The sequence below is a fragment of the Micromonospora sp. NPDC047620 genome (assembly GCF_043205005.1).
In the GTDB taxonomy this organism is placed as follows: Bacteria; Actinomycetota; Actinomycetes; order Mycobacteriales; family Micromonosporaceae; genus Micromonospora.
The window spans coordinates 164646-221269 of sequence record NZ_JBIDDG010000013.1; the positions used below are offsets into that span (position 1 = coordinate 164646).

At 74.3% G+C, this 56624-nt stretch carries 52 protein-coding genes and 1 pseudogene (2 of these 53 cut by a window edge); 31 read left to right on the top strand and 22 right to left on the bottom strand.

Annotation, left to right across the window (positions count from 1 at the left end; genetic code table 11):
* On the bottom strand, positions 1 to 324 hold the 5' end (the start) of the coding sequence (locus ACGF5C_RS18270) for an MDR family MFS transporter (protein ID WP_393303029.1). 1056 nt of this gene lie to the left of the window's left edge; the window shows 324 of its 1380 coding nt (coding positions 1-324); the start codon lies at positions 322 to 324; its stop codon lies beyond the left edge, outside the window.
* Between the two features lie 152 nt (positions 325 to 476).
* Here ACGF5C_RS18270 and ACGF5C_RS18275 point away from each other — a divergent pair, with 152 nt between their 5' ends.
* Positions 477 to 1244 carry a phosphoglyceromutase gene (locus ACGF5C_RS18275; RefSeq protein WP_393303030.1) on the top strand — a complete coding sequence of 256 codons (768 nt, stop codon included), beginning with the start codon at positions 477 to 479 and terminating at the stop codon, positions 1242 to 1244.
* Positions 1245 to 1312: 68 nt separating this feature from the next.
* Here the strand turns inward: ACGF5C_RS18275 and phoU are convergent, their stop codons facing one another.
* On the bottom strand, positions 1313 to 1966 hold the full coding sequence (phoU, locus tag ACGF5C_RS18280) for a phosphate signaling complex protein PhoU (RefSeq protein WP_393303032.1): 654 nt from the start codon (positions 1964 to 1966) through the stop codon (positions 1313 to 1315).
* Positions 1967 to 2163: 197 nt separating this feature from the next.
* On the opposite strand from phoU, the gene ACGF5C_RS18285 reads away from it, so the two are divergent.
* Both ACGF5C_RS18285 and ACGF5C_RS18290 read left to right on the top strand, forming a co-directional pair.
* The gene (locus tag ACGF5C_RS18285; protein ID WP_393303034.1) at positions 2164 to 3450 is read left to right on the top strand and encodes a sensor histidine kinase; all 1287 of its coding nucleotides are present in this window, start codon (positions 2164 to 2166) and stop codon (positions 3448 to 3450) included.
* 23 nt (positions 3451 to 3473) lie between these two features.
* The gene (locus ACGF5C_RS18290) at positions 3474 to 4157 is read left to right on the top strand and encodes a response regulator transcription factor (protein ID WP_350707007.1); all 684 of its coding nucleotides are present in this window, start codon (positions 3474 to 3476) and stop codon (positions 4155 to 4157) included.
* Positions 4158 to 4218: 61 nt separating this feature from the next.
* Here the strand turns inward: ACGF5C_RS18290 and ACGF5C_RS18295 are convergent, their stop codons facing one another.
* Positions 4219 to 5028 carry a hypothetical protein gene (locus ACGF5C_RS18295; RefSeq protein ID WP_393303036.1) on the bottom strand — a complete coding sequence of 270 codons (810 nt, stop codon included), beginning with the start codon at positions 5026 to 5028 and terminating at the stop codon, positions 4219 to 4221.
* A gap of 74 nt (positions 5029 to 5102) precedes the next feature.
* Here ACGF5C_RS18295 and ACGF5C_RS18300 point away from each other — a divergent pair, with 74 nt between their 5' ends.
* Positions 5103 to 6047, top strand: coding sequence for a Ppx/GppA phosphatase family protein (locus ACGF5C_RS18300; RefSeq protein WP_393303038.1), 945 nt, complete (start codon positions 5103 to 5105; stop codon positions 6045 to 6047).
* 61 nt (positions 6048 to 6108) lie between these two features.
* Complete coding sequence (locus tag ACGF5C_RS18305) at positions 6109 to 6915, top strand: sugar phosphate isomerase/epimerase (protein WP_357457488.1); 807 nt, start codon at positions 6109 to 6111, stop codon at positions 6913 to 6915.
* 126 nt (positions 6916 to 7041) lie between these two features.
* Here the strand turns inward: ACGF5C_RS18305 and ACGF5C_RS18310 are convergent, their stop codons facing one another.
* Genes ACGF5C_RS18310 through ACGF5C_RS18320 form a run of 3 tightly spaced genes read right to left on the bottom strand, consistent with a single transcriptional unit; the run spans position 7042 to position 9074 of the window.
* Positions 7042 to 7614, bottom strand: a complete 573-nt coding sequence (locus ACGF5C_RS18310) for a CGNR zinc finger domain-containing protein (protein ID WP_350707015.1) — start codon at positions 7612 to 7614, stop codon at positions 7042 to 7044.
* Positions 7615 to 7633: 19 nt separating this feature from the next.
* Positions 7634 to 8800 carry a glutathionylspermidine synthase family protein gene (locus ACGF5C_RS18315; RefSeq protein WP_393303040.1) on the bottom strand — a complete coding sequence of 389 codons (1167 nt, stop codon included), beginning with the start codon at positions 8798 to 8800 and terminating at the stop codon, positions 7634 to 7636.
* 1 nt (position 8801) lies between these two features.
* On the bottom strand, positions 8802 to 9074 hold the full coding sequence (locus ACGF5C_RS18320) for a hypothetical protein (protein WP_350707019.1): 273 nt from the start codon (positions 9072 to 9074) through the stop codon (positions 8802 to 8804).
* Between the two features lie 130 nt (positions 9075 to 9204).
* Between ACGF5C_RS18320 and ACGF5C_RS18325 the strand changes: the two genes are divergently transcribed.
* From ACGF5C_RS18325 to ACGF5C_RS18355, 7 genes are all read left to right on the top strand, one after another.
* Complete coding sequence (locus tag ACGF5C_RS18325; protein WP_393303043.1) at positions 9205 to 10125, top strand: proline dehydrogenase family protein; 921 nt, start codon at positions 9205 to 9207, stop codon at positions 10123 to 10125.
* A 187-nt stretch (positions 10126 to 10312) separates the two neighbouring features.
* Positions 10313 to 10648, top strand: a complete 336-nt coding sequence (locus ACGF5C_RS18330; RefSeq protein WP_393303045.1) for a YrdB family protein — start codon at positions 10313 to 10315, stop codon at positions 10646 to 10648.
* A 119-nt stretch (positions 10649 to 10767) separates the two neighbouring features.
* Entirely contained in the window at positions 10768 to 12312 is a 1545-nt protein-coding gene (locus ACGF5C_RS18335; RefSeq protein WP_393303047.1) for a hypothetical protein, read from the top strand.
* 706 nt (positions 12313 to 13018) lie between these two features.
* Positions 13019 to 13228, top strand: coding sequence for a helix-turn-helix domain-containing protein (locus ACGF5C_RS18340; RefSeq protein ID WP_007465625.1), 210 nt, complete (start codon positions 13019 to 13021; stop codon positions 13226 to 13228).
* Positions 13229 to 13447: 219 nt separating this feature from the next.
* Positions 13448 to 13549: a 30S ribosomal protein bS22 gene (locus ACGF5C_RS18345; RefSeq protein ID WP_007465623.1), complete on the top strand. Its 102-nt coding sequence runs from the start codon at positions 13448 to 13450 to the stop codon at positions 13547 to 13549.
* Between the two features lie 121 nt (positions 13550 to 13670).
* On the top strand, positions 13671 to 14744 hold the full coding sequence (locus ACGF5C_RS18350; protein ID WP_393303049.1) for an NAD-dependent epimerase/dehydratase family protein: 1074 nt from the start codon (positions 13671 to 13673) through the stop codon (positions 14742 to 14744).
* Between the two features lie 257 nt (positions 14745 to 15001).
* Positions 15002 to 15898, top strand: a complete 897-nt coding sequence (locus ACGF5C_RS18355; RefSeq protein ID WP_393303142.1) for a lysophospholipid acyltransferase family protein — start codon at positions 15002 to 15004, stop codon at positions 15896 to 15898.
* An 18-nt stretch (positions 15899 to 15916) separates the two neighbouring features.
* Here ACGF5C_RS18355 and ACGF5C_RS18360 read toward each other — a convergent pair whose 3' ends face one another.
* The 3 genes from ACGF5C_RS18360 to ACGF5C_RS18370 form a co-directional block, all read right to left on the bottom strand.
* Positions 15917 to 16834, bottom strand: coding sequence for an HAD family hydrolase (locus tag ACGF5C_RS18360; protein WP_393303051.1), 918 nt, complete (start codon positions 16832 to 16834; stop codon positions 15917 to 15919).
* Between the two features lie 78 nt (positions 16835 to 16912).
* Entirely contained in the window at positions 16913 to 17788 is an 876-nt protein-coding gene (locus tag ACGF5C_RS18365; protein WP_393303053.1) for a DUF5667 domain-containing protein, read from the bottom strand.
* A 288-nt stretch (positions 17789 to 18076) separates the two neighbouring features.
* Positions 18077 to 19036 (bottom strand): ECF subfamily RNA polymerase sigma factor, BldN family, encoded by a 960-nt coding sequence (locus ACGF5C_RS18370; RefSeq protein ID WP_393303055.1) that lies wholly within the window; start codon positions 19034 to 19036, stop codon positions 18077 to 18079.
* A 600-nt stretch (positions 19037 to 19636) separates the two neighbouring features.
* Between ACGF5C_RS18370 and ACGF5C_RS18375 the strand changes: the two genes are divergently transcribed.
* Genes ACGF5C_RS18375 through ACGF5C_RS18385 form a run of 3 tightly spaced genes read left to right on the top strand, consistent with a single transcriptional unit; the run spans position 19637 to position 22346 of the window.
* Complete coding sequence (locus tag ACGF5C_RS18375) at positions 19637 to 21400, top strand: AMP-binding protein (protein ID WP_393303057.1); 1764 nt, start codon at positions 19637 to 19639, stop codon at positions 21398 to 21400.
* The gene (locus tag ACGF5C_RS18380) at positions 21393 to 21644 is read left to right on the top strand and encodes a glutaredoxin family protein (RefSeq protein ID WP_393303059.1); all 252 of its coding nucleotides are present in this window, start codon (positions 21393 to 21395) and stop codon (positions 21642 to 21644) included. The genes ACGF5C_RS18375 and ACGF5C_RS18380 overlap by 8 nt, the downstream gene beginning before the upstream one ends.
* A 51-nt stretch (positions 21645 to 21695) precedes the next feature.
* Positions 21696 to 22346, top strand: a complete 651-nt coding sequence (locus ACGF5C_RS18385; RefSeq protein ID WP_393303061.1) for an HAD family hydrolase — start codon at positions 21696 to 21698, stop codon at positions 22344 to 22346.
* Positions 22347 to 22355: 9 nt separating this feature from the next.
* Here the strand turns inward: ACGF5C_RS18385 and ACGF5C_RS18390 are convergent, their stop codons facing one another.
* A complete protein-coding gene (locus ACGF5C_RS18390) occupies positions 22356 to 23009 on the bottom strand; it encodes a response regulator transcription factor (RefSeq protein ID WP_350707040.1) in 654 nt (217 codons plus the stop codon).
* 25 nt (positions 23010 to 23034) lie between these two features.
* On the bottom strand, positions 23035 to 24336 hold the full coding sequence (locus ACGF5C_RS18395) for a sensor histidine kinase (RefSeq protein ID WP_393303063.1): 1302 nt from the start codon (positions 24334 to 24336) through the stop codon (positions 23035 to 23037).
* Positions 24337 to 24794: 458 nt separating this feature from the next.
* Between ACGF5C_RS18395 and ACGF5C_RS18400 the strand changes: the two genes are divergently transcribed.
* The 6 genes from ACGF5C_RS18400 (at position 24795) to ACGF5C_RS18425 (ending at position 31675) form a co-directional block, all read left to right on the top strand.
* A complete protein-coding gene (locus ACGF5C_RS18400) occupies positions 24795 to 25565 on the top strand; it encodes a redox-sensing transcriptional repressor Rex (RefSeq protein WP_393303065.1) in 771 nt (256 codons plus the stop codon).
* Entirely contained in the window at positions 25562 to 26956 is a 1395-nt protein-coding gene (locus ACGF5C_RS18405) for a glutamyl-tRNA reductase (protein ID WP_393303067.1), read from the top strand. The genes ACGF5C_RS18400 and ACGF5C_RS18405 overlap by 4 nt, the downstream gene beginning before the upstream one ends.
* Positions 26953 to 27948 carry a hydroxymethylbilane synthase gene (hemC, locus tag ACGF5C_RS18410; protein ID WP_393303069.1) on the top strand — a complete coding sequence of 332 codons (996 nt, stop codon included), beginning with the start codon at positions 26953 to 26955 and terminating at the stop codon, positions 27946 to 27948. Before ACGF5C_RS18405 ends, hemC begins: the two co-directional genes overlap by 4 nt.
* A complete protein-coding gene (locus tag ACGF5C_RS18415) occupies positions 27945 to 29525 on the top strand; it encodes a uroporphyrinogen-III synthase (protein WP_357457454.1) in 1581 nt (526 codons plus the stop codon). Before hemC ends, ACGF5C_RS18415 begins: the two co-directional genes overlap by 4 nt.
* Positions 29526 to 29547: 22 nt before the next feature.
* Complete coding sequence (gene hemB, locus ACGF5C_RS18420) at positions 29548 to 30531, top strand: porphobilinogen synthase (RefSeq protein WP_393303071.1); 984 nt, start codon at positions 29548 to 29550, stop codon at positions 30529 to 30531.
* Between the two features lie 649 nt (positions 30532 to 31180).
* Positions 31181 to 31675 carry a multiprotein-bridging factor 1 family protein gene (locus tag ACGF5C_RS18425; protein ID WP_393265033.1) on the top strand — a complete coding sequence of 165 codons (495 nt, stop codon included), beginning with the start codon at positions 31181 to 31183 and terminating at the stop codon, positions 31673 to 31675.
* 115 nt (positions 31676 to 31790) lie between these two features.
* On the opposite strand, the gene ACGF5C_RS18430 is transcribed toward ACGF5C_RS18425, so the two are convergent.
* From ACGF5C_RS18430 to ACGF5C_RS18440, 3 genes are all read right to left on the bottom strand, one after another.
* Positions 31791 to 35069, bottom strand: coding sequence for a lamin tail domain-containing protein (locus ACGF5C_RS18430; RefSeq protein WP_393303073.1), 3279 nt, complete (start codon positions 35067 to 35069; stop codon positions 31791 to 31793).
* A gap of 97 nt (positions 35070 to 35166) precedes the next feature.
* Complete coding sequence (locus ACGF5C_RS18435; protein WP_393303144.1) at positions 35167 to 36183, bottom strand: GNAT family N-acetyltransferase; 1017 nt, start codon at positions 36181 to 36183, stop codon at positions 35167 to 35169.
* Between the two features lie 72 nt (positions 36184 to 36255).
* Positions 36256 to 37704 carry a lytic murein transglycosylase gene (locus ACGF5C_RS18440; protein WP_393303146.1) on the bottom strand — a complete coding sequence of 483 codons (1449 nt, stop codon included), beginning with the start codon at positions 37702 to 37704 and terminating at the stop codon, positions 36256 to 36258.
* Positions 37705 to 37760: 56 nt separating this feature from the next.
* On the opposite strand from ACGF5C_RS18440, the gene ACGF5C_RS18445 reads away from it, so the two are divergent.
* The gene (locus ACGF5C_RS18445; RefSeq protein WP_357692727.1) at positions 37761 to 37982 is read left to right on the top strand and encodes a zinc ribbon domain-containing protein; all 222 of its coding nucleotides are present in this window, start codon (positions 37761 to 37763) and stop codon (positions 37980 to 37982) included.
* Between the two features lie 154 nt (positions 37983 to 38136).
* Positions 38137 to 40965, top strand: a complete 2829-nt coding sequence (locus tag ACGF5C_RS18450) for an ATP-binding protein (RefSeq protein ID WP_393303075.1) — start codon at positions 38137 to 38139, stop codon at positions 40963 to 40965.
* A 72-nt stretch (positions 40966 to 41037) separates the two neighbouring features.
* Here ACGF5C_RS18450 and ACGF5C_RS18455 read toward each other — a convergent pair whose 3' ends face one another.
* From ACGF5C_RS18455 to ACGF5C_RS18470, 4 genes are all read right to left on the bottom strand, one after another.
* On the bottom strand, positions 41038 to 41574 hold the full coding sequence (locus ACGF5C_RS18455) for a phospholipase (RefSeq protein WP_393303077.1): 537 nt from the start codon (positions 41572 to 41574) through the stop codon (positions 41038 to 41040).
* A gap of 176 nt (positions 41575 to 41750) precedes the next feature.
* Complete coding sequence (locus tag ACGF5C_RS18460) at positions 41751 to 43409, bottom strand: glycoside hydrolase family 10 protein (protein WP_393303079.1); 1659 nt, start codon at positions 43407 to 43409, stop codon at positions 41751 to 41753.
* A gap of 330 nt (positions 43410 to 43739) precedes the next feature.
* Positions 43740 to 44108 carry a family 43 glycosylhydrolase gene (locus tag ACGF5C_RS18465; RefSeq protein ID WP_393303081.1) on the bottom strand — a complete coding sequence of 123 codons (369 nt, stop codon included), beginning with the start codon at positions 44106 to 44108 and terminating at the stop codon, positions 43740 to 43742.
* Between the two features lie 22 nt (positions 44109 to 44130).
* Positions 44131 to 44292, bottom strand: coding sequence for a hypothetical protein (locus ACGF5C_RS18470; protein WP_393303150.1), 162 nt, complete (start codon positions 44290 to 44292; stop codon positions 44131 to 44133).
* Positions 44293 to 44428: 136 nt separating this feature from the next.
* Here ACGF5C_RS18470 and ACGF5C_RS18475 point away from each other — a divergent pair, with 136 nt between their 5' ends.
* The gene (locus tag ACGF5C_RS18475; protein ID WP_393303083.1) at positions 44429 to 45436 is read left to right on the top strand and encodes a LacI family DNA-binding transcriptional regulator; all 1008 of its coding nucleotides are present in this window, start codon (positions 44429 to 44431) and stop codon (positions 45434 to 45436) included.
* Positions 45437 to 45459: 23 nt separating this feature from the next.
* On the opposite strand, the gene ACGF5C_RS18480 is transcribed toward ACGF5C_RS18475, so the two are convergent.
* From ACGF5C_RS18480 to ACGF5C_RS18490, 3 genes and pseudogenes are all read right to left on the bottom strand, one after another.
* A complete protein-coding gene (locus ACGF5C_RS18480; protein ID WP_393303085.1) occupies positions 45460 to 46185 on the bottom strand; it encodes a methyltransferase domain-containing protein in 726 nt (241 codons plus the stop codon).
* 153 nt (positions 46186 to 46338) lie between these two features.
* Positions 46339 to 46584 (bottom strand): annotated as a pseudogene (locus tag ACGF5C_RS18485) (hypothetical protein); the annotation flags it as partial.
* Positions 46585 to 46622: 38 nt separating this feature from the next.
* Positions 46623 to 48260 (bottom strand): ABC-F family ATP-binding cassette domain-containing protein, encoded by a 1638-nt coding sequence (locus ACGF5C_RS18490; RefSeq protein ID WP_393303086.1) that lies wholly within the window; start codon positions 48258 to 48260, stop codon positions 46623 to 46625.
* Positions 48261 to 48528: 268 nt separating this feature from the next.
* Here ACGF5C_RS18490 and ACGF5C_RS18495 point away from each other — a divergent pair, with 268 nt between their 5' ends.
* From ACGF5C_RS18495 to ACGF5C_RS18505, 3 genes are all read left to right on the top strand, one after another.
* Entirely contained in the window at positions 48529 to 49299 is a 771-nt protein-coding gene (locus tag ACGF5C_RS18495; protein WP_393303088.1) for an ROK family protein, read from the top strand.
* Positions 49300 to 49394: 95 nt separating this feature from the next.
* Positions 49395 to 49763, top strand: a complete 369-nt coding sequence (locus ACGF5C_RS18500) for a tetratricopeptide repeat protein (RefSeq protein WP_393264857.1) — start codon at positions 49395 to 49397, stop codon at positions 49761 to 49763.
* Between the two features lie 153 nt (positions 49764 to 49916).
* A complete protein-coding gene (locus ACGF5C_RS18505) occupies positions 49917 to 50171 on the top strand; it encodes a Smr/MutS family protein (RefSeq protein ID WP_013736060.1) in 255 nt (84 codons plus the stop codon).
* A gap of 19 nt (positions 50172 to 50190) precedes the next feature.
* Here ACGF5C_RS18505 and ACGF5C_RS18510 read toward each other — a convergent pair whose 3' ends face one another.
* A complete protein-coding gene (locus ACGF5C_RS18510; RefSeq protein ID WP_393303090.1) occupies positions 50191 to 52566 on the bottom strand; it encodes a M28 family peptidase in 2376 nt (791 codons plus the stop codon).
* A gap of 298 nt (positions 52567 to 52864) precedes the next feature.
* On the opposite strand from ACGF5C_RS18510, the gene ACGF5C_RS18515 reads away from it, so the two are divergent.
* The 4 genes in view from ACGF5C_RS18515 to ACGF5C_RS18530 are tightly spaced (each overlapping or abutting the next) and all read left to right on the top strand, a layout consistent with a single transcriptional unit that may run on beyond the window.
* The gene (locus tag ACGF5C_RS18515; protein ID WP_393303092.1) at positions 52865 to 54043 is read left to right on the top strand and encodes a PP2C family protein-serine/threonine phosphatase; all 1179 of its coding nucleotides are present in this window, start codon (positions 52865 to 52867) and stop codon (positions 54041 to 54043) included.
* A complete protein-coding gene (locus ACGF5C_RS18520; RefSeq protein ID WP_393303094.1) occupies positions 54040 to 55794 on the top strand; it encodes an ATP-binding protein in 1755 nt (584 codons plus the stop codon). Before ACGF5C_RS18515 ends, ACGF5C_RS18520 begins: the two co-directional genes overlap by 4 nt.
* Positions 55791 to 56243 (top strand): response regulator, encoded by a 453-nt coding sequence (locus ACGF5C_RS18525; protein WP_091102297.1) that lies wholly within the window; start codon positions 55791 to 55793, stop codon positions 56241 to 56243. Before ACGF5C_RS18520 ends, ACGF5C_RS18525 begins: the two co-directional genes overlap by 4 nt.
* On the top strand, positions 56236 to 56624 hold the beginning of the coding sequence (locus tag ACGF5C_RS18530) for an inositol monophosphatase family protein (protein ID WP_393303096.1). 424 nt of this gene lie beyond the right edge of the window; only the first 389 of its 813 coding nucleotides appear in the window; the start codon lies at positions 56236 to 56238; the stop codon falls past the right edge of the window. The genes ACGF5C_RS18525 and ACGF5C_RS18530 overlap by 8 nt, the downstream gene beginning before the upstream one ends.

Consider the following 56624-nt stretch of genomic DNA (forward strand, 5'->3'; position numbering starts at 1 on the left):
CACCGCCCAGAGTTCCCGGGCGAAGCCGAGGGCGAGCATCATGGTGGCCGCGCCGAGGTGCGCGGTGAGCAGGGTCGGCCGGCGGCCCCAGCGGTCGGTCAGGGTGCCGCCGACGGTGGTGCCGACCGCGCCGCCGACACCCCACAGGCCGATCACGAGGCCCGCCTGCGACGCGGAGAAGCCGCGCTCCTGGGTCAGGTAGATGGCGAGGAAGACCAGGACGAACGAGCCGAGCCGGTTGATCAGCGTGCCGGCCCAGAGGTACCAGAACGTGACCGGCAGGCCACCTGTCGTGTCCCGGAACCAACCCCGCATCGTCCGCACGTCGGCGCCCCCCGCTCGCGTAATGACCGTCCTGATTGTTGCGCCTTACAACCTAATGTGGGGCCAGTTTTCCGGTCATCGCCTTTTCCACGTGGTGGTCGTCACGACCACTGCCCGCGTGTCCCCGCGCCGGGTGCGGCAGGATGATCCGCATGACTGCGAGCGAGGGGCCCACCGTCGGGACGCTGGTCCTGCTGCGGCACGGCGAGAGCGACTGGAACGCCAAGAACCTCTTCACCGGCTGGGTCGACGTCGACCTGACCGAGAAGGGCGAGAACGAGGCGCGCCGCGGCGGTGAGCTGCTGCGCGAGCACAGCCTGCTGCCGGACGTGGTGCACACCAGCGTCATGCGCCGCGCCATCCGCACCGCCGAGCTGGCGCTCAACGCGGCCGACCGGCACTGGATCGCCGTGCGGCGGTCGTGGCGGCTCAACGAGCGGCACTACGGCGCGCTGCAGGGCAAGAACAAGAAGCAGACCCTGGAGGAGTACGGCGAGGAGCAGTTCATGCTCTGGCGTCGCTCGTACGACACGCCACCGCCGCCGATCGCGGACGACGACGAGTTCTCGCAGGTGGGCGACCCGCGCTACGCGCTGCTGCCCAGCGAGCTGATGCCGCGCACCGAGTGCCTCAAGGACGTCGTCGAGCGGATGCTGCCCTACTGGTACGACTCGATCGTGCCGGACATTCTGGCCGGCCGTACGGTGCTGGTGGCCGCGCACGGCAACTCGCTGCGCGCCCTGGTCAAGCACCTGGACCAGATCTCCGACGAGGCGATCGCCAAGCTCAACATCCCGACCGGGATCCCGCTGCGCTACGACCTCGACCCGCAGCTGCGCCCGCAGACGCTGGGCGGCACCTACCTCGACCCGGCCGCCGCCAGGGCGGCCGCCGCCGCCGTGGCCAACCAGGGTCGCTGACGCACGTGCCGTGTAAGGAAGGGCCCCTTGTTAACGCAATGCGTTAACAAGGGGCCCTTCCTTACACCTCAGCTCGCGGTGGGCGGGGTCTGCCCGGTGATCAGGTAGACCACGTGCTCGCCGGCGTTGACGGCGTGGTCGGCGAAGCGCTCGTAGAAGCGGCCGAGCAGGGTGGCGTCGATGGCGGTCTCCACGCCGTACGGCCAGTCCTCGCCGAGCAGCACCCCGAACAGGCTCCGGTGCAGGTCGTCCATGGTGTCGTCGTCGCGGTCCAGTTCGGCGGCGAGGTCGGCGTCGGGCTTGGCGAGCACCGAGCCGATCTTGACGGCCATCCGGTCGGCGGTGGCGGCCATGTCGGTGAAGATCGGCCGCAGCTCGGCCGGCACGGCCGGCGACGGGTGCCGGCGCAGGGCCGTCTTGGCGACGTGGTCGGCCAGGTCGCCCATCCGCTCCAGGTCGGCCGCGACGTGCAGCGCGGTGATCATCGCGCGCAGGTCGGAGGCGACCGGCGCCTGCCGGGCGAGCAGGTCGCAGACCCGCTCCTCGACGTGCCGGTAGAGGTCGTCGATCTCGGCGTCCCGCTCGATCACCGTCTCGGCCGCCCGGCGGTCCGCGGTGAGCAGGGCGCGGGTGGCCTGCCGCATCGCGGCCCGGACCCCCTCCGCCATGTCCACCAGCAGTTGGCTGACGATCTGTAGGTCAGCCCGGAACTCGTCGCGCATTGTCACGTCCTGTGGTCGGTGGTCGCCGCCCGGGGCGGCGAGGGAGCAGGTGCGCCGCCCACGGTAGGTCGGACGGGCGGACCGCAGATGAACCACGGTGAACGACGCCGGACGCGGGAGTGAACTTTCCCGGAAGCGAGCGTGATTCGCCCCATTTGTAGTGGTTGCCAGGTTAACAATCGCCCTACGATCGCCGGGTGGAGTGGGCGGTGACGGTCGCGTTGGCCGTGGGGCTGGTGGCCGGACTGGTCGCCGGGGTGCTGCTGCCCCGGTTCGTGCCGGGGCTGGGCGGGCGCTCCACCTCGACGGGGAGCCGGCCGGGCTTCCCCCTCACGCGTGGGAGGCTCCCGATAGCCGAGGATCCGCAGTCCGGGCTCGGCCGCCGGACCATCGACTCGCTCCGCGCCGGCGTGGTGGTGCTCGACCCAGACGACCTGCCCGTCCTGGTCAACCCCGCCGCCCGCGCGATGGGGCTGCTCCGTACCGGCCCGACCCCCGGTTCGATCGCCGCCCACCCCCTGATCCGTACGCTCGCCGGGCAGGTCCGGCGCACCGGCGTGCGGCGCGAGATCGAGCTGGACCTGCCGCGGGGCCGCGACAACACCGGGGTCAACCCGCTCGGGGTGCACCTGCGGGCGATGGGACTCGGCGCGGGCTACATCGCGGTGGAGGCGGCGGACGTCACCGAGTCGCACCGGCTGGCCCGGGTGCGCCGGGACTTCGTGGCCAACGTCAGCCACGAGCTGAAGACCCCCATCGGCGCCCTGCAACTCCTCGCCGAGGCGCTGCTCGACGCCACCGAGCCGGCCGGCGCGGGCGCGCCCGACCTCTCCGAGGACCTGGTCGCCGCCCGGCGCTTCGCCGAGCGGATCCAACACGAGTCGACCCGGCTGGGCCGCCTGGTGCAGGAGCTGCTGGAGCTGACCCGGCTCCAGGGCGCCGAGGCGCAGCCGCCCCCGGAGCCGGTCGCCGTCGACTGGGTGGTCGCCGAGGTGGTCGACCGGACCCGCACCTCCGCCGCCGCCCGCCGCATCGACGTGGTCGTCGAGGGGGAACGGGGGCTCACGGTCCACGGCAGCGACACCCAGCTCGCCACGGCGGTGTCGAACCTGGTCGAGAACGCCATCAACTACTCGGGCGAGGACACGACCGTCCGGATCACCGCCCGCGCCGACGACGACCACGTGGAGATCGCCGTCGCCGACCAGGGCATCGGCATCGGCCCGGCCGACGTCGACCGGATCTTCGAGCGCTTCTACCGGGCCGACCAGGCGCGGTCCCGGTCGACCGGCGGCACCGGGCTGGGGCTGGCAATCGTCAAACACATCGCCGGCAACCATGGCGGGCGGGTCGAGGTGTCGAGCACTCTTGGTGGTGGGTCGACGTTCACCCTGCGGCTGCCCGCCCGTCCCCCCGACGAGATCCTGGCGACACTGCCGTCTGCTGGGATCGAGGCCGGCCCGGCCGAGCTCCGGCAGGTCTGACAGCAATGGAAAGGAAATCCCCGTTGAGCCGCGTTCTGGTGGTCGAGGACGAGGAGTCGTTCTCCGACGCCCTGTCGTACATGCTCCGCAAGGAGGGCTTCGAGGTGTCCGTCGCCGCGACGGGCCCCTCCGCCCTCACCGAGTTCGACCGGACCGGCGCCGATATCGTGCTGCTCGACCTGATGCTGCCCGAGATGTCCGGCACCGAGGTGTGCCGGCAGCTCCGACAGCGCTCGCACGTGCCGATCATCATGGTCACCGCGCGGGACAGTGAGATCGACAAGGTGGTCGGCCTGGAGATCGGCGCCGACGACTACGTGACGAAGCCGTACTCGCCGCGGGAGCTGGTCGCCCGGATCCGGGCGGTGCTGCGCCGGCAGAGCTCCGAGGTCGCCGAGTCGGGCGCGCCGACGCTGGCCGCCGGCCCGGTCCGGATGGACATCGAGCGGCACGTGGTGACCGTCGACGGCGCCCCGGTGCAGCTTCCGCTCAAGGAGTTCGAGCTGCTGGAGCTGCTGCTGCGCAACGCCGGCCGGGTGCTGACCCGGGGGCAGCTCATCGACCGGGTCTGGGGGGCCGACTACGTCGGCGACACCAAGACCCTCGACGTGCACGTCAAGCGGCTGCGTTCCAAGATCGAGCCGGAGCCGTCCGCGCCGCGCTTCATCGTCACCGTGCGGGGCCTGGGTTACAAGTTCGAGCCCTGATCGGCGTACGCGCGAAGGGGCCCGCGTCGGTGCGGGCCCCTTCGGCGTGGTGCGGTGGCGGTCAGGCGCCGTCGGCCGGGTGCGGGGCGACCATGCCCTGCCGGTTGCGCGCCCCGCACAGCTCGGCCAGCTTCGCGTACGCGGGCGCGCCGATCAGCGCGGTCAGCTCCGGGCCGTAGGAGACGTACATCGGCTCGGCGCCGACGTGCGCGTCGGTGGAGGAGGTGCACCACCAGTCCAGGTCGTGCCCGCCGGCGCCCCACCCCCGCCGGTCGAACTCGGACAGCGTGGAGACCAGCACCTTGGTGTTGTCCGGCCGCTTGACCCACTCCTGGTCGCGGCGGATCGGCAACTGCCAGCAGACGTCCGGCTTGTATTCCAGCGGGTGCACCCCGTCGCGCAGCGCCTGGGCGTGCAGCGCGCAGCCGGCGCCGCCCGGGAAGTCGGCGTCGTTGAGGAAGACGCACGGGCCGTCCTCCGCCTGGGTGGCGGTGCGGCGGGCCGGGTTCTTGCCGTCGATCGTGTCGTTCTCGGTCCAGTTCTTGAACCCGCGACGATGGTGCTGCCACGTCGCCGGGCTCAGCCGCTTCACCGCCGCCCGGACCCGCTGCTCGTCGTCGGAGTCGGTGAAGAACGCGCCGTGCGAGCAGCAGCCGTCGGCGGCCCGGCCGGCGATGATGCCGTGGCAGCCCCGGCCGAAGACGCATGTCCAGCGGGAGAGCAGCCAGGTCAGGTCGGCCCGGACCAGATGGTTCTCGTCCGCCGGGTCGGCGAACTCGATCCACTCCCGCGGGAAGTCCAGCGGCACCTCGCGGCTGCGGGGGTCGTCCGGGTCGTCGACCAGCACACGGAGTTCGATCTGCCCTGTCACCCGGCCCAGCGTACGCGCGGAGCCCCGCCCGGTCCGCCGAGCCGCGCAAACCGGTTGCCCCTAGGGTCGTCAACATGCGACTGGGTGTCCTCGACGTCGGTTCCAACACGGTGCACCTGCTGGTGGTCGACGCCCACCACGGCGCGCACCCCTGGCCGGCGCACTCCGAGAAGGTGGTGCTGCGGCTGGCCGAGCAGATCGGCCCGGACGGCGCGCTCACGGAGGCGGGCGCGGACGGCCTGGTCAAGGCGGTCAGCATGGCCAGGGCGGCCGCCGCCGGGCTGGACGCCGACGACCTGATCGCGTTCGCCACCTCCGCCGTGCGGGACGCCACCAACGCCCCCGAGGTGCTCGCCCGGGTCCGCGAGGAGGCCGGCGTACGCCTGGAGGTCCTCTCGGGTGCGGACGAGGCGCGGCTGACCTTCCTCGCGGTGCGGCGCTGGTTCGGCTGGTCCGCGGGGCGGCTGCTGGTGCTGGACATCGGCGGCGGCTCGCTGGAGATCGCGGCCGGCATCGACGAGGACCCGGACGAGGCGGTGTCGCTGCCGCTCGGCGCCGGCCGGCTGACCCGGGACCGGCTCCGGGTGGAACCGGACAGCACGGCGCCGCCGCCGGCCGAGGCGGTCGACGAGCTGCGGGCGTACGCCGACGGCCTGCTGGAGCCCGTCGTCGCGCGGATGACCGCGGTGGGCTGGGAGCGGCCGGTGGCCACCTCGAAGACGTTCCGGACCCTGGCCCGGCTGGCCGGTGCGGCCCCTTCCGGCGCGGGCCTGTGGGCCCCGCGCCGGCTCACCCGCCGCGGGCTGCGGCAGGTGCTCGGGTTCATCCGGCACATCCCGCCGGCCCAGCTCGTCGAGCTGGAGGGGGTCAGCGCGGGCCGGGCCCACCAGTTGCTCGCCGGGGCGGTGGTCGCCGAGGCGGCGATGCGCCGGCTGGACGTGGAGGCGCTGGACATCTGCCCGTGGGCGCTGCGCGAGGGCGTGATCCTGCGCCGGCTCGACCAGCTCGGTTCCGGGTGATACGGGCGCTTTGCGGGTTCTCGTCATGAGGTGTCAATCGACCCCGGCTACCCTCGATGGTGTGACCTCCCGCGTCCCCGTGCTCCTGTCCAGTTCCTCGGTCTTCCCTGAGCGGACCGCGGCGGCGTTCCAGCTGGCCGCGGCGCTCGGCTACGACGGCGTCGAGGTGATGGTCTGGACGGACGCCGTCAGCCAGGACGTCGGCGCGCTGCGTGGGCTCGCCGAGCACTACGGCGTCCCGGTGCTCTCCGTCCACGCGCCCTGCCTGCTGGTCACCCAGCGGGTGTGGAGCCCGGACCCGTGGGAGCGGCTGCGCCGGTCCGCGGAGATGGCGGCGACGCTCGGCGCGCCCACCGTGGTGGTCCACCCGCCGTTCACCTGGCAGCGCGACTACGCGCGCAACTTCGCCGACGGGCTGGCCAGGATCGCCGGCGAGTTCCCGGAGCTGCGACTCCCGGTGGAGAACATGTACCCGGTCCGGATGGCCGGCCGGCAGTTCGTCCCGTACGTCCCGGGCTGGGACCCGACCGAGACCGGCTACCCCTCCTACACGCTCGACCTGTCGCACTGCGCCGCCTCGCACACGGACGCGATGGCGATGGCCGACCGGATGGGCGCCGGCCTGGCGCACGTCCACCTCGGCGATGGCACCGGCGAGGGGCGCGACGAGCACCTTGTGCCCGGGCGCGGCAACCAGCCCTGCGCCGAGCTGCTCTCCTCGCTCGCCGGGCGGGGGTTCACCGGCTCGGTCGCCGTGGAGGTCACCACCCGGGGCGCGAAGAGCCGCGCGGTGCGGGAGGCCGACCTGCGCGAGGCGCTGGAGTTCGCCCGCCAGCACCTCGGCACCCCGTCCCCCGTCGACGCCTGACACGCCGACCCTCGACGCGTCACCCGAACCACGCGAGCCGGGCGGGGCCGCGGCGGGAGACCGGGCGCGGCGGGCCGCGCCCGGTCGACGGCCCGGCCCGCGCCGGTAGCCGACCCGGGCTGGGCGTCAGGCGACCGTGGTGAGGGATTCCTTGCTGGCGGCGCCGGCCTGCTCGCCCACCGCGGCACGCTTGCGGGCCCGGTGCGCGGCCACGTGCGAGCGGGTGGCGCAGCGCTCCGAGCAGAACCGCCGGCAGCAGTTGGACGAGGTGTCCAGGTAGACGTTGCCGCAGCGTTCGTCGGCGCAGACCCCGAACCGGGCGCTGCCGTACTCGCAGAGCCAGACCGAGAGGCCCCAGACCGCGCCGGCCAGGTATTCGGCGCTCACCGAGGCGCCCCGGCTGGTCACGTGCATGTGCCAGTCGCTGGAGTCGTGCCCGGAGATGCGGGGCTGCACCGGGAACGCCTCCAGCAGGGCGTTGAGTTCCGCCACCGCCTGGGCGTCCCGCCCGGAGGTGCCGTACTCGAAGACGTCGCGCAGGCGCTTCTGCGCCCGCCGGAAGGTCGCGAGGTCCCGCTCCGCCACCTCGTCACGCATCCACGCGTTGTCGTCGGGGAAGAGGGCCCGCAGGTCGTCGAGGTCGTCCAGGCGGGCGTTGACGAGGTCAACGCCGGTCCGGGCGTACGCGTCGAAGTTCACGCCCCCAACGGTAGACGACTCAGGAGCCGCGTGGTGCGTCGATGTAGTGCGGCAGGAACCGCGCGTAGCCGTCGGTGATGAGGCTCGCGCTCTCCCGCACCCCCGCACCGGCCGACTCGCCGTCGACCACCCAGCTGCCCAGCACCATCCGGTTGCCCTCGAACTCCGGCAGCGCGCGGAACTCCTGGTAGCAGAAGCCCTCGTCGCCGTAGATCCCCGGATTGGTGATCTCCCCGGCGCCGGTGACGATCCGCACCGAGCCGCCCTCCCGGCCGAGCAGCGGCTTGGCGACGTACTCGGACATGCCGCGCGGCGAGTCGAGGTACGCCGGCAGCAGCAGCTCGTGACCGGGGTACAGCTCCCAGAGCACGGCGAGCAGCGCCTTGTTCGACAGCAGCAGCTTCCACGCCGGCTCGATCCAGGTGGTCGGGGTGCCCGGCCGCAGCGCCAGCGGCCCGTACGGCTCGGCGAGCATCCACTCCCAGGGATAGAGCTTGAAGCAGGTGGTGACCGGCTGGTCCGCCGCGTCGACGAAGCGCCGCCCGTCCCAGCCGATCTCCTGGACGGGCTGGAACACGACGTCCAGCCCGGCCTGCCGGGCGGTCTCGGCGAGGTAGCCGGCGGTCATCTGGTCCTCGCCGGACTCCTCCTCGTTCGACCAGACCACGTGCACCCGCCGGTCGTGCAGGCCGGCGCCGATCTTCGCCCAGGCGCCGACGAGGCGCTCGTGCAGGCTGTTCCACTGGTCCAGCTCCGGCCGGGTGTGCTCCAGCCAGTACCACTGGACGATGCTCGCCTCGACCAGGGCGGTGGGGGTGTCGGCGTTGTACTCCAGCAGCTTGGGGGGCCAGCTCCCGTCGTACCAGAGGTCGAAGCGCCCGTAGAGGGTCGGCGGCGACTCGCGCAGCGACCGGGCCACGGCCTCGGCCGCCCAGTCCGGGATGCCGAACTCGGCGTAACGGCGACGCGCGACGACGTGCTCGGCGGCGGCCACCGACATCCGGTGCAGCTCCTCCGTCGCCTCCTCCAGCCGCAGCACCTCGTCCAGCTCGAAGGCGTACGCGGCGGTCTCGTCCCAGTACGACATGATCCCGCCGTCGGGCAGTTCCGTGTCGACGTACACCAGACCCTGTGACCGGATGGTCGCGTCCCAGCCGGGGCGGGGGGTGACGGACTCCCGGCGCACGTCAGCCGCCGCAGGCGGCGAGGTGGGTGCCGAAGCCGCCCCGGTCGGGGACGGCCGCGGTGACCGGTTCCGGCGCGGTGCCGCCGGCGGTGACCTCGGGCACCCGCAGCGCGACGGCCACGGTGCCGCCGCCGCCGACAGGCCCGAGGGCGCAGTCGTCGTCATCGTCGTCGTCGGAGGTCGTGTTGCAGGCGGAGAGGGCGAGCGCCAGGGCGGTGAGCGCGCCGAGCTGCACGGAGGCCGACCGGAGCCGGCGGCGGGGGCGATGTTCCACGTCATGGTTGTAACCGATGGACACCAGCGCCGTCCGCCCCGGGCGGAGCATGTGATGCGGTTGGGACCTGGGCGCGGGCACTGCCGCCGCCGCCCGGCGCGCAGGCGTCGTCGGGCGTTACGCTCGGTCCATGCTCCGTTCCGTCATCCTCGCCGCCTCCCGGTCATCCCAGGTCGAGCGGCTCGTCGCGACGGCCCCGGTCACCCGGGACCTCGTCCGCCGGTTCGTGGCCGGCGCCAAGACCGACGACGCGTTGCGCGCGACCCGCGAACTCGTCGACGACGGTCTCGCGGTCACCCTCGACCACCTAGGCGAGGACACCGTCACCCCCGAGCAGGCCAACGCCACCCGGGACGAATACCTGCGGCTGCTGACGCGGCTCTCGGGCGCGGGGCTGACCCCGGCGGCCGAGGTGAGCGTCAAGCTCTCCGCGCTCGGCCAGGCGTTCGACGAGCAGCTGGCGTATGACAACGCACGGGCGATCTGCCTGGCAGCCGACGAGGTGGGCACCACGGTCACCCTGGACATGGAGGACCACACCACCACCGACTCGACCCTGGACATCCTGGCCAAGCTCCGCAAGGACTTCCCGTCGACCGGCGCGGTGCTCCAGGCGTACCTGCGGCGGACCGAGTCGGACTGCCGCGAGCTGGCCACGGCCGGGTCCCGGGTGCGGTTGTGCAAGGGCGCGTACAAGGAGCCGGAGTCGGTGGCCTACCAGTCCGCCCGCGAGGTGGACAAGTCGTACGTCCGCTGCCTGAACATCCTGATGTCCGGCGACGGCTACCCGATGCTGGCCACCCACGACCCGCGCCTGATCGCCATCGGCGAGGACCGGGCCCGCTGGTTCGACCGAGGCCCCGAGCGGTTCGAGTTCCAGATGCTGTACGGCATCCGGCCGGAGGAGCAGACCCGGCTGGTCGGCGAGGGCTACACCGTGCGCACCTACGTGCCCTACGGCGACCAGTGGTACGGCTACCTGATGCGCCGCCTCGCCGAGCGCCCGTCCAACCTGGCCTTCTTCGGCCGGGCCGTGCTCAGCCGGAAGTGACTCGGTCGTTCGACCAGCCCGGGATGCTCAGCACCAGGCGGTAACCGTCCGGATCGACCACCGTCACCCCCCCCAGCGGTCCCAGTGCGGGCCGGCGGAGACCTTCGTCCCGCCGGCCCGCTCCAGTTCCCGGACCAGCTCGTCGCCGAGCGGCGCGTTCCGGTCCCGACTCCCGGGAGGAGCGCCGATGCGCGCCCTGCTCTTGCTGCTGCTCTTCCTGCTCGAACTGGCCGTGCTGGCGATCGGCGGCTGGTGGGGCTGGTCGTGGGACGCCGGGACGCCCGCCCGGCTGGCCGCCGCCGTCGCCGTGCCGCTGCTGCTGGCCGCCCTCTGGGGCGTCTTCGGGTCGCCGAAGGCCCGGGTGCCGCTGCCGGCGGCGGGCAAGCACGCGTTCCAGGCCGCCTGGTTCGTGGCCGGCGGCGGAATGCTCGCCCTGCTCGGCCGGCCGCTGGCCGGCGTCGCGCTGGTCGTCGTCTGGGCGCTCACCGTCGCCCTGCTCCGGCGGTCGGGCCGCCCTGCCTGAGCCGCCCCGGCGGGCCCGCCGGGGCGTGCCGCCACGGGTGCCGAGGCGACCCGCCCGGGTGCGGCGTCGGGCCGGGGCGGTGGTCGCCGGGGCGACCGGATGGTCGTACCCTTCGCCGGGTGACTGACGGGCAGCCCGAGGCGGACGGTCGGCCGGCGACGGACGACACGCGGGCCACCGCGACGACACCACCCGCCGCATCCTCCACGCCCACCGAGCCGCCCACGCCGGCCACCTTGCCCGCGCCCGCTGGGCCGGCCACCTTGCCCGCGCCCGCTGGGCCGGCCACCTTGCCCGCGCCCGCTGGGCCGGCCACCTTGCCCGTGCCCGCCGGGCCGGGCCTGCCGGCCGTACCCACGGCGTCGGCCGAGCCCGGTCCCGTCGCGGTGCCGGCGGTGCCGCCGAAGCGGGCGTCGCGGCGGCTGTGGCCCCTCTGGGCGGCGCTCGCGGCGGTCGTGGTGATGGTCACCTGCGGCCTGCCCACGGCGTTGCTGGCCGGCCTCGCGCGCGACGACGCCAGGCCGGTGCCGGGGGCCTCCGGCACCCGGGCCGACGACCCCGCCACGAGGGCCGCCCGCCAGCTTGGCGAGCGGATGACGGCGGAGCTGGCGCGGCAGTCGGCCGCGCTGCTCGCCGGGGACCGGGCCGGGTTCCTGGCCGTCGCGGAACCCGTCGCGCACCCGGACCTGCGCCGCCGGTACGCCGCGCTGCGGGCGCTGCGGGTGACCGCCTGGCAGGCCGAGGCGACCGGCCTGCCGACCCCGGTCGAGGGCCGGCCCGGCGAGTGGCTGTTGCCGGTCGAGTTTCGGTACTGCTTCGTCGTGCCGGACTGCCGCACCAGCCGGGTGCTGACCGGCACCCGCTGGCGGGCGGTGGACCGGCCCCGGCTGCTCGCCGTGGAGCCGTCCCGATCGGCGCAGACCGGCACCCGGCCCTGGGAGGTCAGCGAGCTGGCCGTCGCCGTCGGTCCGCGTACCCTGGTGGCCACCACCCCCGCCCTGCGCCGGCAGCTGCCCGGCCTGCTCGCCCAGGCCGAGGCGGCCGCCACGGTCGCCGACACGTACGCCGTCGGCGGCCGGCCGCCCGACCGGTACCGGGTCTTCTACGCGGGCCGCGCGGAGTGGCAGCGCTGGTACGGCGGGGGCCGGCCGAAGTGGACCGGCGGGTACGCGGTCACCGTCGGCGGCGGCCACCACGAGGTGGTGCTCAACGCCGACGGGCTGGTGTCCAGCGGCTTGGACGACCTCCTCCGGCACGAGCTGACCCACGCCGCCTCGCTGCCCGAGCGGGGCTACCCGGGCAAGGGCATCTGGTGGCTGGTCGAGGGGCTGGCCGAGCACGCCGGCGCCGACGGCCAGCCGGTCGACCGGTACGAGGGACTGGCCGAGGTGCGGCGGCTGACCGCCGGCTGGGACGGCCGGCTCGACGGCCTCACCCCGGCCGACGACGCGTCGGCCGAGCGGGTCAGCGGCAGCTACGGCATCTCCTACCTGGCCGTCCGGCACCTGGTCGACCGGTTCGGCCCGGAGCGGCTGCTGGCCTTCTTCGCGGCGGTGGTGCACGAGCGTCGCCCGGTGGCCGACGCGGCCGAGGCGACCTTCGGCGAGCCGTGGAGCGCCCTGCACGACGAGTGCGTCGCGTACGTCCGGGCCGTGGCCGCCTGAGCGGCGCAGGGCCGAACGTCGCCTGAGCGGCGCAGTGCCGAACATCGCCTGGGTGGTGCGTCGTCGGGCGCCGACGTGGGCTCGTGGCGGGTCGCGTGCGCCGCACCGGACCGCCGCGGATCGCGATTGCGCGACGGCGTGGTCGGCGACGACGCAGCCCACGGGCGGTCGGGGGCGTTCATGATCGACCGCTGTCGGACGGCGCCGGTCGACCTGACACACTGGTGCCGCTCCCAGCGCGGAGCCCCGGTCCGCGTCCGGAAGCGGCCCGGGGCACCCGCCCGGTGGTTCCGGTGGCGCCGCCGGAACCACCGGGCGCCTTCCGCGCGGCGGGGGTGGCTCGTGAGCGCGGCGAGGCGTGGCCGGTGGCGCCGGACGCGCTGCGGGCCACCGGCTGCACAGGGCGCTGCGGGGTGGGCGCCCGGAAGACAAACCGCCCCGTGACGGTCACCGCCCCTGACCGTGCTCGGCTCCCGGTGGTCGCGCCGTGGGCGGAATGAGGGCCGACCGGACGCAGGGCGCAACAGGTTCGACAACGACGTAGCCGGTCGGGTGGACCGGCCCCCCGGACCATGATCAGTTGTACGAAGGGATCGCGCCGGTCACAGCCGCCCCGCTACCGTACTGGTAACACGCGCGTCGCCGGTCCGGGCGGGGAGGATCCCGTCCGGTGGCACGCGCCGGGCATGGGATGGGTCGGTGAGCCATGGCCGGGTCGCAGTCCGACGGTCGGCTGTCGGAGGTCAAGTTCCTGACCGTCGCCGAGGTGGCGACGGTCATGCGGGTGTCGAAGATGACGGTCTACCGCCTGGTGCACAGCGGTGAGCTCACCGCGGTCCGGGTCGGCCGGTCGTTCCGGGTTCCCGAACACGCGGTGCACGAATACCTGCGGGGTGCCTTTCAGGAAACCGCCTGAGCCGCCCGCGGGCCACCCGTCGAGTGCGACGTAACGGGCATCGACGGGGGCGCGTTGGTCCTGCTGACGCTCTCCCGCTACCCTGGACCCCGACCGTGACCGCAGATGCGCCCCGCCGCATGTCCCGCTGGCCCGGTCCGCTGTCCGCACGCGGTCGTCGACGGCACCCGATGGTGGTGTCATCCGGTCGCCCCGCATGTTGCATCGAAAGGCTGTCGTATGGGCTCGGTGGTCAAGAAGCGCCGCAAGCGCATGGCTAAGAAGAAGCACCGCAAGCTGCTGCGCAAGACCCGCGTCCAGCGTCGCCGTCTCGGCAAGTGACCGGGTGCCGGGCCGCTGCCCGGCACCCGTCGTCACTTGCCAACTGTCGACCCTCGGAGGCTCAGGTGATCAGGCCGCGGATGTCCCGGCTCGATCGCGCCTGCCGGGGGAGGTGCGCGACATGACCCCCGGTGGCACCCCAGGTGCCCCGGGGGTTGTCGTCGTGACCGGGGTCAGCCGCTACCTCGGCGCGCACGTCGCCGCCCGGCTCGCCGCCGACCCGCGCATCGAGCGGGTCATCGGCGTGGATCCGTCGGAGCCGGCCGCCGAGTTCACCGACCTGCTCGACCGTGTCGAGCGCGTCCGCGTCGACGCCGGCTCGCTCGGCGGTCTCCTCGCCGACCTCGACGTCGACGCCGTGGTCCACCTCGCCCTCGTCACCGCCCCGGACCAGCAGCACGGCGGTCGCGCGGCGATGAAGGAGCAGAACGTCATCGGCACGATGCAGCTCCTCGCCGCCTGCCAGCGGGCGCCCCGGCTGCGCAAGCTCGTGGTCCGCTCCTCGACGGCCGCGTACGGGGCGTCGTTCCGGGATCCGGCCGTCTTCACCGAGGAGACCGAGCCGCGCGAGGTGCCGCGCGGCGGCTTCGGCCGCGACATCCTCGACATCGAGGGGTACGTTCGTGGCTTCCGCCGTCGCCGGCCCGACGTCACCGCCACGGTGCTGCGCTTCGCGCCCTTCATCGGCTCGACCGCCGACACCACCCTCACCCGCTACTTCTCCCAGCCGGTCGTGCCCACCGTGTTCGGCCGCGACCCCCGGCTGCAGTTCCTGCACTTCGACGACGCGCTGGAGGTGCTGCACCGGTCGATCGTCGAGGACCATCCGGGGACGTACAACGTGGCCGGTCCCGGGGTGCTCTCCCTCTCCCAGGCGATCCGCCGGGCCGGTCGGGTCGCCGTGCCCGTGCTGGAGCCCGGCCTCTCCGGGGCCGTCGCGTTCGCCCGCAACCTCGGCTTCGGCCGCTACGGCCTGGACCAGGTCGATCTCTTCGTGCACGGCCGGGTCGTCGACACCACCCGCCTGGAGCGGGAGTACGGCTTCACGCCCCGGTCCACCGCCGCCGCGTTCGACGACTTCATCCGCGCCCACCACGGCGGCGTCGTGGTGACCCGGGACCAGTTGGCGGTCGCGGAGCACCTCGTGCTGGAGGGGATCCGGCAGGTCCGGGCCGCCGTGCGGGAGAGCTCGTGAGCGAGCCGGAGGAGCGGCGCGACGGCCGCTACGACGTACCGCTGGCCGTCGCCGAGCCGGGCGCGGAGCCGGCGCGGGCGAACGGGCGCCGCCGGGCTGCCACGGCCGACGAGCCGGACACCGCCGCCACCGACGAGCCGGTAGCGGCCACCGCCGGCAGCAGGGACGAGCCTGGCGGGCCTGCCGCGTCGGGCGGCACGGACGAGCCCGACGAGCCGGCCGCGACGGAGGCCGACCGGCCTGGCGGGGCCGGGGACGTGCCGGCGACGACCGGGCCGGCGGCGACCGGGCCGGCGGTGCCGGACCGGCCGGGCGACCACTGGGACCGCCGGGTCGCCAAGGGGCTTGCGTTCCTGCGCCGCCGGCTCTCCGGCGACTACGAGGTCGACGAGTTCGGCTTCGATCCGGAGATCACCGAGGCGGTCTTCCACCCGCTGCTGCGGGTGCTCTACCGGGACTGGTTCCGCACCGAGGTCACCGGCCTGGAGCACGTGCCCGCCGAGGGCGCCGGCCTGGTCGTCGGCAACCACTCCGGCACCGTGGCGCTGGACGCGCTGATCCTCTCGGCCGCCCTGCACGACAAGCACCCGGCCCACCGCTACCTGCGGCTGCTCGGCGCGGACCTGGTCTTCCGGATGCCGGTCGTCTCCGAGCTCGCCCGCAAGACGGGCGGGACGGTCGCCTGCAACCCGGACGCGGAGCGGCTGCTCGGCACCGGCGAGCTGGTCGGCGTCTTCCCGGAGGGCTTCAAGGGCATCGGCAAGCTCTACGCCGAGCGCTACAAGCTGCAACGCTTCGGCCGGGGCGGGTTCGTCTCGGCGGCGCTGCGCACCGGCACCCCGATCGTGCCGGTCGCCATCGTCGGCGGCGAGGAGATCTATCCGATGCTTGCCGACATCAAGCCCCTGGCGCGGCTGCTCAAGCTGCCCTACTTCCCGGTCACCCCGACCTTCCCGTGGCTGGGGCCGCTGGGCATGGTGCCGCTGCCGAGCAAGTGGCTGATCGAGTTCTGCCCGCCGATCCCCACCGCGCACCTGACGGACTCCGCCGACGACCCGCTCGTGGTGTTCAACCTGGCCGACCAGGTGCGGGAGACGATCCAGCAGACCCTGCACAAGCTGCTCGAACGCAGGCCGGACCCGTTCGGCCCGTGACGCGGGCGGCCGGCGACGTCAGCCGTTGCGGCGGCGGCGGTGCAGGGCCATGCCGGCGGTGACCGCCCCGGCCAGCAACCCGGCGGCGGCGGTGGACGGCACCACGATCTTCACGGCGCGCCGGCCGGTGCGGAAGTCGCGTACCTGCCAGCCGCGCTGCCGGGCCTCCCTCAGCAGGGCGGCGTCGGGGTTCACGGCCACCCCCCGACCCACCGTGGAGAGCATCGGCAGGTCGTTGCAGGAGTCGCTGTAGGCGGTGCAGCGGGCCAGGTCCAGCCCCTCCACCGCAGCGAGCTGGGTGACCGCCTCGGCCTTCGCCGGGCCGTGCATCAGGTCGCCGACCAGCCGGCCCGTGTACGCCCCGTCGACCACCTCGGCGACCGTGCCGATCGCGCCGGTCAGGCCCAGCCGGGCGGCGATCACCCGGCCGATCTCCACGGGCGCGGCGCTGACCAGCCAGACCCGTTCGCCGGCGTCCAGGTGCCGCTGGGCCAGCTGGCGGGTGCCGCCCCAGATCCGGGGGGCCATCAGCTCGTCGAAGATCTCCTCGGCGAGGCGCTCCACGTCGTCCACCCGCCAGCCCTCGACGAAAGCGAGGGCGGCCTCCTTGGCCTGCGACATGTCCCCGGCGTGCTCGGTGGCGAGCAGCCGGAAGCGAAGCTGCTGCCACGCGAACCGGGCCAGGTCGGTCGTGGTGAAGTACTTGCGCGCGGCGAGGCCCCGGGCGAACCAGTAGATCGACGCGCCCTGCATCATCGTGTTGTCGACGTCGAAGAAGGCCGCCGCGGTCGGATCCGGCTGCGGCGGGGCCAGGGGTGCCAGGTCGGTCTCCGCCCAGCCGGCGGTGTGACCGTGGACGTCGGTGCTGACCGTCACCTTGCGGCTGCGGGCCACGCGACCTCCCTCTGCTGACCGGGCGCGGCGTGTGCCTGCCACTGGTCGAGGGTAGCCGGGCGGCGGTCGCCGACGGCGGCCCGGCGGGTGAACTGTGGCGTGGACGGCGCGCGGGGCAGGTCAGCGGTCGCCGGGGCAGGTGGCGGGGGCCGGGCCGAGGGAGTCGCTGCCGACGGGGGCGGGCAGGCCGCAGGAGATCGCCGCGCGGAGCGCGTCGGAGCGCTTGCGGACCGCGTCCAGCAGGGCCAGCGAGCGGCGGGTCCGGTCCCGGTCGGCCCGGGTGCCGGCGTCGAGGAGGCCCCCGACCGCCCGCCGCTGCCCGGTGAGGAAGGAGTTGACCGCGTCCAGCGCCGACAGGTCGGAGCGCTGCACGGCGGCGGTGGTCAGCAGGCGTACGCCCTGGCGGGTGTCCGCGTCCATGTCGTCCAGCACGGCGCTGTAGCCGTCCCGGTCCCCGCGCAGCGCGGCGGCCTCGGCCAGCCGGGTGCGCGCGAAGTCCAGGAAGAGCTGACCTCGGCTGATGTCCGAGCTGGCCAGCGCGAGCTGGGCCCGTTCCGTCGAGCGCTTCATGCCGTACAGCGCGTCACCGGGGACCGCGTTCTCGCTCGCGGCGGAAATGCCGGAGAGTGCGACCGCGCCGGCCGCGACGCCGACCAGGATGGCGCCGCGGGCGCGGGCCCGGCGGGCGGTGACGGCGGGCAGCAGGCGGCTGCGACCGGTGTCGGCGGCGCCCGGCTCCGGCGCGGCGGCGGTCGCCGGGGCGCCGATGCCCTCGCGTTCGGCCGTGGCCAGCAGCATGGCGCGCAGCCCGGTGCGGAACTCCGGGTCCACCTCGACGGCCGGCGGGGCGGCGCCGAGCCGCTGCCCGACGGCGACGAGCGCGGCGAGTTGGTCGTCGGCGCGGGAACGGACGTGGTGTCGCCGGCCGCCGTTGGCCTCGTCGAGAAGCTGCGCGAAGCGCTCCGCGCGCCGACGGGAGAAGAGGTCGCTGTCCACCGCAGGCACCTCCTCTCGCTGGTCGCGGCCGGTCGGCCGCTGTCGTCGCCAGCGACCGGTGACGGCGTGACACCACGGACGAACGTCGTGGCCGGCCACGCTGCCGGACCTCGGAACCCGGGGGGATGCCGGGGCTACCACCGGTCGCACCCGGAGAAACGGTCCGCACCAGGCATGGGTTACGGGCCCGCCGGGTGCGAAATCACGGAAAGTGATTGCCGTCACGGCGCGGGGAGGGCGGTGAGCTGGGCGAACGGTGATCGACGCCCGTCGGTCCCGTCGCCGGGACTACGGTTGGAAGCCGTCCGGCAGCAGCCTCGCCAGCGCCCGTACCGCGCGGTACTGCAACGCCTTGATCGCGCCCTCGTTCTTGCCCATCGCGCGGGCCGTCTCGGCCACGGAGAACCCCTGCAGGAAGCGCAGCACGATGCACTCCTGCTGCTCGGGGTTGAGCTGTTTGACGGCGCTGAGCAGGGCCACGTTGGTGATGTGCTCGACGACCGCCGCCTCCGGGCTGCCCTCCGGGCCCCGGTCCTCGCGATCGGCGTCCAGCACGTCGCCGGTGGTGACCTCCAGGCGGTAGCGGCCGGACTTGAAGTGGTCGGCCACCAGGTTGCGGGCGATGGTGACCAGCCACGCGCCGAGGTCCCGGCCCTGCCAGGTGAAGCTGCCGATCCGTTTGAGGGCGCGCAGGAAGGTGTCGGAGGTGAGGTCCTCCGCGAGCTGGCGGTTGCCGACCCGGAAGTAGACGAACCGGAACACCGTGTCGACGTACCGGTCGTAGATCAGCCCGAACGCCTCGGACTCGCCCGCCTGGGCGCGCTCGACCAGGGCCCAGACCTCGGTCGCCGGGTCGGACGGGTCCGGTCGGCTGGGGAAGCCCGTCGAGGCGGCGGGGGCGGCGGCGGTCGCCGGCACCGCCGGGATCACGGCTGTCTCCGCGGCCGACTGCTCGGACGCCGTCGACGGTTCCGTCGTGCGGCGGCCCTGCGCCGGCATGGTGGGCCGGGCCGGCGCGACCACCCGGCCGCCGGCCGGCTTGGCGTTGCCCCCCGGTGTCGCGGGACGCGGTGGCGGCTCGTTGTGGTGCGGCCGGTGGCGGATCCGGCTCGACGTGCCCTCGCCGCGGACCGCGAGGCTCCCCGTGTCGTCCAGCGGGCCTCGGATGGCGGGTCGCTCGTTGAGCGGGGCGCGGGTCGCCGGGTTGGTCAGGCCGAGCGGCCGTTCCGCGTAACCGAAGGTCGTCACCGCGCCGCCTCCGTCCCGCCGGCCGCGGGCCGCGCTGGTCGGCGCGTCGCCGTCGCGCCGCCACCCGGGCGGTCGGGCAGGGCTGGCTCGGGGCGTGCCGACGGGCGGCAGATCCCCTTGAGGTGCTGGTCCAATGCGCTCACAGGCACGGGGGCCTCCTCGGGCTGAGGGGTGTCGACTCACGGCAAATGGGGTGAGCCGACCCGAGTGATGATAGGGCCAACGTCACCCGCGCGTGGCAAGTCCGTTACACAGGGCGGAAGTATTTCCCGCCGCGTCGCACAAATGGCGGACCGGTTGTCCGTCGCGTGCGGTTGACATTCGGATTGACGCGTGATCCCGAAGGGATTTCCAGCTCAGCGGGCATGCCGGCCGGCGCGGGGCGGACGGGCGACGCGAGGGTCGACTCAGGAGCGTCCCTCGTGTCGCGGCCCGCCGGCGTGTCCCGTACACGGGACTGGACCCGTCCCGTCCGCGCGCCCCGGGCGTCCTGCCGGCGGGACTCCCCGCGGCGTCGGCGCGCCCGACGGCCCCTCGGGCGCGGCCCCGGGCCGTCGCGGGCATGGCCCGAGACCCGACGCTGTGCCAGACTCAGCCACCGTGCAGGACGCATCCGACAGCATCGCGTCGAACCTCGCCGACCGGGTCCGCCGGGCGGCCGCCGCCCACGGCGACCGACCCGCGCTGCACTGGCGCGAGCGGACCCTGACCTGGTCCGAACTGGACGCCTCGGTGACCGCCGCCGCCCGGGCCCTGGCGGACCTGACCGGGAATCCGCCCGCCGGAACGGCACCGACCGAGTCCCGGGCCGACGGGGCGGCGCCGACCGGGACCCCGGCCGCCGGGGCGACGGCGGGCCCGTCCGCCGCCGTCGACCGGCACCCGCCCCGGGTCGCCATCGCGCTCGGCAACTCGCCGGACTTCGTGGTCGGCTACCTGGGCGCGCTGCGCGCCGGGCTGGTGGCGGTGCCGGTCAACCCCGGCCTCACCGCCCCCGAGCTGCGGCACGTGCTGGCCGACTCCGGCGCCTCGGTCCTGATCGGCACCGAGCGGGTGCGCGACCTCGTCGCCGGCGTCGCCGGGGAGCTGCCCGCGCTCACCGCCGTGCACGGCGCCCCGCCGATGACGGACGGCGGGGGCGGGGGCCCGTTCCCCGGCCGGGGCGGCGACGACCTGGCGGTGCTGCTCTACACCTCCGGCACCGAGGGGCGGCCGAAGGGCGCGATGCTCACGCACCGGGCGCTGGCGGCCAACCACGAGCAGGTGGACCGCATCGACCCGCCGGTCGTCGGCCCGGACGACACCGTGCTGCTCGCGCTGCCGCTGTTCCACGCGTACGGGCTGAACTCGGGGCTGGGCGCGGTCGTCCACCATGGCGCGACCGGGGTGCTGGTCGACGACCTCGGCCCCGACGCCGGGCTGGCCGAGATCGCCCGCCGCCGGGTCGGCGTGCTGGTCGGCGTACCGTCGATGGTGGCCGCCTGGTCCACGGCGGACGCCGGTGCGGTCGCCGCGGCCATGGCGTCGGCGCGGCTCGTGGTCTGCGGCGCGGCGCCGCTGGAGCCGGCCGTCGCGGCCCGCTTCGCCGAAGTCGCCGGCCGCCCGGTGCACGCCGGGTACGGCCTGACCGAGACCGCCCCGGTGCTCACCTCCACCCTCGTCGGCGGCGAGCCGAAGGCCGGCTCGATCGGCCGCCCACTGCCCGGCGTCGAGTTGCGCCTGGTCGGGACGGACGGGGCCGACCTGTGGCGCGACGGCGTGGCCGAGCCGGACGAGGACGCCGACGAGCTGGACCTCTCCGACGCCGCGCCGGGCACGGACCCGGGCCAGATCGTGGTGCGCGGGGCGAACCTCTTCTCCGGGTACTGGCCGGACGGCCGGGGCGGGCCGGACGCCGACGGCTGGTGGGCCACCGGCGACGTCGGGTACGCCGACTCCGACGGCGACCTCTTCCTGGTCGACCGGGTCGGCGAGCTGATCCTGGTCAACGGGTTCAACGTGTACCCGCGCGAGGTCGAGCTGGTGCTCTCCGCCCATCCCGGCGTGGCCGAGTCGGCGGTACTGGGTGTGCCGCACCCGCGGACCGGCGAGACTGTCCGGGCGTACGTGGTGCCGGCGCCGGGGCGCCCGGTCACGGGCGAGGAGCTGCTCGCCCACTGCGCCCGCAACCTGGCCCGCTTCAAGTGCCCGACCGCCGTCGAGTTCGTCGACGAGCTGCCGCACTCGGTGATCGGCAAGGTACGCAAGACCCTGCTCCGGCCGGCGTCGTCCCCGGCGGCACCGGTGCCGCCGCCAGCGGCGTCGCCGGAGAACCGCCCGCCGGCCCCGGCCGGCACCAGCACCACGGAGGAGACCGATGCGTGAGCCCCGACTCACCCTGATCACCCGGCCCGGCTGCCACCTCTGCGAGGACGCGAAGGCGGCGCTGGACCGGGTGGTGGCGGTCACCGGGGACCGGTGGACCGAGAAGGACGTCACCGACGACATCGAGCTGGAACGCGATTACGGCGACCGGCTGCCGGTGGTGCTGCTCGACGGCAAGGAGCACGGCTACTGGCGGGTGGAGGAGGAGCGGCTGCTGCGGGACCTGACCACCCCGCAGTTGTAGCGCCGCCGGGCCGGCCACGGCGGGCCGGCGTCGCCGGTTTATGGTGCTGCGATGACCCCTGCGCACCGCCACCTGGTCTGGGACTGGAACGGTACCCTGCTCAACGACCTCGACCTGGTGGTCGCCTCCACCAACGTCGCCTTCGCCAGCGTCGGCGGGCCCGCCGTGACCGCCGACGAGCACCGGGTCAGGTTCCGCCGGCCGATCGCCGACTACTACGCCGAGGTGCTCGGCCAGGCGGTCGACGACGACGAGTTCGGCCGGCTGGACCGGATCTTCCACGACGCGTACCGGACCGGGCTGACCACCTGTGAGCTGGCGCACGACGCCACGGTCGCGATGGCGGCGTGGCGGGGCAACCAGTCCCTGCTCTCGATGTGGTTCCACGAGGAGCTGGTGCCGACGGTGCGGACGTACGGGCTCAGCGGGCACTTCGTCCGGGTGGACGGGCTGCGGGCCACCGTCGGCGGCGACCGCAAGGCCGAGTCCCTCCGCAGCCACCTGGCCGAGCTGGGCGTGGCCGGCCGGGACGTGGTGCTGATCGGGGACTCCGTCGACGACGCCGACGCCGCCCTGTCGGTGGGCGGTCGCGCCGTGCTCTACACCGGCGGGTTCACCGACCCGGCCCGCCTGCGCGCCTCCGGTCACCCGGTCGCCGACACCCTCACCGAGGCCGTGGCCCTGGCGGCCGCCCTGCCCTGACCGGCGCGGTCAGTTGCGCAGGTAGGCGAGGACGGCCAGGACCCGGCGGTGCTGCTCCGTGTCGGGCGGGAGCTGGAGCTTCGTGAAGATGTTCCGGACGTGCTTCTCGACGGCGCCGTCGGTGACCACCAGGGTGCGCGCGATCGCCGTGTTCGAGCGGCCCTCGGCCATCAGGGCGAGCACCTCGCGTTCGCGCGGGGTGAGCTCACGCAGCGGGTCGTCGCGGCGGCGCCGGGCGAAGAGCTGGCCGACCACCTCGGGGTCGAGCACCGTCCCGCCGGCGGCCACCCGGTCCAGGGCGTCGAGGAACTCGTCGATCGCGGCCACCCGGTCCTTGAGCAGGTAGCCGATCCCGCCCCCGCCGCCGCCGGTCGTGGCGAGCAGGTCGTCGGCGTACGACACCTCGACGTACTGGGAGAGGACCAGGATCGGGGTGCGGGGCACCAGCCGCCGGGCCTCCACCGCCGCGCGCAGTCCCTCGTCGGTGTGCGAGGGCGGCATCCGGACGTCGACGATCGACACGTCCGGCCGGTGCGTGACGACCGCCGCCACCAGCGCCTCGCCGTCGGCGACGGCGGCCACCACCTCGTGCCCCCGCTCGCTGACCAGCCGGACCAGCCCTTCCCGGAGCAGCACGGCGTCATCCGCGATCACGATCCGCATGGTTGAGTTGTCTACCACGTCGGGGTCACAGCGGGAGCTCCGCCCGGATTTCGGTGGGCCCGCCGACGGGGCTGACCACGTCCAGCCGGCCACCGGCGGCGCGCACCCGGTCGGCGATGCCGACCAGCCCGTGCCCCTTGGCCAGGTGGGCGCCGCCCTGGCCGTCGTCGCCGACGCCCACCTCCAGCCGGCCGTCGCGCCGGGCGACGGTGACGTGGCACTCGGTCGCCCGGCTGTGCTTGGCGACGTTGGTCAGCGCCTCGGCCACGACGAAGTACGCCGTGCTCTCCACCGCCGGGTCGAGCCGGCCGGCGGGACTGCCCAGCTCCGGGTCCACCCGCAGCTCGATCGGGATCAGGCCGCGCCCGGCCAGCGCCGCCAGGGCGCTGGGCAGGCCCCGGTCGACCAGGATCGGCGGCGCGATGCCCCGGGACAGGGCGCGCAGCTCGGCGAGCGTCTCCCGGGTCTGGGTGACCGCCTCGTCCAGGGTCCGCGCCGCGGCGTCGGGGTCCGAGGCGAGCTGTTGGCGGGCCCGGCTGAGGTCCATGGCGAGCCGGACCAGGCGCTGCTGCGGGCCGTCGTGGATGTCCCGCTCCAGCCGGCGCAGCGCGCTCGCCTCGGCGGACACGGCGGCCCGCTTCTGCTCCTCCAGCACGGTGATCCGGTTGCGCATCTCCGCCACGCCGGTGAGCATGGCCCGGCCGAAGCTCGCCTGGAGCAGCGCGCAGCCGCGGGCCACGATCGGCAGGGTGATCAGGAAGAACAGCCCGATCGCGGTGTGCAGCCCGATCCGGGCGACGGTCGAGTCGCCCAGGCCGAGGAGTTGGGGGAGGCCGACGTCCTCCGGGTCGCCGTGCGGCAGCGCCCAGTCGTACGCCCAGTAGAGCGATCCGGCGACGGCGCCGGCCCACCAGACCAGCGTGACCGCGAAGGTGGCGACGGCCACGACCAGCTTGAGGATGCCGTGCGCCAGGTCGAGCCAGGACTGCGCGTCCCCCATGGGCACGAAGATCCGCCGCCAGGCGCTGGCCCCGGGCTCGGGGAGCCGGTACTGCGGGCGGATCCGGGACTGGTGCAGCACGGCAGGGAGGCGGAGCCGCTCGATGTCGGCCAGCCCCCGGGCGGCGTACAGGGTGCCGCTGAGGACGGGCAGTCCGATCACCGTCACCACCAGCCCGAGGCCGGCCGCGAGGCCGACCAGCAGGACCACGAAGCTGGCCAGGGCCAGGGGGAGGCCGAGCAGCACGTAGCCGGAGTCCAGGAGGAGCTGACGGGAGATGGTCGGCGCCGGCGCGGGCGGGTCGGCGGCGACGGGTACGGCGGTCATACGACGAGGCTAGGCAGCGCAGGGGCGCCCGACCCATCCCGTCGGCCGGCCTCTCCGGCGTAGGGCTGTCCCTACCGCGCCGGGCGGCGCCCGCCGGCCGCGACGGGCGCCCCGGGCCCGACCGGCGGTGGGCCCCGGGGCCGGCGGTCGGGCCCGCCGGCACCGGCGTGACGTGATCGGCGGCGAGCCGCGCTCGCGCGATTGGTCAGAGAAGTCGTAATTGAGCAATAATCGCCGAGCGGCGCCGGCGGAGGCCGCTGTATCGATCTTGCAGGATGGAGGGCCAGGTGGAGCCGCGTCGCGAGCTGTCAAGATCGCGATTTGTGCACGCCTTCACAAGCGCCTACTCTGTAGTTCCGACGCGCCCTGCTAGCACAGCCGGCAATCTCGGTCGCCAGCGGGAGTCCCGAAACGGCCGGCCGCTGGAGCTGGCCGAGGATCGCACCGCACGGAGTCTCATGAGTCAGCACCGTCACCCTGGCGCGCCCGGCCGCGCCGGTGCCGTACCGGCGCTCCCGGACCTGCCCGAGGCGACCGTCGCGCGGCTCCCCGAATACCTCCGTGCCCTGCACAATCTGGCCGAAAGCGGTCACGAGACCGTGTCCAGCGAGGGGCTGGCGAGCGCCGCGGGAGTGAACTCGGCGAAGCTCCGCAAGGACCTCTCGCACCTCGGCTCGTACGGCACCCGGGGCGTCGGCTACGACGTGGCGCTGCTGGTCGACCAGATCGAGTTCGTGCTCGGGCTCACCCAGCGCCGCGCGGTCGCCCTCGTCGGCGTGGGTAATCTCGGTCACGCCCTGGCCGGCTACGACGGCTTCGCCAGCCGCGGCTTCCGGATCGCCGCGCTGTTCGACGCCGACCCCGAACGCGTCGGCGAGGAAATCAGCGGGCTGGTCGTCCGGCACATCGACGAGCTGCCCCGGGTCGCCGTCGAGGAGTCCATCGCCATCGGCGTGATCGCCACCCCGGCCCCGGCCGCCCAGGCGGTCGCCGACCAGCTCGTGGCCGTCGGTGTGACGAGCATCCTGAACTTCGCTCCGTGCGTACTCTCGGTTCCGGAGGGGGTCGACGTGCGCAAGGTCGACCTGGCCATAGAGCTGCAGATCCTGTCCTTCCACGAGCACCGCAAGGCATCGCTGACCGCGCTTCCCGCCACCGGCGGGTCCGCCCTCACCGCCCTGCCCGGCGGGCTCGCGGCCACCGAACCCCAGGAGGCGATCGGCACGTGAAACTGCTCGTCGTCGGTGCGTCCTACCGCACCGCTCCCGTCGCCACGCTGGAGCAGCTCGCGGTCGCCCCCGCCGATCTCACCCGCACCCTGGACCGCCTGGTCGCGCAGCCGTACGTGACCGAGGCCGTGCTCGTCTCCACCTGCAACCGGGTGGAGGTCTACGCCGCCGTGTCCGGATTCCACGGCGGTCTCGGCGACATCTGCGCCGTGCTGGCCGAGCAGGCCGGGTGCCAGCCGGCCGGGCTCGCCAACCACCTCTACGTGCACTTCGACGCCGCCGCGGTGGACCACGTCTTCCGGGTCGCCGCCGGGCTGGACTCGATGGTCGTGGGCGAGGCGCAGATCCTCGGCCAGCTGCGCGACGCGTACCACTCGGCGACCGGGGCCGACACCGCCGGGCGCCTGCTGCACGAGCTGATGCAGCAGGCGCTGCGGGTCGGCAAGCGCGCCCACGCGGAGACCGGCATCGACCGGGCGGGTCAGAGCGTGGTGACCGCCGCGCTGGAACTGGCCGCCGAGCATCTCGGCAGCGACCTGGACGGCCGTCCGGCGCTCGTGGTCGGGGCGGGCGCCATGGGCTCGCTGGGCGTGGCCACGCTGTCCCGGCTGGGTGCCGGGCCGCTCACCGTGACCAACCGGGGCGCCGACCGGGCCGTCCGGCTGGCCGAGGCGTACGGGGCCAGCGCGACGCCGATGACGGAACTCACCACCGCGCTCTCCACAGTGGACATCGTAGTGGCCGCCACCGCGGCCACGGAAGCGGTCCTCACCCGCGAGGTGGTCACCCGGGCGCTCGCCGGGCGCGACCCCCGGCGGGGGCCGCTGGTCCTGCTCGACCTGGCCGTGCCGCGCGACGTGGCGGCCGGCGTCGCCGAGCTGCCCGGCGTCGAGGTGATCGACATCGACCGGATGGCGGCGCTGCTCGCCGACGGTCCGGCCGCCGCCGACGCCGCCGCCGTCGAGCGGATCGTGGCGGGCGAGGTCGACGCCTTCCTCACCTGGCTGCGCGGGGCCGACGTGGCGCCGACCGTGGCCGCCCTGCGTGGCCGCGCCGACGACGTGGTCACCGCCGAGCTGCGCCGGCTCGCCCAGCGCCGCCCGGACCTCACCGACGACCAGCGCGCCGAGGTGGCCCGGACGGTGCACCGGGTGGTCCAGCGGCTGCTGCACCAGCCCACCGTGCGGGTCCGCCAGCTCGCCGCGGAGCCCGGCGGCGACCAGTACGCGGCCCTGCTGCGCGAGCTGTTCGACCTCCAGGTGCCGCAGACGTCGCCGGTCGACACCGTCCCCGACGTCGTGGACAGCGACGCCGTACCGCCGTTCGGCCTCGCCGACTTCTCATCGTCGGCCGGCCCGGCCGACGTCCCGCCCACCGGAGGTGAGCGATGAGCACGCCCCTGCGCCTCGGTACCCGGGGCAGCAAACTGGCGATGGCCCAGTCCGGCCACGTCGCCGAGGCCCTGACCGCCGCCACCGGCCGCCCGGTCGAGCTGGTCGAGGTGGTCACGGCCGGCGATCGATCCGCCGCGCCGGTGCACCGGCTCGGCGTCGGCGTCTTCGTCTCCGCCCTGCGTGACGCGCTGACCGCCGGCACCATCGACTTCGCGGTGCACTCCTACAAGGACCTGCCCACCGCCGCGGCGGCCGGGCTGCACATCGCGGCGGTGCCGATCCGGCAGGACCCGCGGGACGCGCTGGTCGCCCGCGACGGCCGGACGCTCGCCGAGCTGCCGCCCGGCGCGACCGTCGGCACCGGCGCGCTGCGCCGCATCGCCCAGCTGCACGCCCTCGGGATGCAGCTGGAGGTCGCCCCGATCCGGGGCAACGTCGACACCCGCCTCGCCCGGGTGCTCGGCCCGGAGGCCGACCTGGACGCCGTCGTCCTGGCCCGGGCCGGGCTGGCCCGGCTGGGGCGGACCGAGGTGATCACCGAGACGCTCGACCCGATGCTGATGCTGCCCGCGCCCGCCCAGGGCGCGCTGGCGGTGGAGTGCCGGATCGACGACCCGGACATCGTCGAGCTGCTCGCCGTGCTCGACCACGCACCGTCCCGCGCCGCGGTCGTCGCGGAGCGGGCGCTGTTGGCCACCCTGGAGGCCGGATGCTCCGCTCCGGTCGCCGCCTACGCCGTCGTCGCCGAAGGCGAGCCAACCGGCTCGGGCGCCGAGGGCGATGTTGTCCAGGAGATCTACCTGCGCGGGGCGGTGATCAGCCCGGACGGCTCGCGAGACCTCCGGCTGTCCCGCACCGGAACGCCCGCCGACGCGGCGGAGATCGGCAAGGCACTCGCCGCCGAACTCCTCGACCTCGGCGCCGACTCGATCCTCGGCCAAGAAGGACACGCCGGTCCGGGGACCCAGCAATTTGGGAGCACAGAATGACCCGCACCCGTAAGCCCGTAGGCCGCATCGCGTTCGTCGGGGCCGGTCCCGGCGACCCGGGCCTGCTGACCCGCCGGGCGCACGACGCCCTGGTCGACGCCGACCAGGTGGTGTACGACCGGGGAGTCCCCGAGTCGCTGCTCGACGCCGTCCGTGCCCAGGCCAAGTCCGACGCCCAGTTCACCCCGGCCGAGGGCGCGCCGGGCGACGTGGCGAAGGTGCTGATCTCGGCGGCCCGTTCCGGGCTGAACGCGGTGCACCTGGTCGCCGGCGACCCGTTCGGCCACGAGTCGGTGGTCCGGGAGGTGCAGGCGGTCGCGCGTACCGCCGCGCACTTCGAGGTGGTCCCGGGCGTCGGCCAGGCGGAGGGTGTGGCGACCTACGCGGGCGTGCCGCTGCCCGGCGTACGCACGGCGGCCGACGTCGAGGACGTCAGCACGCTGGACTTCGATGCCCTCGCCGCGGCCGTCGGCCGGGGCTCGCTGGCCCTGGCCGTGGACGCCGGCGACCTCGCCGCGATCCGGGACGGGCTGCTCGCCGCCGGGGTGGACGGCGCCACCGGCGTCGGGGTGACCGGGGACGGCACCGGCGAGACGCAGTACACCACCACGTCGACCGTGGACTCCTTCGTCGCGGCGGCGCTCGGCTTCACCGGCCGGGTCGTGCTCACCGTCGGCGAGGGCGTCGGCCAGCGGGACAAGCTGAGCTGGTGGGAGAACCGGCCGCTGTACGGCTGGAAGGTCCTCGTGCCCCGCACCAAGGAGCAGGCCGGCGTGATGAGCGCGCGGCTGCGCGCGTACGGGGCCATCCCCTGCGAGGTGCCGACGATCGCGGTCGAGCCGCCGCGGACCCCGGCCCAGATGGAGCGGGCCGTCAAGGGCCTCGTCGACGGCCGGTACGCCTGGGTGATCTTCACCTCGGTCAACGCGGTCCGCGCCGTCTGGGAGAAGTTCGCCGAGCACGGCCTGGACGCCCGGCACTTCGGCGGCGTCAAGATCGCCTGCATCGGCGAGGCGACCGCCGACGCCGTCCGCGCGTTCGGCATCCAGCCCGAGCTGATCCCGTCGGGGGAGCAGTCCTCCGAGGGGCTGCTGGCCGAGTTCTCGCCGCACGACGAGATCCTCGACCCGGTCGGCCGGGTGCTGCTGCCGCGCGCCGACATCGCCACCGAGACCCTCGCCGCCGGGCTCACCGAGCGCGGCTGGGAGGTCGACGACGTGACCGCGTACCGGACGGTCCGGGCCGCCCCGCCGCCCGCCGAGATCCGGGACGCGATCAAGTCCGGTGGCTTCGACGCGGTGCTCTTCACCTCGTCCTCCACCGTGCGGAACCTGGTCGGCATCGCGGGGAAGCCGCACGCCCGTACCGTTGTTGCAGTGATCGGGCCCAAGACGGCGGAGACGGCGACGGAGTTCGGCCTGCGGGTCGACGTCCAGCCGCCGCACGCCTCGGTCCCCGACCTGGTGGAGGCGCTCGCCGCCTACGCCGTCGAGCTGCGCGAGAAGCTCGCCGCCATGCCGGCGAAGCAGCGGCGCGGCTCGAAGGTCCAGGGGCCGACCGCCCTGAGGTTCCGGTAGTCGTCGTAGCAGGAGGCCCGTGATGCCGTACCCCGAGATCCGGCCCCGCCGGCTGCGCCGCAACGCGGCGCTCCGGCGGCTGGTCTCCGAGACCCGCGTCGACCCGGCCGAGTTGGTCGTGCCGATGTTCGTCAAGGAAGGGCTGACGGAGCCGCGGGCGATCGCGTCGCTCCCGGGGGTGCTCCAGCACTCCCGGGACTCGCTCCGCAAGGCCGCGGTCGAGGCCGTCCAGGCGGGCGTCGGCGGCATCATGCTCTTCGGGGTGCCGGCGCGGCGGGACGCCACCGGGTCCGGCGGGATCGACCCGGACGGCATCCTCAACGTCGCGATCCGTGACATCGTGGCCGAGGTGGGCGACGCCACGGTGGTGATGAGCGACCTCTGCCTGGACGAGTTCACCTCGCACGGGCACTGCGGCCTGCTCACCCCCGACGGCGGCGTGGACAACGACGCCACGCTGGCGGCGTACGCCGAGATGGCGGTGGCCCAGGCCGCCGCCGGGGTCGGGGTGGTCGGGCCGTCCGGGATGATGGACGGCCAGGTCGGCGTGGTGCGCCGGGCGCTCGACGCCGCCGGCCACCAGGACGTGGCCGTGCTGGCATACGCCGTCAAGTACGCCTCGGCCTTCTACGGCCCGTTCCGCGACGCCGTGGAGTCGGCGCTGGAGGGCGACCGGCGCACCTATCAGCAGGACCCGGCGAACCTGCGGGAGTCGCTGCGTGAGGTCGAGCTGGACGTCGCCGAGGGCGCCGACATGGTGATGGTCAAGCCGGCGCTGCCGTACCTCGACGTGGTGTCGGCGGTCCGCGCGGCGGTCGACGTCCCGGTCGCGGCCTACCAGGTCTCCGGCGAGTACGCGATGGTCGAGGCGGCCGCCGCGAACGGCTGGATCGACCGGGAGCGGGTGATGCTGGAGACGCTCACCTCGATCCGCCGGGCCGGTGCGCAGATCATCCTCACCTACTGGGCGGTCGAGGCCGCCCAGCTCCTCCGCCAGCGCTACTGAAAGCCCTACGGGACCGGTTCCTGCCCGTTCGCGCTGGACGCAGCCCTGCCCCACGGCCCACGGCCCACGGCGCGGTGTGCCAATGCCGAGTCACAGCATGCGTGCCCGGTCCACGCATGCTGTGTCCGTTACCCAGAGCGATAAATCCAAGCGAGTCGTGAACCCCTGTCTCGAACGCTTTGCTCTGCACCCGGATACGCGCCGGCAACCGAGAGTGTCCGTTGCGTATACGGGTGCAGAGCAAAGGGCGTAGAGAGGGTTGCCGCCTCCTCGGGGCGTTCTTTGGACATGTGCTGGTCAGGGCGGTGATCAGTCGGATCGTCGGCTGCGAAGCTCGGTCGGCGGCGTCGGTGCCATCACTCACAGTCACATGGGGGGCTTCCGATTGGGACTGTTACCCAGCGTGAGGGTTTGGTGGGGTTGCCGGGAGCCGCCCCGGCCGAAGCGGGTGCTGCCGGTTCTCCACAGGTAGGTGGGTTGTCCACAGGCCGGGGAGGCGGGATTGCGAACGGGCCCGCACGGCCGGGACCGTGACGGGATGACAGACATTTCCGCCGCACCATGGGCCGGTGGCCCGCCGTCCCCTGACGATCAGCCGAGCTCCGACGATCAGCCGAGCTCCGACGATCAGCCGGGCTCCGATGAGCCCGTGCTGCTGACCGAGCCGTTCGACATTCCGTGGCCCGCCGCCGGCATCGTCCGTGCGATCCGGCGTCGCGCCGACCTGAGCCAGCGGGAGCTGGCTCGGTGGGCGGGGGTGCACCACGCCACCGTGGGGCGGATCGAGGCGGGTCGGCTGGTGCCGAGCATCCTGCTCCTGCGCCGCGTCATCGGGGTCGCCGGGTTCCGGCTGGCGGTGGTCGACGAGTTCGGGCGGGTGCTGAAACCGATGCGGGACCGCGACGACACCCGCGACGGGGCGGAACGCCGCTACCCGTCGCACCTCGACACCATCCTCGACCCCGAGCCCGGGGAGTGGTGGGCGGACCTCTACGGGCTGGCCCGCCCGCCGGAGACGTTCTACCGCAATCGCGCCGTCCGGGACGCCATGCGGCGGCGCAGCCAGTGGGAGGTGCGGGTGGCCAAGTACCGCAACGTGCCGCCGCCGCCGCGCGCGTGTGGGCACGATCGCCGGTTTCCGTGAACTCATCGTTCCCGTCGGCCCATAGCCCCGTGAAAGGGCCGACGGCCCGCCCGCCAGGTGCTTCCTGGCGGGCGGGCCGTCGGTACGCGCAGCCGGAGGGGCTGTCCGGGCGACGTCAGTCGTCGTCGGCGATGGTGCCCACCGCGACGGGGTCGGCGAGGCGCAGCCCCGGCACGCCCGTCATCAGCAGCGTCAGCTTCTCGTCCGCCTCCCGCTTGCGGTCACCGCGCACAGTCACCGGGAAGGCCAGCGAGGTCTGCCCGGCGGCCAGGACCTTGCAACCGACGTAGGGGTCGTAGTCGGCGCCGGCCTGGGCCGTGGTGCCGTACGTGGCGGCGCAGAGCAGCACCGGCTGGGACAGCGGTCGCGAGACGGTGACCGTGAAGGTCAGCGGGCGGGTGCCCCGGTCGCCCTCGGCCACCGTCACGTCCCCGACGCTGAGCGAGGCCCGCGACCGGAACCGGGCCACCTGCGGGTCGTGGTCGCTGGAGCCGCGCGTGCCGTCAGCGGCGTGCTCGGCCGGCCAGTCGGCGTTGATGTGCGCCGCCCGCATCTGGACCAGGTCCCGGTGCAGCGCGCCGTTCACGAACAGGTGGTCCAGCGTCTGCGCCTGCCCCTCGAAGCTGTACGAGTAGGCGGACGACGGGGCGTCGGCGAGCAGATCGTCCCAGAGGTTGCGCATGCCGGCCTCGTACAGCGGCCCGAGCTGGTCCGACGGGGTGGGCTCCGCGGCCGTGGCGATCGGGTCGTCGGGGCGGGGGAAGACGTTCAGGTCTCCGCCGTACACCACCCGGGCGTCCGGGTCGGACGCCTCGATCGCCGTGACGATCGCGGCCCCGTACGCGGCCTGCTCCCGGCGCTGCCCGACCCGGCTGTCCGGCCCCGACGAGTAGTGGTTGCTGGCGGCCCACAGCGTGTACCGCTCGGTGGAGCCGGGCGCGGCGGCGACGGTGAACTTGCCGAGCTGTGGAGCGCGGGTGAAGACGTTGTTGCCGTCCTTGCCGGTGGACGTGTCCACGTCGGCGGGGAGCACCGCGTTGAGCGCCTTCGGGTTCTGCACGTCGGCGTTGCCCGGCAGCCCCGCGCCCCGGTACGTCACCGTCGGCGCCGAACCCAGCAGCGGGTCGCCGGCGGTCGCCTCGGCCAGCGACACCCGGTCGGTGCGGTACAGGAACGCCGCGGTGATGCCCCGCGCGTCCGCGCCGCTGCGGTCGTACGCGGCCGCGTAGGCCGGGCCGCCGTTGGCCGCGATGGTCAGCGCCAGGTCCTGGAGGGAGTCCGGCGCGCCGTCCGCGTCGTTGGTGGTGCCGCAGACCAGTTCACCGCCGGAGACCGTGCAGATGTCCTGGTCCTCCGCCTCCTGCACGAGGATCAGGTCGGGCGAGTGCAGGTCGGTGGTGATCTGGTCGGCCAGCGCGGCGAGTTGGTCGCGGTACTCCTGCTCGCTGCCGGGGACGTAGTCGAACGGCGGGCGTACCCCGGTGCAGCCGGCGTTGCCGGCGAAGTCGCAGCCGTCGAACGGGTCGTCGCGGTAGTCGTACAGGTTCTCGACGTTGTAGGTCGCGACCGCGACCTCCTCCGACCGCTTGGCCGGCTGCGGCGGGTTGTTCGTGGACGGGTCGGTCCCACCGGTGAACTCGGCCCGCTCGACCTGCACGCCGTACTTCTCGAACGAGTAGTAGAGGCCACCGACCGCGTCGGCGGTCAGCGTGTCGAAGGTGCGGGCGGGCGGGAGCAGCGCGCCGCTGTCGCCCGTGGTGCCCTTGACGCCCATGCTGCCGAGCAGGATGCGCTGGCCGTTGCCGTCGTCGAAGCGGCGGCCCGGGTCGTTGTCCAGCGGGTGCGCGTCCCGGAACACCCGGCGGGCGTACGGGTCGGCGCGGTCCAGCAGCGGGTCGTCCCGGTCGATCACGAAGATCTCGCCGTCGGCGGTCGAGGCGAAGACGTTCCGCCCGCTCACGGCGCCGCTGCCGGCCCGCACCCGCAGCCGGGTGCCCTCGTGCCGCTCCCAGAACCGCTGCGCGTCGGCCAGCTCGACCGGTGGCACCGCGTCGGCCACCTCGACCTCGGCGTTCACGTCGACGCCGGAGGCGAGCTTGCGCACCAGCGACGCGCCGGAGAGCTGGGTGAAGTTGAAGTACTCGGAGACCCGGGCCCGGAGCACCACCTCGTCGCCGACCGTCGGCACGTAGCCGCCGATCAGCGAGGTGAACGAGCCCATGAAGACGAAGATGCCGTCCGAGCTGGTCGGGTCGCCGTCGGTGGCGCCGGACCGGCTCTGCAGGAAGAAGCCGCGCTGGTCCCGGCCCGACGAGTCACGCGCCAGGGTGAGCTGGGTGATCACGCCGCGCACGTCGTACAGCGTGCTGCTGGTGCCGTTGCCGGACGCCGGCGCGAGCGGGGACCGGTCGGCCGGGCCGGACTCGCCGTCGGTGGTCGGACCCTGCACCTCGCCGACCGTCAGCTCGCGGGTGACCTGCACGGCGAGGGTGCAGGTGGCGGTGCCGCCGTCCGCGTCGGTCGCGGTCAGCACCACCGTGTACGCCCCGGCGGCCAGGTCGGCGCTCGCGGCGACCGTGGCCCGGGCGGTGCCGCCGACCGCGTCGGCCGGGGTGACGGCCGTGCGGCTGACGGAGCCGGTGGCCGGGGTCGGGCTGACCGAGGTGACCGCCAGGTCGACGATCCGGTCGTCGGTGTCGGTGGCGGTGACCTCCCGGGTCGCCGCCGTGCCGGCTGGGATGACCAGCGCCGGGCCGCAGGTGAGCGTCGCCGGCGCGTCGACCGGGCCGCCCCCGTCGACGGTGTGCGCGCCGAGCCCGTCGAACGTGTCGACCGGGAAGCCGGCCCACTGGGCGGCCGGGTCGAACGCGTCCGAGGGGTCGGTGTCGCCGGACGTCACGGCGGGCAACCGGCGCAGGGTGTTGTTCTCGGTGCTGGTGACGCCGGTGCCCCACTCGGTGCCCGGGTCGACGCCGACCTGGCCGATCGAGTCGAGCACGGTCCCGCCCCGGCGCAGCACGATCGCGTCGTCGCCGTTGAACAGGCCGGCCGTCGTGGTCTGGTCGGCCCGGTCCAGGATCGCCGGCGCGGCCGAGGCGGAGGCGAAGACGAAGACGTCGCCGGCCGCGACGGTCCCGGTCAGCGCCACGTTCGTCGGGGTGGTGGAGCCGTTGAAGTGCAACTGGAGCTGGTAGCCGCCGGCGGCCAGGTCGACGGCGGCGCCGGTGCCGTTGAACAGCTCGATCGCCTTGTTGTTCGACGAGCCTTCGACGTACTCCGAGATGAACAGGTCGGTGGGCGCGGCGCTGGCCGCAGTGGGTGCGACGCCGACAGCCGCGACGGTCACGGCGGCGGTGGCGGTCGCGAGCGCGGCAAGAGTGCGGCGCGGGCGCATGGGGCCTCCACGATGGGTGGACGGGGAACTAACGCACGTTAAGGGGCTCCGCTGACCGTCGTCCATCCCCCACCGGTCGGTTTCGTGAACTCTCCGGTCAGCGTCCGGCGTCGAGGCGGTGCACCAGCTCGGCCACGTCGACGCTGTATTCACACCACTCGCGGTCCGGACGGTAGCCCAACTCGGCGTTGACCTTGAGCATGGCCTCGTTGGCCTGTGCGTTCCAGGTCTGCACCTCGGTCAGCTTCGGCTCCGCCGAGCGCAGCTCCAGCAGCATCCGCGCCTTGATCGCCCGGTCGATGCCGTAGCCCCGGTGGTCCTGCACGACGATGGTGTCGTACTGGTCGGCGCGGGTGGGGTGCTGGGCGGGCACCACCACCTCGGTCAGGCCCGCCACCTCCCCGGTCTGCTCGTGGAGGGCGAGCACGATGTAGGGCTTCATGCCCCGCCGGTGCAGGCAGTCCAGGCTGTCCCGCAGCCGCTGCGGGTCGTACGAGCTGGGGCGCAGCTCGCCGTCGTCGACGTCGCGCACCTCCGCCTTGGCCCGCGCGTACGCGTCGATCAGGTCGTCCGGCGGCCCGCCGGGGCAGAACTCCAGGTGGTAGCCCGCGCCGATGCCGGTGGCCATCTCGGACAGCTCGGCCCAGTCCACCGCGGACAGGTCGAGCACGCTTCGGGTTTCGACGTATTCCTTGGAGAAGCCGAGCGACTCGTAGAAGGCGACGGCCGGCGTGGCGCCGACCACCTCGACCCCGATCGACTGGAAGCCCTCCTGGTAGGCCCGTCGGGCGGCGACCAGGACCAGGTCACGGCCGAGCCCGCCGCGCCGCCGGGAGGGGTGCACCAGCACCTCCAGCACGCCGATGTCGCCGAGCAGGAGCACGTTCACCTGGCCGAGGATCGGCCCCGGCGTCCCGTTGGCGGCCGGCTCCGCCTGGGCGACCCAGGAGATCCGTCGCTCGCCGGGCATCACCTCGGAGAGGTATTCCCGCAGGGAACTCTCCCGCCATGGTGGATCCCGTGGCAGGTCGACCGCCAGGACCGCGTTGAGCGTGTCCAGCAGGGACGCGATCTCGGCGGACGACGCGGTCCTGGGGTCCCACTCGCGCACCATCACCTGTCTAGCTTGCCGCTAACCGCTGGCCGGGGGAAGTGTCCGGTTCTCCAATGTATGCGGACGATCACTTCACGTGCGGCTGGCCTGTCCGTACCGGTTGGCGGTGTCGAAGACGTCCTGAGCGTACTTGCGGACGTCGTTGTACGACAGGATCGCGTTCCACCAGTCGGCCGGGATGGTGAGGTTCCGGCTGCCCTTGCAGAGGTAGTTGCCGGCGGCGAGCGCGGCGTCGTCCAGGTCGTGCGGGTCCTTGACGCCGTCGTTGTCGGCGTCCGCCCCGATCTCCTGCCAGGTGGTGGGGATGAACTGCATCGGCCCGATCGCCCGGTCGAAGGTGGTGTCCTTGTCCAGCCGGCCGCCGTCGGTGTCGGGGATGCGCATCCGGTTGCCCTGCCCGTCCAGCGGCAGGCCGATGATCTCGGGCAGCGCCTTGCCGTCCTGCCCGAGCCGGGCGTTGTTGGCCTGGCCGTGCCCGGACTCGACGAAGCCGATGGCCGCCAGCGTGGTCCAGCTCAGGCCGCAACTGCGGTTGGTCTGGGCGAGCACCAGCTCGGCGTAGCCGTACGCCTGCATGGCCACCGGCGAGATGCCGACCTTCGGCCCGACCTGCGCGGCCCAGCCGGCGAGGGCGTCCGACGGCCGGCCGGTGGTCACCCCGCCGGCGGCCGGGCCGGTCGGCACCGTGCCGAGCGGCGGCACCGTCTGGGTGGGCAGCGGCAGCCCGCCGGGCAGCGGCTCCTGCGGGCCGGCCGTCGGCGCGACGGAGGCGGCGTCGGCGACCGGACGGGGCGCGCGGACCGTCGCGGGCACCAGCAGCGCGCCCGCCGCGGCGGTCGCCGCGACCAGGGCGAGCAGGAACACCCCGGGCAGGGTGAGCCGTCCGCTGGGGCGCCGCGACCAGTCCCGGGTCGCCCGGACCGCGGCTGCCGCCGCCTGGCGAGGCGGCGGCAGGCGTACGGCGTGCGCGAACGGCACCCGGCGCCGCCGGGCTCGCGCGGCCGGCCCGTTGGTGAGCACGTCCACCTTCGTCGCCGCGAGGTCGCTCTTCCCCGCCGACGTCGGCACGGCCGCGCCGCCTCCGGCGCCACTCCCGGAGTCGCCGGGCTTGGTGTCGGCGGCGGACGTGCCACCGGGCTTGGTGTCGGCGGTCGACGTGCCGGCGGGCTCGGTGTCGGCGGTCGACGTGCCGGCGGCGTCACCGGGCTTCGCGGCGGCCGGCGGCTCGGCGCCGGCGCTCGGCTTCCCGGCGGCGGCCGGTGCCGCCCCGGCCGGCGGGACGTCCGGGGCGGACGGTGCGGCGGGGGCGGCCGACGGCCCGGTCGGCGTCGGAGCGGGCTCGGCGGGTGCCGTCGTCGGGGTGCCGGCGCCGGCGGGTGCCTCGGACCTCAGCCAGGGGCGGCGGGGACGGGGCAGGCGCGCCGACGACCCCGGTGCGACCGCGGAGCCGGCGGGTGGCCCGTCGGGCGGCACGGCCGGTCGCAGGGGCCGATGGGTCGATCTGTCCTCGCCGTCCACCACAAGTTGAGTATCACCCATGTCTCCTCGGGCGTCAGGCCCGGCCGTACCCTGGAGTCATGCCCCGGTACGAGTTCCGTTGCCGCGCCTGCGGCGACACCTTCGAGGTCAACCGTCCGATGTCGCAGGCCGGCGAGCCGGCGCCCTGCCCGTGGGGACACACGGACACCGTCAAGCTTCTCTCCACCGTCTCGGTCACCGGTCGGGGTGGCGGCGCGGTCGGCGGCGCGGCCGCTCCGGCCGGCGGTGGTGGCTGCTGCGGTGGTGGCTGCGGCTGCTGACCGGTCGGGCGGCCGCCCGACCGTCGGGCGGCCCCACCCGTCCGCGCCGAGGTCTCAGGGCGCCCGGAGTCCGGCCCCGGCCGGCCGTTCTCACGACGCGTGATGATCCGGTATCAGGCAGCATGAGTCCGACGTCACGGGGAAGGTCCCACGCATGTCGCCACGGATCCACCTCCCCAGCGGGTGGGTGACCTTCGTCTTCACCGACATCGAGGGCTCGACCCGGCTGGCCCAGCTCCTCGGGCCGGACTACCGGCCGGTGCTGCGGGAGCACCGCCGCCTGCTGCGCCGGACGATCGCCGCCACCGAGGGCGCGGAGCTGCTGACCGAGGGGGACTCGTTCTTCCTCGCGTTCGGCGACGCGACCGCCGGGCTGACCGCCTGCCTCACCGCGCAGCGGGCGCTGGCCAGCCACCAGTGGCCGACCGCCGAGGCCGTGCCCCGGGTCCGGATGGGGCTGCACACCGGCTGGGCCGAGCCGCGCGACGGCGAGTACGCCAGCCCCGAGGTGCACCGGGCTGCCCGGGTGGCCGCCGCCGCCCACGGCGGGCAGGTGCTCTGCTCGGCGTCGACGGCGCGGCATGCCGACCCGCTGCCGGCCGGCGCGTCCCTGCTCGACCTGGGCCTGCACCGGCTGCGCGGCTTCGACGACCGGGAACGGCTCTTCCAACTGGTCGCCCCGGGCATCGAGCGGCAGTTCCCACGGCCGCGTACGGCCGACGCGGTCGCGCACAACCTGCCCACCCAGGTGACCTCGTTCGTGGGCCGGCAGGCCGAGCGCGCCGAGCTGCGCCGGCTGGTGGAGGCGCACCGGCTGGTCACCGTTCTCGGGGCGGGTGGGGCGGGCAAGACCCGGCTCGCCGTGGAGCTGGGCACCGACCTGGTGGAGTCGTACCCGGACGGCATCTGGTTCGTCGACATCGCCGCGGTGACCGACCCGGGCCTGGTGGCGTTCGCGGTCGCCGCCGTGCTCGGCCTGCGTCCCGAGCCCGGCCGCCCGATGGTCGAGACCCTGGTGGAGTACGCTGCCGCGCGCCGGATGCTGGTCGTCCTGGACACCTGCGACGCCCAGCCGGCCGCCTCGGCCGAGGTGATCTCGCGGCTGCTCGCCGGCGGGGTGGGCGTTCGGGTGCTCGCCACCAGCCGGGAGTCGTTCGGCCTGCCCGGCGAGGTGGTCTGGCGGATCCCGCCGCTGTCGGTCGACCCGCCGGCGGACGGGGCGGAGAGCGACGCGGTCGCGCTGCTGCTGGACCGGACGGCGGCGGCCCGGGGCGGCCGGCAGCCGGACCCGGCCGAGTCGGCCGACCTGCGCCGGGTCGTGCAGCGGTTGGACGGGCTGCCGCTCGCCATCGAGCTGGCCGCCGCCCGGCTGCGGGTGCTCTCGGTCGGCCAGCTCGCCGAGCGCCTCGACGACGTGCTCGGAACGCTGGACGCGGGCCGGGAGAACCCGGAGCCGCCCCCGGTGGAGCGGGCGTGGACGGGCAACCAGCAGGACACGGTGGACCTGGTCGCGGCGGCCGTCGGGGTGCCGCCGCCCACCCCGGCGACCCGGGCGGTGCAGCGGTCCGCCACCGAACGGCACCTCACCATGCAGGCCACGGTCACCTGGTCGTACCGGACGCTGGGGCCGCGCGCCGCCCGGTTGCTGCGCTGGCTGGCGGTCTTCGCCGGCCCGGTGGACCTGTCGACGGTGGAGTGGCTGCTCGGCACCGACCCGCTCGACCCGCTCTCCGTGCTGGTCGACAAGTCGATGGTGCTGGCCGAGCCGCACGCCTCGGGCAGCACCTACCGGATGCTCGACCCGATCCGGGCGTACGCGGCCCGGCGGCTGGCGGAGGCGGGTGAGGAGCGGGCCGCCCGGGACCGGCACGTCGCCTGGTCGGCGCACGCGCTGGAGCGGGCGCACCTCGGCCCGGACGGGCAGCCGGTCACGCTGTCGCTCTACGCCCTCGACCCCCTCGCCGGCGAGCTGCGCGCCGCGCTGCGCTGGTGCGCGACCGGCGGCAGCGCCCGGGCGGGGCTGCGGCTGGCCGGGGGCCTGGACCAGTGGTGGCGGGAGCGGGGCCTGGCCCGGGAGGGGCGGCTCTGGCTGTTCCGGCTGTACGGACGGATCGCCGAGACCGGGGAACGGATCCCGGAGGCCGAGCTGGCGGCGGCGTACCACATGCACTCGCTGCACGCCGGCGCGGACGGCGAGTTCGCCGAGGAGCTGCGGTTCTCCCAGCGGGCGGAGGCGGCGGCCCGGCAGGCCGGCGACACCGGCCTGCTCGCCCGGGTCCTCGCCGGGCGGGCGGCCCCGCTGGTCGACATGGGGCAGTTCGCGGAGGCCGAGCGGGTCTGCCGGGAGGTCATCGACTGGGCGCACGACCAGGAGGTGGTCGGCGACGCGTTGTTCGCCGTGTTCAGCCTGGCCGAGCTGCTCTGGCGGCGGGGCGCCCTGGACGAGGCCGCCGAGCTGTTGGGTGCGGCCCGCCCGGTCGAGGCGGCCCGCCCGGTCGAGCGGGGGCGGCGCTCGGTCGACATGCTGCTCGGGATGGTGGCCCTGGCCCGCGGCGACCTGGTCGCCGCGCACGAGCACCTCCAGGTGGCGCTCCGGTCCCGGATGAGCCACGGCTTCCACGGCCGGGCCTGTGACACGCTCAACGCGGTCGCGGTGCGCTGCGCCGCCGGGGGCGACGGGTCGACGGCTGCCCGCCTCTTCGGCGCGGCGGGGGCGACCCGGGCGAGCATGCGGTGCACGCCGGGCATCTACGGGGCGTACTGGGCGCAGCGGCAGGGGGAGCTGCGCCGGGCGCTGGGCGACGCGGTCTTCGACGCCGCGTACGGGGAGGGGACCGAGCTGGGGCTGGAGGAGGCGGCGGCGCTGGCGCTCGGCGTGGAGCATCCGGACCTGGCGGCGGATTCGACGAGGTTCGGCGCGGATCGGGCCCGCCCGGCTCCCCGTCGCCCCGTCACACCCGACCGCCACACCGAGCACGCCTGACCGACGGTTCGGGTCGGGCGCGGCGTCGACCGGGGTCCCGTCCCGCCCGGGGAGGCGGGACGGGATCCCGCCTCAGCGGAGGGCGGCGCGGCGCTCGGCGTCGGCCTTCATTCGGGCGGCGCGGTCGATGTCGGCCTGCTGCACGGCGGCGACGGAGCCGAAGGCGCTGACGGCCTGGTAGTACGTCCAGGCGAGGCTGTAGCAGGCCGGCCGGACGATGGTGTTGTACGTGGCGCAGACCCGCTTCAGGTCCTCGTAGAAGGCGCTGTCCAGGCGGGACTTGTTGGCCGAGAACTGGCCCATCGCCTTGTAGTTGCGGTAGCCGAAGTCGTGCCGGTAGCAGGAGAGGGTGAAGTTGAAGCCGAGCGGGTTGTCCGGGCTGGACGAGCAGTAGTCGGTCGACCAGTCGAAGGCGTACTCGGCCCAGGCGGCCTTGTTCAGCCGGGCGGAGTTCCAGGCGTTGTAGCTGGTGGCGCTGGTCTGGGTCCAGCTCGACAGGACCGACAGCTTCTGCGTGGGCGTGACGGCGGCGGCGGGGGAGGCGACGCCGAGCAGGACGAGCAGCGCGAGCGCGCCCGAGGCGAGCAGGGTGGTGAGGCGTCTGGGCACGGTTACCTCCGCGGGGGTCGGCGGGTGGGACGGGGTTACCGGCGGGTCACCGGATGTCGATTAGTTTCGATTAATGACCGTTCCCGGAGGTGTCGTGCCCATCGACGATTGGTGACAGATGCCGAAACAGACGAATGCCCCGGGCGCCAGGGGCGCCCGGGGCATTCGGTGGGACGTCAGTGGACGAACGCCGGCGGGCTGGCCGGGCTCTCGTTCGCCAGCCGGTCGACCGCGGTTACGTAGTACGTGTACCGCTTGCCCGCCTCGGCGGTGGTGTCCACCCAGGACTGCGTCCCGGTGTCGTCGGCGCGGACCGTGTCGACCAGGTGCGCCGCGTCGGCGAAGTCGCACCGGTCGGCCAGGCCGACCCCGTCGAAGCGGTAGATCGCGTACGACGTGGCGGTGCCGAGCGGGCCCTGGCCGTCGGCCGGCTGGAGCCAGTTCAGCCGGACCCCGTCGTCCTGCCGCGCGGCCTTCGTGACCACCGGCATGAGCAGCGGCTTCGACGGCAGGTGCGACATGGTCGGGATGAGTGCCGGCCGCGAGTAGTGCTCGGCGGCGTAGATGTCGGTCGCGCCGAGCCGGTTGGCCCGGACCTGCACGGCCGAGAAGTGGACGTTGCCCAGCACCTCGGGGTGCGCCCGGTTGAGCGTCAGGTGGTCGGACAGCTCGCGCGGGTTCATCCAGAACGAGCCGTAGACCGGGTCACCGCTCTTGTAGTCGGCCTGACCGATGTAGAGCTGCACCCGGGTGCCCTTGACCACGTCCGCCCACCACGGCACCAGCCGGGCGTAGTCGGCGGCCGGGTACTGGCCGATGTACCAGTAGAGCTGCGGCACGATGTAGTCGATCCACTCCTCCTTGACCCACTTGCGGGTGTCGGCGGAGATGATGTCGTACGACTGGCTGCCGGTCGTGTCCGAGCCCAGCGGGTCGGCCGACTGGTTGCGCCAGATGCCGAACGGGCTGACGCCGAACTTCACCCAGGACTTCTCGGCCTTGATCTTGGCGTTCATCTCCTGGATCAGCAGGTTGATGTTGTCCCGCCGCCAGTCGGCCTTGTTGGTGAAGCCCCGGTTGTGCGCCGCGAAGGTGGCGTCGTCGGGCACCTGGTGGGTGCCGCTCGGGTAGGGGTAGAAGTAGTCGTCGAAGTGCACGCCGTCGACGTCGTACCGCTTGACGGCGTCCATCATCGCGGTCTGGACGAACTCGCGGACCTCCGGGATGCCGGGGTTGTAGTAGAGCCGGCTGCCGGCCACCCCGGCCGGCGGGTAGGCGAAGGTCCACTCCGGGTGCTCCCGCGCCGGGTGGTTCGGCGCGAGCTTGCTGATGTCCGCGCCGGCGCCGCCCGGGGCCGGCATCGAGATGCGGTACGGGTTGAACCAGGCGTGGAACTCCAGGTTCCGCTTGTGCGCCTCCTCGACCACGAACTTCAGCGGGTCCCAGCCCGGGTTCTCGCCGCGGACCCCGGTCAGGTACTCCGACCAGGGCTCGTACGGCGACGGCCAGAACGCGTCGGCGGTGGGCCGGATCTGGACGACCACCGCGTTGTGGTTGAGCCGCTCGGCGAGGTCCAGCAGCTCGCGGTACTCGGCCTGCTGGGTGGCGATGCGGTCGGGCGAGGTCTGGGACGCCTTGGTCGGCCAGTCGATGTTGACGACCGAGGAGATCCACATGGCCCGGAACTGCCGCTTCGGCGTGGCCGGGTCGGTGACGCAGGTGGTGGTGGAGGCGGTGGTCGCCGCGTCGGGCGCCGCGCTCGCGGGGGTGGCGGCGACGAGCGCGCCGAGCAGTGCGGCGGCCAGCCCGGCGGCTCCGAGCCGAGTTGCCTTCATGCGGTGTGTCCCTTCGTTGGGGCTCCCGTGTCAGGGGTCGATCGCGGCGCTGTCGGCAAGATTCGCCGTCGGCAAACTGCCGCTTGGTAGGAAATTTTCACACCTCGTGGGTCCGGCGCAAGGGTCTGCGCGGGTTCGATCCGTCCGTCCGGTCCGGCTCCGCCGTGTGGCCGGGCTCACCGCGCGCACGGTGACGACCCGCGCACGCCAGGTTGCGGGGGGTGGGGTTCCGGGGAGCCCGGCCCGCTCCGGGCGGTCAGGCTTGATCCCTGCGCGGGCCGGGCTCCCCGGAACCCCTTGGTGGTCGCCCTCCGTCGCCGACCGCGCGGTTCAGGGCTTCGGTTGGGGTCCCGCCGTCGGTCCCTTGACGACGGGCTTGCCGTCTTCCCAGACGATCTCGTCGAGCCAGATCTGGCGGCCCGGGTCGACCGTGCCCTCCTGGCCGGGCGGCCAGGCGTGGTAGAGCAGCCAGGTGCGGTCGTCCACCACCACCATCGAGGCGTGCCCCGGCCCGGAGGCCACCCCGTTGGTCGCCAGGATCGGGTTCTCCGGGGCCTTGACGCAGGGGCCGGTCGGCGACTCGCAGACCGCGTAGCCCTCGCGTACTCGGCGCGGTCGTAGGCGTTGGCGGCGAAGAACAGAAACAGCTTTCCGTCGTGCCGGTGGAGGAACGGCCCCTCGACCAGGTTGCCCTCCCACGGCTCGGTCTGCTTCAGCAGCTTCACCGGCTCGCCGACCAGGCGCAGTCCGCCGCCGGGTGCCCCGGCTCGTAGATCCCGCCGTAGACGCAGCGGCCCATGTGCTCGACGAACGAGCCGAAGAGTCGCCGGTCGGCCGGCCCGATCGCGAAGGCCGGGTCGATCGTGAGCTGCGCGGTCCGCAAGGGGGTGCCACCTTTCCTCGTCGCGGTCCCGGGTGACCGCGGTCACCCGGTGTCCCTGGTTTCTACAACGTTGTAAGCAACGTTGTAAAGAGCCGGTCGCGAGGTAAAGTGCGCAGTCATGGCGGGAGGTGGCGCGGTGCGACACAGGCTCAAGGACGTGGCGGAGCGGGCCGGCGTGTCGGTCAAGACCGTCTCCAACGTGGTCAACGGCTACGTGCACGTCCGGCCCGACACCCGGGCCCGGGTCGAGGAGGCCATCGCCGAGCTGAACTACCGCCCCAACCTCTCCGCGCGCAACCTGCGCAAGGGGCGCACCGGGGTGATCGCGCTGGCCGTGCCCGAGCTGGACATCCCCTACTTCGCCGAGCTGGCCCGGCACGTCGTCACGGCCGCGGCCGAGCTGGGCTGGACGGTGCTCATCGACCAGACCGGCGGCGGCCGCGAGCAGGAGCGGGTGGTCGCCTCCGGCATCACCGAGCACCTGATCGACGGGCTGATCTTCAGCCCGCTGGCGCTCACCGCCGAGGACCTGACCGGGCTCGACGGCACCCCGATGGTGCTGCTCGGCGAGCGGGTCGACCACGGGCCCGCCGACCACGTCGGCATCGACAACGTGGGCGCCGCCCGGGAACTCACCGCCCACCTCGTCGGGCTCGGCCGCCGCCGGATCGCCGCCATCGGCTCGCAGCGCACCCTGGAGGGGGCGAGCGCCCGGCTCAGGCTCGCCGGCTACACCGCCGCGCTCGCCGACGCCGGCATCGACTACGACGAGGGGCTGGTGGCGCCCGCGTCGGCCTGGCACCGCGCGGACGGCGCCGCCGCGATGCGCGCGCTGCTGGCCTCCGGCGTACGCCCCGACGCCGTCTTCTGCTTCAACGACACCCTCGCCCTGGGCGCCCTGCGCGCCCTGCACGAGGCGGGACTGCGCGTCCCCGAGGACGTCGCGGTGGCCGGCTTCGACGACATCGAGGACGGCCGGTTCTCCGTGCCCACCCTGAGCACCATCGCCCCCGACAAGGAGCGCATCGCCCGGCTGGCCGTGGAGCTGCTCGCGGGCCGCATCGACGGCGACCGCGCCGCGCCGCCCCGGGAACTCTCCGCCCCCTGGCGCCTCACCCCCCGCGAAAGCACCCTCGGCCGCTGACCCCGACCGCCCGTCCGGCCGGGTCAGTCGAAGAAGCGGGCCAGGTGGGCGGGGGTGGGGCCGGCCGCGTCCGGGGTCAGCGGGGTGAGGTCGGCGAAGATCGAGGCCCCGTCGCAGCCGACGTGCAGCGGATACCAGCGCGGGGTGCCCGGCGGGCGCTGCAGGCAGATCCCCTTGACCGTCTGCACGTCGAGCAGCCGGACGTGGGTCGGGTCGGCGACGGCGTTCACGTGCCGCCACCACGGGCTCATCACGTGCAGCACACCGCCCGGCCGGAGCACCCGGTGGCACTCGTCGACCAGCGGCAGGAAGTCGACCAGGTGCTCCAGGATGTGCACCGCGAACAGCACGTCCACCGAGTCGTCGGCCAGCGGCAGCGAGGCGGAGAGATCGGCCACCGCGTTCACCCCCGGGGCGGGGTAGATGTCCAGCCCCAGGTTGCCCGGCCACTGCTTGGTGGCGCCGCAGCCCAGGTCGACCACGACCGGGTCGCGCCCGCCGACGCGTACCCGGCACCAGACGCCGAACACCCCGTCGAGCCGGCCCACCCGGTCCCGGACCAGGCGCAGGTCGGACTGCTCCGCGACCTCGCCGTCGAGGTGGGCCACCCCCCGGTCGAAGCGCACCTCCACCGCGAGGTCGCGCAGCCGGTCGTCGTGCCGGGCCTGGTCGGCCCACGCCTCGGCGAGGAATACGTCGATCGCCCGCAGCCGCTCGGCCGAGGGCGGGGTCTGTCCCAGCGCGACCATCCGGGTCCACCTCCCGGCGGGCCGATACCCGGATCTCCGCCCGATATGCCCCGCGACCCGTTGTGCCGCGAGCCGGGGCGGTCAGCCGGTGATCGTCCGGCGGGGGCGACCGCCGCCGCGCATCCGCTGCCGGGGCGGCGGGGCGGCCGGCTTGGGCCGCTTGAGGTGGTAGCGGTGCAGCTCGTTGTTGCCGGGCAGGGACGGGTCCTCGCTCATGGCCACCAGCTCCCAGCCCTGGTCACCGGCCCGGTTCAGGTGGGCCAGCGCGGTGTCGCCGTAGGGCGTCACGTCGACCATGGAGCCGTCCGGGCCGTACCAGACGAAGACGACCTCCCAGCCGATGTCGTTGGTGGCCGCCTGGCGGCGGCGGACCAGCAGCGCGTACTCCCACTTGAGCATGGGGTCATTGTCACCCGCCGCGAGCGGGTCGGCACGGATCAATCCTCGGCGATCCGTCCGGCGGCCACCCGCAGCCGCCGGTTGGTCTGCACCGCGTCGAGCATCCGCCGGTCGTGGGTGACCAGCAGCAGCGTGCCCGGGTAGTTGGCCAGCGCGGACTCCAACTGCTCGATGGCCGGCAGGTCCAGGTGGTTCGTCGGCTCGTCCAGCACCAGCAGGTTCACCCCGCGCCCCTGGAGCAGCGCCAGCGCCGCCCGGGTCCGCTCGCCCGGGGAGAGGGTCGCCGCCGGGCGCAGCACGTGCGCCGCGCGCAGGCCGAACTTGGCCAGCAGCGTCCGCGCGTCCGCCGGCGACAGGTCCGGCACGGCGGCGCGGAACGCGTCGATCAGCGGCGCGTCGCCGAGGAAGAGCCCCCTGGCCTGGTCCACCTCGCCGACCACCACGCCCGGGCCGAGCGCGGCGTGCCCCTCGTCGAGGGGGAGCCGGCCCAGCAGGGCGGCCAGCAGCGTGGACTTGCCGGAGCCGTTCGCCCCGGTCACCGCCACCCGGTCCGCCCAGTCGACCTGGAGGGTCACCGGGCCGAGGGTGAAGCCGCCCCGGCGTACGACGGCGTCGCGCAGCGAGGCCACGACGGCGCCGGCGCGGGGCGCGGCGGCGATCTCCATCCGCAGCTCCCACTCCTTGCGGGGCTCCTCGACCACCTCCAGCCGCTCGATCAGCCGCTCGGTCTGCTTGGCCTTGGCCGCCTGCTTCTCGGTCGCCTCGGAGCGGAACTTGCGGCCGATCTTGTCGTTGTCGGTGGCCTTGCGGCGGGCGTTCTTCACCCCCTTCTCCATCCAGGCCCGTTGCGTGCGGGCGCGCGCCTCCAGCCCGGCCCGGGTGTCGGCGTACTCCTCGTACTCCTCGCGGGCGTGCCGGCGGGCCACCTCGCGCTCCTCCAGGTAGGCCGCGTAGCCGCCGCCGTAGTGCCGGATCTGCTGCTGGTGCAGGTCCAGTTCCAGCACCCGGGTCACCGTGCGGGTGAGGAACTCGCGGTCGTGGCTGACCAGCACCGTGCCGGCCCGCAGCCCGGTGACGAACTCCTCCAGCCGCTCCAGGCCGGCCAGGTCCAGGTCGTTGGTCGGCTCGTCGAGCAGGAAGACGTCGTAGCGGCTGAGCAGCAGCGAGGCCAGCCCGGCGCGGGCGGCCTGACCGCCGGAGAGCCCGGTCATCGGGTGGTCCAGGTCGACCGTGAGGCCCAGCTCGGCGGCGACCTGTTCGGCGCGCTCCTCCAGGTCCGCCCCGCCCAGGCCGAGCCAGCGCTCCAGCGCCTCGGCGTAGTCGTCGTCCGCGCCGGGCGCGCCGTCGGTGAGCGCCGTGGTCGCCGCGTCCAGCGCGGCCTGCGCGGCGGTGACTCCGGTGCGCCGGGCGAGGAAGTCCCGGACGGTCTCGCCGGCGCGCCGCTCCGGCTCCTGCGGCAGGTGCCCGACGCTCGCCGTGGGCGGGCTGAGCGCGATGCTCCCGGCCTCCACCGGCAGCAACCCGGCGAGGGTACGCAGCAGCGTCGACTTGCCCGCCCCGTTCGGCCCGACCAGCCCCACCACGTCCCCCGGCGCGACCACGAGGTCCAGCCCGGCGAACAGCGCCCGGTCCCCGTGCCCCGCGGCAAGCCCCTTGACGATCATCGTCGCGCTCATCAACCGCGACCCTATCCCGCCCCCCACCCCTCCCCACCCGCTCGCCCTCCCCGTCCGCTCGCCCTCCCCGTCCGCTCGCCTTCCCCGTCCGCTCGCCCTCCCCACCCGCTCGCCCTCCCCACCCGCTCGCCCTCCCCGCCCCCACGGCCCCCACCGCCTCCGCGATCTTGCACTTCGCGCCCGGACGAGTGGGACGAGAGCCGCGAACGTGGGGCCGAAAGTGCAAGATCGCGAACCAGGCTCGGGAGGCGCACGGCACACTGCTCAGGTGGTGACCACTCTGGCGATCGACTGTGGCGGCGGCGGGATCAAGGGGTCCGTGCTGGACGAGGCGGGCACGATGCGCGCCCGGCCGCTGCGGGTGCCCACGCCGTACCCACTGCCGCCGGCCCTGTTCGTCAAGACGCTGCTCGACCTGGGCGGTCGGCTGCCCGCGGCGGACCGGCTGACCGTCGGCATGCCGGGGATGATCCGGCACGGCGTGGTGGTCGCCACCCCGCACTACGTGACCCGCTCCGGGCCCCGGTCGAAGGTCGACCCGGGCCTGGTCGCGGAGTGGTCCGGGTACGACGCGCGGACCGCGCTCGCCGAGGCGTTCGGCGTGCCGGCGCTGGTGCTCAACGACGCCGAGGTGCACGGCGCCGGGGTGGTCGCCGGGACCGGCTGCGAGCTGGTGCTGACCCTCGGCACCGGGCTGGGCAGCGCGCTCTTCGACGGCGGGGTGCTCGCCCCGCACCTGGAGCTGTCCCACGCCCCGGTGCGCTGGGGCACCACCTACGACACGTACGTGGGGGAGCCGGAGCGGCGCCGGCTCGGGGACGCGTTCTGGTCCCGCCGGATCCGGCAGGTCGTGGACGGGCTGCGCCCGGTGTTCCGCTGGGACCGGCTCTACCTGGGCGGCGGCAACTCGCGGCTGATCCGGCCCGAGCAGCTCGCTCGGATGGGCGACGACGTGGTGGTGGTGCCCAACACGGCGGGCATCGTCGGCGGCGTACGCGCCTGGGATCTGGTCGCCGGCCGGCACGGCGCCCCCACCTGATCCCGCCCGCGTTCCGCCCGGGGAACAGTCGCGGTACGCCGGATGTTGTGCCAGCGTCGGGAGAAGTGGCGGCGTGACACGAGGGGGTGGGTCGAATGGATCTTCTGGCCGAGTACCGGCGGGCGACCATGTTCTTCGAAGCCGGTGACCCGACCGGAGCGGCCCGGCTGCTCGAACCGATCGTGGCGGCCGAGCCCGACAACTCGTCGGTGCGGCAGCTGCTGGCCCGGGCGTACTTCCAGTCGGCCCAGCTCAACCGGGCCGAGGAACAGCTCCGCGAGTTGGTCGACCGCGACCCCAGCGACCACTACGCCCACCACGTGCTGGGCCGGACGCTGGAGCGGCTGAACCGGCCCGCCGACGCGCTGCGGCACCTGCGCATCGCGGCGGCGATGCACAGCGGCAACGACGACTACCGCACCGCCCTGGACCGGGTGCAGACCCGGGTCGCGGGCGGTCGCTGACGGCGGACGACCCGACGCCCGGGCACACGACCCACGGACGGGGCAGCTCGACAGGGCTGCCCCGTCCCGTCTCCGCCCCTGCGCGCCGTCGCGGGCCGACGCAGCCACCCCTACCATCGGTGTCATGGGACCTGACCTGCCGGTGGCTGCGCGATGAAGCTGAAGCTGGACCTGCACGACATCTTCAACAAGGGTCACGACATCGACCGGGCCCTGCGCGGGATCATGGACGAGGCGGTGGCGAAGAAGGCCACCCTGGTCGAGATCATCCCCGGCAAGGGGTCCGGCCAGCTCAAGAAGCGGGTGCTGCGCTTCCTCGACCAGAAGGACGTCAAGCAGCTCTACCACCGCGTCGAGAAGGACTCGAAGAACTTCGGTCGCCTCTTCGTACACTTCCGCTGGAAGTAGTGTCGGAACGGTCCTGCGGCTAGAGGGAGTAGGTCCGGGCGACCGCGAGCATCTCGGAGCTGTGCGAGCCGACCACCCCGACGTCCGGCGGGCGGGGCCGGAAGCCGGGCAGCGCGTCCAGACCGTCGCTGGCGTCCATCGCGCGCAGCGCCACCTGTCCCACCTTCGGCGTGACGGTCAGGGTCACCTCGACGCCCTCCGGTGGCGGGGCGTGGAAGACCACGCCGAAGCCCCAGCGGCCCTCCCGGGCCTCCGCCGGTACCGACCGGCCGGCCACCTCCGCGCGCAGCACCGTCGCGGTCGCCGAGTCGACGTGCAGGGTGGCCAGGCGGACCTGGCGCTGCGGGACGAGCCGCAGGCGCAGGGTGCGCTCGGTGCCGGCGGTGGTGTCCGAGAGCACCTCCAGCTTCGGCGCGGGCAGGTTCGCCGCCTGCGCTGGACCGGCGCGCAGCTCGGCGTCGGCCAGGCCGGGGAAGTCGGCGACCTCGACGACCCCGTCGACGTAGCCGTCGGTCCACGGCTGCGGGTCCTCCTCGTGGGAGAGCCAGCGGGCCTGCCCGGTGCCGGCGTCGAGGGCGTACATCAGGTGGGTGGGCGCGGGGTGCGCGGCGTCGAAGCGGTCGACGGCGAGCCCGAGCCCGGCGAACACCACCGCCGCCAGCGCGGCGGCTGCGGCCGGCAGCGCGCCGAGCCGGCGGGCGCGCAGGGCGACCATGCCCCGCTGGCCGCCGGCCTGCGGGTGCAGGAGGTCGACCACCGGCAGCGCGGCCAGGCCGAGCAGCACCGCGACCAGCGCCGCGACGCCGCCCATCGCCATGCCGAGCGCCGGGAACAGCAGCACGACGGTGGGCAGCAGGACCACCACGGCCACGGCGGCGGCCAGGGTCGCCGCGACCACCGGCCACGGGCCGTCGATCCGCGCGCTCACCGCGACCAGCCCGGCCACCGCGCCGGCCAGGGCCGGCAGGGTGACCAGGTACGCCCCGCCGGGCACCAGCACGGCGAGCAGCACCCCGAGCAGGGCCAGCCAGCCCAGCGCGCCGATCGCGAGCGCGGCCGGGCCGACTCGGCGGCGGGTTAGCGCGTACCAGGCGAACAGGACGGCGGCGGCGAGCGCCACCACGGCCAGCCGGTACCAGGTCGGCCGGTACGGGTCGAGCAGCTCGGCGTAGCCGGGGCGGACCGCGGTGACCGCCGCCCAGAGCAGTTGGGCGGCGAGCGGGGCGATCACGATCGGTGTCAGCGCCAGCCCGAACCCGGCGGCGAGCCGGCCCCCGGTGACGCGACCGCGACGCCGGGCCAGCCAGCCGAGGGCCACCACGGCGGCGAGCGCGAGCAGCGCCAGCGGCAGGGCCAGCCAGCCGGGGTAGCGGACCAGCCCGCCGGGCACCGGGAAGTAGGTGGCGTCGTGCCCGGACTTCAGCGCCGTCAGGTCGACCCGGCCGAACTCGCGGGCGAGGCCGAGGGCGTTGTCGCCGTGGTGCTGGAGGCTGGCCCGGTCCATGGCCGCCGGGGTGTCCAGCGGGGTGTGGTAGATCGCCCCGCCGTCGATGTACGCCGAGTTCAGCCCGACGAAGTCGGCGTCGAGGAACGCGGTGAAGTCGGTGTCGTTGGGCAGCGCCCGGTAGATCTCCACCGCGAACGAGGTGCCGACCGGGTGCGGCGCGCCCCGGCCGAAGGCGTCCACCAACGCCGCGTTGTTCTGCGAGGTCTCGAACATGATCACCGGGCCGGTGGAGCCGCGCGCCTCCAGGTTGAGCACCACCCCGCCGTCGGCCGCCAGGGGGTGGCCCGACGCGAACGCCGACGCCCCGCACAGGCACGCCTCCTCCGCGTCGGTGAGCACGAAGACGATGTCGTTGCGCGGCCGGGGGCCGGCGGCCAGCGCGCGGGCCACCTCCAGGATGGCCGAGGTGCCGGCGGCGTCGTCGTTGCCGCCGGGCCCGGACTGGACCGAGTCGTAGTGCGCGACGAGGAAGACCCGGCCGGTCGGATCCGTGCCGGGGAGCCGGGCCACCACGTTGCGGACCCGGGCCAGGGTGGCGCCGCCGGCCGCCCCGCTGAGCTGTCCGGCCTCGGGCGCGACGGTGTCCTGCACCTCCGTCTCCAGGCCGAGGCCGCGCAACACCCCCTCCACGTGGGCGCGGACCTGGTCGTTGGCCGGGCTGCCGGCCACGTGCGTCCGCGCCGCGACGACCTTGACGTGCTCGTACGCCCGGCCGGCGCTGAACTCGCCGGGCGGCGCGTCGGCCGGTCGCGGCGCCGGGGTGCGCAGATCGAGCAGCGTGCCGGCGCCGACGGCGACGAGCGCGACGAGCGCCGCCGCGGCGGCGGCCAACCGGCGGCGTGGCCGGGCGAACGCGCGGTCGGCGGCGCGGGTGGTGGGTGCGCCCACGGGGACTCCTCGGGGGTGGGGCCAGGGGTGGCACCAATCCTGCACCGGGGCGGCGCCCGCGGGACTCCCCCGGACGGGCGGGGCAGTGCCCGGGCCGCCCGGCGGCAGTGATCCGGCCCATGCCCACGCCTGCGGCGCCCGTCGTGTTGTGTGCGAACGTTGTCTAATACAGGATCAGCAGGGCACTCGGAAGGAGCCCGACATCACCAGCGATCTCCCGCGTCTCGCGGCGGTGACCCGGTCGCACCGGGGGGCCGGCTCGGCCGGTTCTCCTGTCGTGCCGTACCCGCACGGCGGCATGGGGAGGCACCCCAACCTGCCTCCGGGTGAGCGGCTGCGGGTGCTGCTGGTCGAGGACGACGAGGGCGACGCCTTCCTGGTCGGCGAGCTGCTCGCCGAGACCAACTCCATGATCGAGCTGCTGGTGGCGACGAGCCTCAGCGAGGCCCGGCGGCGGGTGGTGGGCGTCGACTGCGTCCTGCTCGACCTCGGCCTGCCCGACGCGCAGGGCCTCGACGGTCTGCGTCAGGTGCTGGAGATGGCCAGCGGCGCCGCGGTCTGCGTGCTGACCGGCCGCTCCGACGAGCACCTCGGCATCGTCGCGGTCGCCGAGGGCGCGCAGGACTACCTGGTCAAGGGCGAGGTCGACGGGGTGCTGCTGACCCGGGCGCTGCGCTACGCGGTGGAGCGCAAGCGGGCCGACGAGAACGCGCGGCGGCTGCGCGAGGTCGAACTGCGCCAGGCCGAGTCCGCCCGCCTCGAACGGGGCCTGCTGCCACAGCCGCTGATGACGACCGACGAGGTCGCGGTGCACACCTTCTACCGGCCCGGCCGGCACGCCGCCCTGATCGGCGGCGACTTCTTCGACGTGGTGCAGACGAGCCCCGACCGGCTGGAGCTGATCGTCGGCGATGTCTGCGGGCACGGCGTGGACGAGGCGGCGCTCGGCGTGGAGCTCCGGGTCGCCTGGCGGGCGCTGATCCTCGCCGGCGTGCCGGACGACGAGGTGCTGCCGGCGCTGGAGCAGGTGCTGATGAGCGAGCGCCGCCTCCAGGAGATCTTCGCGACCGTCGCCACCGCGCGGCTGGACCTCGACGCCAACCGGGCCACCGTCCGGCTGGCCGGGCACCCGCCGCCGCTGCTGCTCGCCGGCGGCAAGGTGGTGCCCGTTCCGGCCCCCGGCGGGCTGCTGCTCGGCGTACGACCCCGCCGGCCCGTGGCCTACGACCTGGAGTTCGACACCGATGACTGGTCCCTGTTGATGTACACCGACGGGCTGATCGAGGGGCGGGTCGGCGAGGGCGACGAACGCCTCGACGTGCCCGGCCTGGGCGGCCTGCTCGCCGACCCGGCGAGCCTCGGCGTGCCGCTGAGAGAGCTGCCGGCCTGGCTGGTCGGGAGCGCTGAGCAGCTCAACGGCGGGCCGCTCGCCGACGACGTCGCCATGCTGCTGGTCAGCCGGGGCGGTGGCCGGTGACCGGAGTCCGTGAGTGGACCCTGCGTCAGCGGGTCGTCACCCTGCTCGCCGTCGTCGCGGTGCTCCTGGTCGGCCTGGCCGGTGGCGCGGTCGTCGTGGCGGCGAAGAACCGGACGCACATCGACGCGATCCTGAACAAGACCGGCCCGCTGCGGGTGCAGGCGCAGGAGGTGCTGAACGCGCTGCTGGACCAGGAGACCGCCGTGCGCGGCTTCGCGGTCAGCGGCGACTCGGCAGACCTGGCCCCGTACGACGCCGGCCGGGCGCGGGAGCGTGACCTGGTCGCCGCGATGCAGCGGCTGCTCGGCGACTACCCGGGCATCCGGGCGGAGCTGCGGGTCGTCGAGGAGCGGGCCGAGGCCTGGCGTCAGTCGGTGGCGGTGCCGGTGATCACCACGACGGAGCAGAGCGGCACGGCCGCCGGGCAGGCGCTCGTCACCGACCAGGCCCGGGCGCAGTTCGACCAGGTCCGCGCCGCCCTGGACAACCTCCAGTTGAGGATCCTCGAGGCCCGGCAGCAGAGCGCCGAGGACGTCCGGCGGACGAGCGACCTGCTGGTCGTCCTGCTGATCGCCGCCCTGGCGGTGGTGGTCGTCGCCGGCAGCATGCTGCTGATCTCGCTGGACAAGATGGTGGTCCGCCCGCTGACCGGGCTGGCCGACCAGGTCCGGGAGGTCGCCGAGGGCGACTACCGGCACGGCATCACCGGCGTCGGCCCGCCCGAGTTCGTCCGGCTCGCCGGCGACGTCGACGCCATGCGGCGCAAGATCGCCAAGGAGCTGGACGAGGTACGGGAGGCCCGGGAGCGGATCGAGTGGGTCAACAGCCAGCTCCAGAAGCAGGCCGAGGAACTCACCCGCTCCAACCGCGACCTGGAGCAGTTCGCGTACGTCGCCTCGCACGACCTGCAGGAGCCGCTGCGCAAGGTGGCCAGCTTCTGCCAGCTCCTCCAGCGCCGGTACGCGGGGCAGTTGGACGAGCGGGCCGACCAGTACATCGCGTTCGCCGTCGACGGTGCGCAGCGGATGCAGCGCCTGATCAACGACCTGTTGGCGTTCTCCCGGATCGGTCGGCTCACCACCGGCTTCACCGAGGTCGACATGAACAAGGTCATGGGCGACGTGGCCGGCCAGACCGAGGCCGCCCGGCAGTACGCCGACGCCGAGCTGACCTGGGGCGAGCTGCCGGTCATCCGCGGCGAGGAGCCGCTGCTGACCAACCTGCTGGCCAACCTCGTCAGCAACTCGATCAAGTTCCGCCGTCCCGACGTGCCGCCGAAGGTGCACGTCTCGGCCCGGCTGGTCGGCGACGAGTGGGAGATCAGCTGCCAGGACAACGGCATCGGGATCGAGCCGGAGTTCGCCGACAAGATCTTCGTCATCTTCCAGCGGCTGCACGCCAAGGACGCGTACCCGGGGACCGGGATCGGCCTGGCGATCGTCAAGAAGATCGTGGAGTACCACGGCGGCCGGGTCTGGGTGGACACCGGCACCGAGGAGGGCACCGCGATCCGCTTCACCCTCCCCGCGCTGCCCGAGGACGTCGAGGCGGCGACCGCCGCCGCCGCTGCGGACGCCGACGCCGACGACGCCGGGGACGGCGACGGCACGAGCGGGGCCGAGGACGACGGCGGGACGACCGGCGTGCCGGAGCAGGCCGCTGGTTCCGGCGACGAGACGGACGCCACGGACGGCCCCGACCGGGCGCCGGGAGGCGGTAGAACGGGTGACATGAGGGAGACGGTGGGATGACCGCGCCGGCGGACGGCAAGAGCCCGATCGAGGTCCTGCTGGTCGAGGACGACCCGGGCGACGTGTTGATGACCCAGGAGGCGTTCGAGGAGCACAAGCTCCGCAACCGGCTGACCGTCGTCTCGGACGGCGCCGAGGCGCTGGCCTACCTGCGGCGCGAGGGTCAGTACGCGGACGCCGTGACCCCGGACCTGGTCCTGCTCGACCTGAATTTGCCCCGCCGGGACGGGCGGGAGGTGCTGGAGGAGATCAAGAAGGACGAGCAGCTCTGCCGGATCCCGGTCGTGGTGCTGACCACCTCCCAGGCCGACGAGGACATCCTGCGCAGCTACCAGCTGCACGCGAACGCGTACGTGACCAAGCCGGTGGACTTCGAGCGGTTCATCTCCGTGGTCCGGCAGATCGACGAGTTCTTCGTCAGCGTGGTCAAGCTGCCGCCGCGTGGCTGACACCCTCCTCGACGACGTCGGTGGGCTGCTGCACGAGACCGCCGACCAGGTCGTGCTGCCGCTGTTCCGCAAGCTGGACGACGACGACGTCACCGAGAAGGCGCCGGGCGAGCTGGTCACCGTCGCCGACCGTCGTGCCGAGGAGATGATCTCGGCGGTCCTGCGCCGGCTGCGCCCCGGCTCGGTGGTGGTCGGCGAGGAGGGCGTCGCCGACGACCCGGGCCTGCTGCGCCACCTGCGCGGGTCCGGCGACGTCTGGCTGGTCGACCCGATCGACGGCACGTCGAACTTCGCGGCCGGCCGGCGGCCGTTCGCGCTGATGGTGGCGCTGCTGACCGACGGCGAGCCGGCGGCCGCCTGGGTGCTCGACCCGCTCGCCGG

Coding starts and splice junctions, on each gene's coding strand:
- ACGF5C_RS18480 (WP_393303085.1), bottom strand. CDS start 46,185: ATGGTCGCGCTGGGACAGACCCCGCCCTCGGCCGAGCGGCTGCGGGCG.
- ACGF5C_RS18345 (WP_007465623.1), top strand. CDS start 13,448: ATGGGCTCGGTGGTCAAGAAGCGCCGCAAGCGCATGGCTAAGAAGAAG.
- ACGF5C_RS18340 (WP_007465625.1), top strand. CDS start 13,019: ATGGCCGGGTCGCAGTCCGACGGTCGGCTGTCGGAGGTCAAGTTCCTG.
- ACGF5C_RS18515 (WP_393303092.1), top strand. CDS start 52,865: ATGGGGAGGCACCCCAACCTGCCTCCGGGTGAGCGGCTGCGGGTGCTG.
- ACGF5C_RS18390 (WP_350707040.1), bottom strand. CDS start 23,009: ATGCGGATCGTGATCGCGGATGACGCCGTGCTGCTCCGGGAAGGGCTG.
- ACGF5C_RS18330 (WP_393303045.1), top strand. CDS start 10,313: ATGCGCGCCCTGCTCTTGCTGCTGCTCTTCCTGCTCGAACTGGCCGTG.
- ACGF5C_RS18400 (WP_393303065.1), top strand. CDS start 24,795: ATGAGTCAGCACCGTCACCCTGGCGCGCCCGGCCGCGCCGGTGCCGTA.
- phoU (WP_393303032.1), bottom strand. CDS start 1,966: ATGCGCGACGAGTTCCGGGCTGACCTACAGATCGTCAGCCAACTGCTG.
- ACGF5C_RS18385 (WP_393303061.1), top strand. CDS start 21,696: ATGACCCCTGCGCACCGCCACCTGGTCTGGGACTGGAACGGTACCCTG.
- ACGF5C_RS18435 (WP_393303144.1), bottom strand. CDS start 36,183: ATGGTGCGCGAGTGGGACCCCAGGACCGCGTCGTCCGCCGAGATCGCG.
- ACGF5C_RS18350 (WP_393303049.1), top strand. CDS start 13,671: ATGACCCCCGGTGGCACCCCAGGTGCCCCGGGGGTTGTCGTCGTGACC.
- ACGF5C_RS18325 (WP_393303043.1), top strand. CDS start 9,205: ATGCTCCGTTCCGTCATCCTCGCCGCCTCCCGGTCATCCCAGGTCGAG.
- hemC (WP_393303069.1), top strand. CDS start 26,953: ATGAGCACGCCCCTGCGCCTCGGTACCCGGGGCAGCAAACTGGCGATG.
- ACGF5C_RS18415 (WP_357457454.1), top strand. CDS start 27,945: ATGACCCGCACCCGTAAGCCCGTAGGCCGCATCGCGTTCGTCGGGGCC.
- ACGF5C_RS18445 (WP_357692727.1), top strand. CDS start 37,761: ATGCCCCGGTACGAGTTCCGTTGCCGCGCCTGCGGCGACACCTTCGAG.
- ACGF5C_RS18380 (WP_393303059.1), top strand. CDS start 21,393: ATGCGTGAGCCCCGACTCACCCTGATCACCCGGCCCGGCTGCCACCTC.
- ACGF5C_RS18460 (WP_393303079.1), bottom strand. CDS start 43,409: ATGAAGGCAACTCGGCTCGGAGCCGCCGGGCTGGCCGCCGCACTGCTC.
- ACGF5C_RS18395 (WP_393303063.1), bottom strand. CDS start 24,336: ATGACCGCCGTACCCGTCGCCGCCGACCCGCCCGCGCCGGCGCCGACC.
- ACGF5C_RS18525 (WP_091102297.1), top strand. CDS start 55,791: ATGACCGCGCCGGCGGACGGCAAGAGCCCGATCGAGGTCCTGCTGGTC.
- ACGF5C_RS18500 (WP_393264857.1), top strand. CDS start 49,395: ATGGATCTTCTGGCCGAGTACCGGCGGGCGACCATGTTCTTCGAAGCC.
- ACGF5C_RS18430 (WP_393303073.1), bottom strand. CDS start 35,069: ATGCGCCCGCGCCGCACTCTTGCCGCGCTCGCGACCGCCACCGCCGCC.
- ACGF5C_RS18275 (WP_393303030.1), top strand. CDS start 477: ATGACTGCGAGCGAGGGGCCCACCGTCGGGACGCTGGTCCTGCTGCGG.
- ACGF5C_RS18490 (WP_393303086.1), bottom strand. CDS start 48,260: ATGAGCGCGACGATGATCGTCAAGGGGCTTGCCGCGGGGCACGGGGAC.
- hemB (WP_393303071.1), top strand. CDS start 29,548: ATGCCGTACCCCGAGATCCGGCCCCGCCGGCTGCGCCGCAACGCGGCG.
- ACGF5C_RS18505 (WP_013736060.1), top strand. CDS start 49,917: ATGAAGCTGAAGCTGGACCTGCACGACATCTTCAACAAGGGTCACGAC.
- ACGF5C_RS18300 (WP_393303038.1), top strand. CDS start 5,103: ATGCGACTGGGTGTCCTCGACGTCGGTTCCAACACGGTGCACCTGCTG.
- ACGF5C_RS18450 (WP_393303075.1), top strand. CDS start 38,137: ATGTCGCCACGGATCCACCTCCCCAGCGGGTGGGTGACCTTCGTCTTC.